We start from the raw sequence: 55602 nt of genomic DNA, 5'->3' as shown, positions 1-55602 counted from the left end.
AGCGACGGCACCAGCGGCGCGGACGTCATTGCCGGGCTGGTGAAGCGCCTGCCCAACAAGCCCGGCGTCTATCGCATGTTCAACGAAGCGGGCGACGTGCTCTATGTCGGCAAGGCGCACAGCCTGAAGAAGCGCGTTTCCAATTATGCACGCGGCCAGGGACACAATAACCGCATCGCCCGCATGATCCGCGAAACGGCGAAGATGGAATTCGTCGTGACCCGCACGGAGACCGAGGCGCTTCTGCTCGAGGCCAACCTTATCAAGCGCTTGCGGCCGCGTTTTAACGTGCTGATGCGCGACGACAAGTCCTTTCCCTATATATTGCTCACCGCGCCGAAACGGGGCGAGCGGCGGATCGTGCCGGGCATCTTCAAGCATCGCGGCGCGCGGTCGAGCAAGGGCGATTATTTCGGGCCCTTTGCCTCCGCCGGCGCGGTCGGGCGGACGATCAACGCGCTGCAGCGGGCGTTCCTGCTGCGCACCTGCACCGATTCATTCTACGAGAACCGCACCCGCCCCTGCCTGCTCTACCAGATCAAGCGTTGCTCCGGTCCCTGCACCGGCGAAATCAGCGATGCGGATTATGACGAGCTCGTCGACGAGACGAAGGCCTTCCTGTCCGGCAAGAGCCAGGCGGTGAAGACGCATATGGCCAATGCCATGCGCGAAGCCTCGGCCGATCTCGATTTCGAGCGCGCCGCCATCTATCGCGACCGGCTTTCGGCGCTGTCGCAGATCCAGACCCATTCGGGCATCAATCCGCAATCGGTGGAGGAAGCCGACGTTTTCGCCATTCACCAGGAAGGCGGCGTCACCTGCATCCAGGTCTTCTTCTTCCGCACCGGCCAGAACTGGGGCAACCGCGCCTATTACCCCAAGGCGGATTCCTCCCTGTCGCCGGCGGAAGTGCTCGGCGCCTTCCTGTCGCAGTTCTACGACGACAAGCCCTCGCCCAGCATGATCCTCCTGTCGGAAACGGTCGAGGACCAGGACCTGCTGGCGGCCGCCCTCACCGCGCGCTCCAGCCGCAAGGTCGTCGTGACGGTGCCGCAGCGGGGCGAGAAGAAGGAACTCGTCGAACATGCGCTGAGCAATGCGCGCGAGGCGCTGGGCCGCCAGCTGGCGGAAACGTCGTCGCAGGCGCGGCTGCTCAAGGGCATGGCGGAGACATTCGGGCTCGACCGCGTGCCGCGCCGCATCGAGGTCTATGACAATTCCCACATCATGGGCACGAATGCGATCGGCGCCATGATCGTCGCCGGACCGGAAGGCTTCGTCAAGAACCAGTACCGCAAGTTCAATATCCGCTCGACCGAGATCACGCCCGGCGACGATTTCGGCATGATGCGCGAGGTGATCGAGCGCCGCTTCAGCCGGCTGGTGCGCGAACAGGGCACGCCGGAGGACAAGGACGTTGCGAAAAAGGATGTTCCCGCCGACGATCTCGACATCGAGGACGACGACGATCCGGATGTGTTCCCGTCATGGCCCGATGTCATCCTGATCGATGGCGGCCAGGGCCAGATGAGCGCCGTGCGCGGCATCCTGAGCGAGATGGGCATCATCGACAAGGTGACCGCCATCGGCGTCGCCAAGGGTGTCGATCGCGATGCGGGCCGCGAAAGGTTCTTCATGGAGGGCAAGCCGGCCTTCACGCTGCCGCCGCGCGATCCGGTGCTGTATTTCCTGCAGCGCCTGCGCGACGAGGCGCACCGTTTCGCCATAGGCACGCACCGGGCAAGGCGCAAGAAGGAGATGGTGAAGAACCCGCTCGACGAAATCGCCGGCATAGGTCCCTCGCGCAAACGCGCATTGCTGCATCAATTCGGCACGGCCAAGGCGGTTTCGCGCGCCGCTGTCGAAGATTTGATGAAGGTCGACGGTATATCGGAAGCGATGGCCATTACAATCCGCGATCATTTCCGTACATAGGAGATGAATTTCGGCAAGCGGAACGATTCCCGATTGGAATCGGACCGCGGGATGTGATTCATCGACACATTTAAGCCGGAGTCGACGATGATGAACTTGACCTTTGGCAGGCTTGGCCGTTTCTTGAGGCCGCGAACTGATTGGTAGACACGAGATGCCCCGGAATAACAACGCCTACTCCCTGCCCAATATCCTGACCTATGCGCGCATAATCTGCGTGCCGCTCGTCGTGCTGTGCTTCTTCCTCGAAGGACGGCTGCAATCGAGCGATGCGGCGCGGTGGGGCGCACTGGCGATCTTCGTGGCCGCAAGCATCACCGATTTCTTCGACGGCTATCTCGCCCGCATCTGGAAACAGACCTCGACCATCGGCAGGATGCTCGATCCCATCGCCGACAAGCTGCTCGTCTCCGCCTGCCTGCTGCTTCTGGCCGCCGACGGCACGATCGCCGGCTGGTCGCTGTGGGCGGCGATCATCATCCTGTGCAGGGAGATCCTGGTTTCGGGCCTGCGCGAATATCTGGCGGAACTGAAAGTCAGCGTGCCGGTCAGCCGTCTCGCCAAGTGGAAGACGACGATCCAGATGGTCGCCGTCGCATTTCTGCTGATCGGCCCGGCGGGCGACAAGATCGTCCCGGTCGTCACCGTGCTCGGCATCGTGCTGCTATGGAGCGCGGCGCTGATAACACTCTATACCGGCTGGGATTATTTCCGGGCGGGACTGAAGCATGTCGTGGACTGACAGGGCGCGAAACCGCCGCTCCTGTCCGCAAGGGAAAGGCTCCAAGCCATGACCAGACTGATCTATTTCGCATGGGTTCGCGAGCGCATCGGCAAGGGCGAGGAGGAGATCGAGCTCGATCCCTCCATCGCTACCGTCGCCGATCTCCTGTCGCACCTGAAGTCGCGCGGCGACGGCTATGCGGCCGCGCTCGAATATCAGGACGTGATCCGGGTGGCGATAAACCAGGAACATGTCGATCACGACGCTCCGGTGCGGGATGCGCGCGAGATAGCGCTGTTTCCGCCGATGACGGGGGGATGAGATGTCCCGCCTTCGCATAGAGGTGCAGCGCGACGATTTCGACATCGGCGCCGAACTGGCGCTCATCGCCGCGCAGGACAGCAATATCGGCGCCATCGTCACCTTCAGCGGCCTGTGCCGCGACGAGGCCGGAACGCTCTCGGCGCTCGAGATCGAACATTATCCCGGCATGGCGGAAGCCGAGATCCGGCGCACCGCACTGGAAGCGATGGAGCGCTGGCCCCTGACCGGGCTGACCATCATCCACCGCTACGGGCTTGTCCGGCCCGGCGACAATATCGTGCTGATCCTCGCCGCCTCGACGCACCGCCATGCGGCATTCGACGCCGCATCGTTCCTGATGGACTATCTGAAGAACACGGCGCCGTTCTGGAAGAAGGAACATTTCATCGACGGCACCGATGGCGGCTGGGTCGAGGCCAAGTCCCGGGACGAGGATGCGTTCAAGCGGTGGCACAGCCTGTGAACCGGCTCGCCATAGCATCGCTGGCCGTGGGCTTTGCCGCCGTGCTGCTGTTCTTCCTGCTCGCCGCCCTGAACTAGCTCCCCCTGCTGAACTACCGGCAATAAAAAACCGGGCACGGGGCCCGGTCTTTTCAATTTCGACGATCGATTGCGATCAGCCGACGATCTCGGTTCCGGAGAACCAGTAGGCGATCTCCTCGGCAGCGGTTTCCGGCGCGTCGGAACCATGCACGGAGTTTTCGCCGATGGAGAGAGCGAAGGTCTTGCGGATCGTGCCCTCATCCGCATTTGCCGGATTGGTCGCGCCCATGACTTCGCGATTGCGGGCAATGGCGTTTTCGCCTTCGAGCACCTGGACGACCGTCGGGCCGGACGACATGAACTCGACGAGCTCGCCGAAGAAGGGACGATCCTTGTGCACGGCGTAGAAGCCTTCTGCCTCGCGGAGGCTCATCCACACGCGCTTGGACGCAACGACCCGCAGGCCGGCCTCTTCCAGCTTCTGCGTGATAGCGCCGGTGAGATTGCGGCGGGTAGCGTCAGGCTTGATCATCGAGAAAGTGCGTTCAATTGCCATGGAATGAGAACCTTGTCTTCTGGGGAACGGGAAGCGGCTCTATAGCGACAGGCGCTGCATTTGCCAAGAGCTTCGCGCTATTTGCCCAGAGCTCTGCCAAGAGCTTCGCGCCATTTGCAAAGAGCTGGCGGCGCCGGTCGGGGCGAAACCGCGACAATGCCCTTGCGAAAGCCGGTATTCCAGTGCAAAAGCGCCGGCATGCTTATTCTCGACGATATATCTGTCCGCATGGCGGGCCGGCTCCTGATCGACCATGCGAGCCTCAATCTTCCCTCCGGCACCAAGGCCGGCCTCGTGGGCCGCAATGGCGCGGGCAAATCGACGCTGTTCAAGGTGATCACCGGCGAAATGCACGCGGAAACCGGCGAAGTGCACCTGCCGCGCAACCTGAAGATCGGCCAGGTGGCCCAGGAAGCGCCGGGCACGGAGGATTCGCTGATCGAGATCGTGCTCGCGGCCGATACGGAACGCACCGCGCTTCTCGCCGAAGCGGAGACCGCGACGGACCCGCACCGCATCGCCGACATCCATATCCGCCTTGCCGATATCGATGCGCATTCCGCCGAAGCGCGCGCCGGCGCCATCCTGTCCGGCCTTGGCTTCGATGCCGAGGCGCAGAAGCGTCCCGCTTCGTCCTTTTCGGGCGGATGGCGGATGCGCGTCGCCCTCGCATCGGTGCTTTTCGCCGAGCCGGACCTGCTGCTGCTCGACGAGCCGACCAATTATCTCGATCTCGAAGGCACGCTCTGGCTCGAAGACTACGTGCGGCGCTATCCGCACACGGTCATCCTCATCAGCCATGACCGCGATCTTCTGAACTCGGCGGTGAATTCGATCGTCCATCTCGACCAGACCAAGCTGACGCTGTGGCAGGGCAATTACGACCAGTTCGAGCGGCTGCGCAGCGAGGCGCTGGAACTGCAGCAGAAGCAGCGCACGAAGCAGGAGGCCCATCGCAAGCACATGGAGGCCTTCGTCGAGCGCTTCCGCGCCAAGGCGTCCAAGGCGAAACAGGCGCAGTCGCGCCTGAAGGCGCTGCAGAAGCTGAAGCCGATCGCCGCCGTCATCGAGGATCATGTCCAGCCGTTCCATTTTCCCGAACCGGCAAAAATCGTCGCCTCGCCGATCATCGCCATCGAGAGCGGCAGCGTCGGCTATGAGCCGGGCAAGCCGATCCTCAGGCAGCTGAACCTGCGCATCGACGCCGACGACCGCATCGCCCTGCTCGGCTCGAACGGCAACGGCAAGTCGACCTTCGCCAAGCTGATCAGCGGCCGGCTTCCGCTGGATGGCGGCAAGATGACCGTCGCGCCGAACCTGAAAATATCGTTCTTCGCCCAGCACCAGCTCGACGACCTCATCCCCGAGGACAATGCGATAGAGCATGTGCGCAAGCTGATGCCCGATGCGCCGGAGGCCAAGGTGCGGGCGCGCGTCGCGCAGATGGGCCTTGCCACCGTCAAGATGAACACCGCCGCGAAGGACCTTTCCGGCGGCGAGAAGGCGCGGCTGCTGATGGGTCTTGCGACCTTTGACGGGCCGAACCTGCTCATCCTCGACGAGCCGACCAACCATCTCGACATCGACAGCCGCGAGGCGCTGATGCACGCGCTCAACGATTTCGACGGCGCTGTCGTCCTCATCGCCCATGACAGGCACCTGATCGAAGCGACGATGGACCGGCTGTGGCTGGTGCGCGACGGCGGTGTCGCGCCCTATGACGGCGATCTCGATGCCTATCGCGCGCTCGTGCTTGCCGATGCCAAGGCGGAGCGATCCGGAAACAGGATCAATGCCGAGGAAGGCCAGAAGCTGAGCAAGGCGGAGCAGCGCAAGCTCGCCGCCCAGAAGCGCGAGGCGCTGAAGCCGCTGCAGAAGAAGATCCAGGAAGCCGAGGCCAAGATGCAGCGCTTCCAGAAGAAGATCGACACGCTGCAGGAGCAATTGGCCGATCCGGTGATCTATACGCGCGAACCGGCAAGGGCCACGCAGATCGGCAAGGAGATCGGCTACGCCAAATCCTCCCTCGCCGTCGCCGAGGAGGAATGGCTGGCGCTTTCGAGCGAATTCGAGGCGGCAATGGCGGAACTCTGATCCGCCAGCGCCGCCCTCTTCTTCATCGGCAGCGCATAGCCGGCAATGAGCGCCCCTATCCCGATGATTGTCGAGACCATGAAGATCGCCATGGTGGCGCTGCGCAATGCTTCCGGACTGGCGGCCAGCGGATAGCCGACCGCATTGGCGGCGAGGCCGGCAATGGCCGCGCCGATGGCATAGCCCGCCGATTGCAGCGTCGGCAGCAGCGCCGAGGCCCGGTCACGCTCGCCGCTGCGCGCGGATTCCATCACCGCCTGGCTGAGGAAGCCCCAGCTGATGCCGAAGCCGGTGCCGATGCTGACCTGGCCGGCCATGACGACGGCAGGAACGTCGAGCGCGAAGCCGGCGACGATGATGGCGAGACCGGCGACGAGCAGCGTCGGTCCGAGCCGGATCAGCCAGGCGCGCTTGCGCTGGCTGTGGATATTGGCGACGAGGATGGCGCAGAGGCTCCAGGCAATGGCGAAGGTCGCATAGAACGTCCCGGCCATGGTCGGGCCGTAGCCCCACAATTTCTGCAGGGTCATGACGAGGTAGACGGCCGTGGCCGCCTGCGCGACGGGCATGAACAGCACGATCCACAGGCCGATGCCGACGGTCGTATTCAGCGCGAAGGCATCGGACGGGAACAGCGGCGTCCGGCTCCGGCGGTCGATGATGACGACGGCGGCGAGAACGAGCGCGGCGCCGGCGACCAGGCCGATCTCGAGCGCCAGCGTTCCCGCGATGCTGGCGAGCGCCACCTGCATGATGCCGCCGCCGATCGCCGCCAGCCGCAGGAACGGCACCGATAACGGGCCGGAAGCGCCGGAAAAGCGCGGCACGATGCGCAGCACCAGCGCAATGAAGATCAGCGACAGCGGCACATTGACGAGGAAGGCGGCGCGCCAGGAGAGATGCTCCGTCAGGAGGCCGGAGATCAGCGGCCCGCCGAAGGCCGCGATGGCCCAGACGACGGCTTCCGCGCCGAATACCTTGGCGACGAGGCGCGAGGGGAAGAGCTCGGGAATGAGCGCATAGCAAATGGCCGCGATCACGCCTTCGCCGAGGCCCTGCAGCGCCCGGCCGACCAGAACCTCGGTCATCGATGAGGCGAAGGCCGCGACCAGCGTGCCGGCGAGGAAGACGAGCGCCGAGGCGACCAGCGTCGATCGCGCCCCGAGCCGTGCCTTGAGCAAGGCGCCGGCGGAGCCGCCGACGATGGAAAGCACGAGGTAGAGCGTGAAGGCCCAGGAAATGAGCGCGAGCCCGCCGATCTCCCCCACCGCCGTCGGCAGCGAGGTGGAAACGAGGAACCCGTTGAAGGCAAACAGCGCGACACCGAGGCAAAGCGTGGCCGTTGCGGCGGAATAGCGCGCCGTCAAAAGCTCCGACCAGCTCGCATCGCCCGTCCCGTTCGACTCAACCATCACCGCCCCCTAATAAAACAAGTTTCGCCTATGCCATCAGGCCGCCTGATCTTGCCCGCGTTGCCTGATGCGACAGGCCGTCCCGATCATCGATCCGCGATGAAACTGTAGAGCATCGGGCTCATGAACCGGTCGCCGACGCGCCAGTAGTCGCGCAATGGCCCGCCCTCCAGTTCGAAGCCGAGCCGGGTGACAAGGCGGATGGAAGCCGCATTGTCCGGGTGGATGGTGGCGGCGATGCGGTGCATCTGCAGGCGGTCGATCGAATAGCGCATCAGCGCCCGCACGGCCTCGCTCATCAGCCCGCGGCCATGATGGTCCGGCCGCAGGATATAGCCGATCTCCAGCCGGCGATTGCCCGCCTCGCGATGGTGATAATTGACCATGCCGAGGCACTCGTCGCTGGCCTTGTCGGCCACCGCCCACGCCATGGATTCCGCCGGCGTGGCGGGCTTTGCCAGCTGGCGCACCCAGCCGCGCGTCTCCTGTATGTTGCGGCTCAAGGGGCAATCCCAATAGCGCAGCAGCCGCTCGTCGCCGAGGCAGGCATGCAGGCCCGCATCGTCGCCGAGGTCGAACTGGCGCAGCCGCAGACGCTCGGTGACGAGCGTCGGCACCCTCATGACCTGCCCCATCTCGGCGGCTCCGGCTGCCGCGCGGCGCGCCGGTTGCGGCTGCGCGACCAGAGCAGGCCTGCGATCGACAGGATGATGAGCGCTATGCCGGCCGGAAGGATGCGCTTGTCCACCGCCACCGCCCCCCTGCGCAGCACGAGATCGACGCGCGCCACCTGGAGCCCGTCATGATCGCCGGGCCCGATCGTGAACAGGTAATCGCCGCTCTCCACGGTTCCGATATCGCCCATCGTGTCGCGGTAGACCCGCGGCCCCTGCGGCGAGCCGCGATTGGTGACCTGCGCACCGGCATAATTCAGCGTCTCGACCAGCACGTCCCTGCCGGCCCGCGTCACGACGCCGGTCAGCGCCGTCCGTCCCGATGCGGGCACGAAATCGCGCACCGGCTGCATGTCGACGAAGACGCGCACCGGCGCATCGGCGGCATCGAGATGGACGCGCACCGGCCTGAAGCCGCTGGCGCGGTCAAAAGCCTGCCAGCTGCCGATTTCCTGGCCGGAGAAATGCGTCATGGCGAAGGGATAGCCGAGGCCGGCGACAATGCCGATGACGAGAAGCAGGAGAAACAGGACGCGCATGGTTCAGGTCTTCTTCTCCCAGCGTCCCTCGGCATTCTGCTGCCAGTAGGTCAGCGAATGGCCCTCCTCCTTCAGCCGCCGCCACTGCTCCCTCGCCTGTTCGAGCTGCGACTGGTCGTGGCCGTCGAACATCAGCACCAGCCGGTCATAGGCCCCGGCATTGGCGGGCACCGCGCCGTCGACCAGGAAACGCACCGTGGCTCCGTTCGGATTGCCCTCTCCCGTGGTCAATATCACCGGCTGCTCCTCCGGATTGGCTTCGAGATCGGTGGCATGGGCGAGAAACGACGCATCGGACCAGGTCCAGAGATGATTGTCGAGACTGTCGCGCCTTTCCTCGCTGCCGGTCTGCACGACCACCTTCCAGTTGCGCTCCAGCGAACGCTCAACCAGTCCCGGCAAGGCGTTTTCCAGCGTCGATTCGGTCAAATGGTAGAAAAGGATTTCGGTCATCGGGGCCAATTCGCTATCTGGTCGGTATCTGGTCAATATCTGGTGTGGCGGGATCTGGTCGCCGCCATGAAGCTGGCGGAGCGCAGGCCGTTCCACCATTCACGCAAGTGCGGCTGCTCGTCAATCAGCGATGCGCCGAGCGGCACGCTGTCGGCGGCGGCAAATGTGCTGGCGATGTAGAAGGTCGCCAGCGTCGGCTCGCGGAATGCCGCCCGTGGAGAGGCGCGCTCGAACCCGGCCAGCACCTGCAGCACGCGGCGGGCGCCCGCCACGTCCTCGCCCTGCGCCGCCGCACCCTCGCGCCAGTAACCGGGCACGTAAATGCCCCAGACAAGCGGGCGATAGCCGTAATTGTCGATGATGCGCATGAGCTGGCGCATATGGGCGCGGTCGAGCGGATCGGCCGGCGTGAGGGTGGGTCCGCCGCCGATATCGTCGAGATAGCTGACGATCGCATCGGTCTCGTAGAGATGCTGCCCGTCTATTTCCAGCGCCGGAATGCGCTTGAAGGGATGAAGCGCCCCATAGTCCGCCGGCAATTCGCCGCCCTCGAACGGGTCGGCATGTATTTCGGCGAAAGCCATGGCCTTGACCGTCAGGACGAGCCTGACGATCCGGGCATAGACGCTTTCGGGCAGCCCGTAGAGGCGGATATCGCTATCCTTCATAATGATCGCGCACCAGCCGTTCCAGCAGCCGCACGCCGAAACCCGAGGCCCAGGACTGGCTGAACTCGTTGCCGGGCGCGCCAATAGCCGTTCCGGCAATGTCGAGATGCGCCCAGGGCGTATCGCCGACGAAGCGCTTGAGGAACTGCGCGGCGATGATGGCGCCGCCGTGACGGCCGCCAATATTCTTCATGTCGGCGTTCTTCGTATCGATCAGCTTGTCATATTCGGGGCCGAGCGGCATGCGCCAGAGCTTTTCGCCCGTCACCTGGCCGGCATCGAAGAGTTGCACCGCCAGCTCGTCATCGTTGGAAAACAGCCCGGCATGATGGACCCCGAGCGCCACCATGATGGCTCCCGTCAGCGTCGCAAGGTTGACCATGAATTTCGGGTTGAACCTGTCATTGCAGTAATAGAGCGCGTCGGCGAGCACGAGGCGGCCTTCCGCATCCGTATTGAGCACTTCGATGGTCTGGCCCGACATGGAAGTGACGATATCGCCCGGCCGCTGCGCATCGCCGCTGATCATGTTCTCGACGAGGCCGACAATGCCGATGGCGTTCACCCTGGCCTTGCGCGCCGCCAGCGCATGTATCAGCCCGGTCACCGCCGCCGCGCCGCCCATGTCGCCCTTCATTTCATCCATGCCGGCGGCAGGCTTGATGGAAACGCCGCCCGAATCGAAGGTGACGCCCTTGCCGACAAAGGCGATGGGGCGATCCTTGCCCTTGCCGCCCTTCCATTCCATCACCGCCAGCCGCGCCGGCCGCGACGAGCCCTGCGCAACGCCGAGCAGCGAACCCATGCCGAGCTTCTTCATCTCCTTTTCGGTGAGGATCTCCACCTTGACGTCGAGCTTCTTCAATTCCTCGATGCGCTCGGCGAATTCCACCGGGCCGAGAATATTCGCCGGCTCGTTGACGAGATCGCGCGCCAGCGTCACGCCGGCGGCCACGGCCTCCGCCTCGGCGAACGCCTTCCTGGCGGCCTGCGGCTCGGCGACATGGATGGTGATGCGCGCCGGCGCCGGCTTTTCGCCATCTTCGCTGTCCTTCACGGTCTTGTACTTGTCGAAGCGATAGGAGCGCAGCAGGATGCCGAGGGCGAAATCCGCCGCCTCCTCCGCCGAGACCTCGCGATCCGGCAAGGCGAGCACCACGGAAGCGGCCGTTGCCTTGCCAAGCTTGGCGAAGGCTGCGCCGCCGATCTTCAGCCAGTCGTCGCCCTTGAGCTTGCCGGTATCGCCGACGCCCGCCAGCACCAGCCGGTCGAGCTGCGTCCCCGCCGGGGCGATGGAAGTTGCGACTGCGGCTATTTTTCCCTTGAAGTCCGACACATCGATGATACGCGACAGGACGGCCGCGGCAGCCACAGATTCGGCCTGCGCAGCGGCCTTGCCTCCGGCATTGACGAGCAGGACAGCGGTCGCGCTGTCAATGGCGCCATGCTTCGCGAAACTGATGGAAATGCGTTTGGACATGATATCTCCGATATGAACAAAACGTGATTTTCTTCTTCATCGAAGTTGATGAATGAAGGATGGGGGCGAGGACAAGCGCGGCAACACCTTGTTAACCAGTTTTCTTCGCCTATTTTTAGCCAAGCCTGACTAGATTGAAACCAAGTCGGGTATGTTGAACATTTAACGGGTTCTTCCCAGAATGCCACGGGCTGCGTGGCGATAATAATATGCCGGCTCCCGGACCGGTCAGTCTAACAAGGTGGCGGAACCCTAGCGAACCATGACATGCGCCTGATCGAGATATATATCTTACGACGCATCGTCGTCATGTTCCTGGCCGTCCTGCTGTCCGCAGTGGGCGTGACCTGGGTCGTGCAGGTGCTCGGCCGGATCAATTTCCTCACCACCAGCGGCCAGAGTTTCTTCTATATCGTCAAATTCAGCTCCAACCTGCTGCCGTCGGCCTTTCCGCTGGTCATGCCCTTCGCGCTCGTCATAGCGGTGACGCAGACGCTATCGACGATGAACCAGGATTCGGAGCTCGTCGTCATCAATGCCGCCGGCGCGCCCCGCTCGGCGGTCATCCGGCCGGTGTTGCTGTTTGCCGCCGTCGTTTCGGTGATATCGTTCCTGATCGCGAATTTCGTCGTGCCCTATTCGCAGCTGAGCATGCGCCAGATGATCGCCGACGCCAATGCGGATGTGATCAACCTCGTGGTGCAGCAGGGCGCCTTCCAGGAAGTTGCCGACAATCTCTATATCCAGATCGAGAATCGCGGCTCGAACGGTTCGATCAAGGGCATGTTCGTCTCCGATTCGCGCGATCCGACCACCGACCTCATCTATTATGCCAAGGAAGGCCTCGTGGTCGAAACCGGCACCCAGAGCCTCATCGTCATGAAGGATGGCGAGATCGAGCGGCGCGACGTGCAGACCGGCGATGTGTCGATCATCAAGTTCAACACCTATGCGCTCGACCTCGCGGCTTTCGTCGCCGCGGACGAAGACAACGAGCCGACGCTGTTCGCCAAGGACAGGACGCTGGGCGACCTGCTCAACCCCGATCCCAATGACAAGCAATATCAGCAGAATCCGCTGCGCTACACGTCGGAACTGTTCAAGCGCTTCACCGAATGGAGCTATTCCTTCGTCTTCGCGCTGATCGCACTGGCGGCGGCGGCGGATTCGCGCTCGCATCGCGAGGCGCGCATATCGGCGTCCTTCACCGCGATCACGCTGTGCCTCATCATGTTCTGGCTGGTCTATTCCGCCGGGCAGAATGCGCACAAGAACGCGCTGCTGCTGCCGACGCTGGTGATCATACCGCTGGTTTGCGCACTTGCCGCAACCTATGCACTCTATACGCATCGCCAGATCGGCATACCGGACAAATGGGCGGACTGGATGAAGAACAATTTCGCCGCGCGCCAGGCCGCCTTTGCCGGCGCCAGCTCCAGATTGCTCAACCGCAGGCGCCGGGGGTACAGGAAATGATCGGCTGGACGCTCGGGCGCTACTTCTTCCTCCGCTATGTGACGATCACCTGCTACTTCCTGCTCGGAAGCTTCGCGCTGGCGCTGATCCTCGATTATACCGAGCTTTCCGGAAAGCTTTCGTCGCTGCCGGACTATTCGCCGCTGGCGGCCTTCGGCATCTCGGCCATGCGCATTCCCTTCATCATGCAGCAGGTCTTTCCGTTCATCGCGCTGTTCTCGGCGATGGCGACGCTCATCTCGCTCAACCGCAAATATGAGCTCGTCGTGGCGCGGTCCGTCGGCGTCTCGGCCTGGCAGTTCCTGCTGCCGGCATGCACCGGCGCGCTGCTGTTCGGCCTCATCGCCATCCTGCTCGTCAATCCGCTCGCCGCCTATGGCTATGAGCGCAGCGAGCAGATCACCGCCGCCTGGCGCGCCGGCAAGGACAATAGCGTGGACACCGAGCGCGTGCCGTGGCTGCGGCAGCGCACCGAGGATGGCGAGACCATCATCGGCGCCAAGTCCATCGTCAACCGCGGATTGCGGCTGGTCGACGCCACATTCGTCCGGCTCGACCGGAATCAGGACATAACGGAGCGCCTCGACGCCCGGACGGCCGACCTGAAGGACGGCTACTGGCAGCTCGACGGCGTGACGAAATTCGTGCTCGGCGAGACCCCTGCCCCGATGGATTCGGTGCAGATCCCGACGCATCTACGTCCTGAATTCGTTGAGGAAAGTCTGGCGAAGCCCGAGACCATTCCTTTTTTCGAGCTGCGTAACAAAATTGCCGCAGCCCGCTCTTTCGGCTATTCGGCCAACGCATTCGACATGCATTTCCAGTCTTTGCTGGCTCTGCCGGTGCTTTTGATGGCGATGACTTTGATCGCCGCAACCGTTTCCCTCAAATTTGTTCGCTTCGGGCAATCGGGAACGATGATTCTGGGTGGCGTACTCGCAGGCTTCGTGCTTTATGTCGTCACAGTTGTAGTCAAGGCTTTCGGCAATGCGGGTTTCGTACCGCCTTTCGTAGCCGCATGGACGCCAGTGTTGATCGCAACATTCTTTGGGGTCTCCTTTTTGTTGCATAAGGAGGATGGTTAGAGTGGGATTGAATGTAACGCGCTCGGTATTGCCGACGTGGTTCGCACGTTTGTTGTGCGGCACGGCCGTGCTATGCCTTGCGGGCGGGATTTCGCTCCCAGCCTATTCCCAGACCAATGATGTGCTTGCGGGTTCCGTCGAGACCAATCCGAATGCCCAGCTGCTGCTGGAATCGGACGAGCTCGTCTATGACATCAACAACAAGACCATTTCGGCCGTGGGCGGTGTGCAGATCGATTATGACGGAAACCGTCTCGTTGCCCGCCAGGTGACCTATGACCAGAAGACCGGCCGCCTCAAGGCGATGGGCAAGGTCGAGATCGTCGAGAAGGACGGCAACAGGATCTATGCGGAAAATCTCGACATCACCGATGATTTCCGCGAAGGCTTCGTCAATGCGCTGAGGGTTGAATCGGCCGACAATACGCGTTTTGCCGCCGAGAGCGCCGAACGGGTCGCCGGCGAGATCACCCTGTTCAACAATGGCATCTACACCGCCTGCGAGCCGTGCCGCACCGATCCGGGCAAGGCGCCGCTGTGGCAGGTGCGGGCGCAGAAGATCGTCTGGAACGGCAAGAAGAAGACCATCCGCTTCGAGCGCGGCCGCTTCGAGATGTTCGGCATGCCGCTGGCATTCCTGCCGGCATTCGAGATCGCCGATCCATCCGTCAAGCGCAAGACCGGCTTCCTCATGCCGAGCTATCGCTATGAGGACGAGCTCGGCTATGGCGTGACCGTCCCCTATTTCTGGGCGCTGGCCCCGAATTACGACCTGACGCTGACCGGCACCTATTATACCAAGCAGGGTTTCCTCGGCGAGGCCGAATGGCGCCACCGCCTGGAGAATGGCGAATACACGCTGAAGATCGCCGGCATAAGCCAGCAGAATCCGCATGAGTTCCGCACGGACGAAGAGGCGGATTACGAGAATTCAGGCCGCGGCATGGTTGCGTCGAGGGGTGCGTTCACGATCAATCCGCGCTGGACCTTCGGCTGGAACGCCATGGCACAGACCGACAAGGCCTTTGCCTATCGCTATGGCATCGAGGATTATTCCGGCTACAACATCACCAACGAAGCCTACCTGACCGGGCTGCACGATCGCAATTATTTCGATCTGCGCTTCTATAGCTTCCTGGTCCAGGAATCGATCGACGACGACAATGACGCGTCCGCCGATGCCCGCCAGCCATGGGTGCTGCCGAGCATCGACTATGCCTATACGCCGACGCAATCGGTTGCCGGCGGCGAGTTGAATTTCGACGTCAACGTCGTTGCGCTTCATCGCGACAACACCGACGGCTCATTGGTCGAAGGCCTCACCCGCGAAGGCTATATTTCCGGCATGAAGGGCAATTATGGCCGCGTGACCGCCGAGGCGGAATGGAAGCGCTCGCTGGTAACGCCCGGCGGCCTGGTGCTGACGCCCCTTCTCGCGCTGCGCGGCGATGGCCTTTATGTCGATTCCGAAACACCGGAGATCGCCAGCGACGATGGTTTCCGCGGCATGGCGACAGCCGGGCTCGAGGCGCGCTATCCGATCCTGTTCACTGCCGGCAGCTCCAGCCACGTGCTGGAGCCGACCGCGCAGCTCTTCGTCCGCAACAATGAGCGCTATGCCGGCGATTTGCCGAACGAGGACGCGCAGAGCTTTGTGTTCGACGCATCGAGCCTGTTCGATCGCGACAAGTTCTCCGGCTATGACCGCATCGAAGGCGGCACCCGCGCCAATATCGGCATAAGATATTCCGGCACCTTCAATAATGGCCTGACGCTGAACGGCATATTCGGCCAGTCCTACCATCTCGGCGGCCTGAATTCCTTCGCGACCGAGGACTTCGTCAATGCCGGCGCGGAATCGGGCCTTGAAGACGATGTTTCGGATTATGTCGCCATGCTCGGCGCCAATTACGGTGCCTTCAACCTGACCACGGGCGGACGCTTCGACAAGGACACGTTCGAGGTGCGGCGCGCCGAATTGGCGACGATGACATCCGGCCGCTATGGCATGGTCTTCGCCAAATATGCCTTCATCGACGAGCAGCCGACCTATGGCTTCCTCCAGGATCGCCAGGAAGTGACCGTTGGCGGCTCGGCCAATATCGCGCCGAACTGGCGCGTGCTTGGGTCCGGCACCTATGACCTCGTCTCGGACACGCTGGTCAGGCGCACGGCAGCGCTCGCCTATGACGACGAATGCTTCACCTACATGATGTCCTACAGCCAGGAACAGCCGGTGACGTTCGATGGCGGCCAAGGCGAGAAGACCACCACTTTCGGCTTCAATATTTCGTTCCGGACGCTGGGCGAAATTGGCAAACGCGCCGATATCGGCGGGATTTGATCGTTTCCGCGACCGGCCGCACTTGCGGCCAGTCATGCTTTTGCCTTAGTAAACAACTAGTCAACGCACAAAGCGCCAAACAAGGCCTTGCCCCCTTGGGGCTGGCCCATTGATCGGATATAATGGGATATGATGGTGAGGAAACACATTCTTGCAGCAGTGATGGCGACAGCTCTCGGTACCGGCCTGGCAATGGCACCGGCAACCGTGCTTGCGAGCGAGGTGAAGGTCATCGTCAACGGCACGCCAATCACCGATTATGATATTTCCAAGCGCTCTGCCTTCCTCAAGCTCCAACGCAAGAAGGGCGGCCTTGCCAACATGGCCCGCGAGGAACTGGTCGACGAGGCGCTGAAGCGCCAGGAATTGCGGCGGCTCAACCTTCTCGTCGGCGATACCGAGGTCAACGAGGCGTTCGAGCGGTTTGCCAAGAGCAACAAGATGACGCTTACGCAGCTGACCGGCGTTCTCGACAAGGCCGGCGTTACGCCCGGCCACTTCAAGGAATATATCCGCATCCAGATGAGCTGGGGCCGCGCGCTTTCGGCGCGCAACCGCTCCCAGGGCGGCCTGAAGTTCACCGAGCAGGAAGCGGTTCAGCGCATGCTCAAGGACGGCGGCAAGAAGCCGGTTTCGACCGAATATCAGCTGCAGCAGGTGATTTTCGTCGTCCCCGCCAACAAGCGCGAGACGATTGCCCGCCGCCGCAGCGAGGCGAACGCCATGCGCGCCAAGTTCAGCGGCTGCGATCGTACGCGCGACATGGCCAAGGGCACGCTGGACGTGACCGTGCGCGACCTCGGCAAGTTCATCGAGCAGGAATTGCCGCCGGAATGGGCCGACAAGATCAAGGCCACCTCCGTCGGCCATGCGACCGCCATCCAGGACACCGACAAGGGCGTCGAGTTCCTCGGCATCTGCGCCACAAGGCAATTGTCCGACGACCGCGTTGCGCGCATGGTCTATGCGCAGGAACAGCAGGGGGAAGGCAAGAACGCCACGGCGGAAGCGATCGACAAGAAATACATGGAAGAGCTGCGCGCCAAGGCGAAGATCGTCAACGGATAATCACCCAGACAAGCGGATGAATGCCATCTGGCGCGCGCCGCGCCCATGGCGGTGAGCGGGAACTGTTCATGACACGTGCCATTGCCGTCAGTTGCGGCGATCCATCCGGGATCGGGCCGGAAATCGCCATCGCCGCCTGGAACCTGCGCACGAAGCTCGGCCTGCCACCCTTCTTCCTCATTGCCGATACGGCGCTCCTGACCGCGCGAAGCCAGCTGACAGGCCAATTCTGCCCGGTCGAAGCCTGCACACCGGAGGACGCCGCCGCGATATTCGAGCGGGCGCTGCCCGTTGTTCCGCTGAAGCATGCGTTCCGCGACGATCCGGGCGTTCCCCTTGCCGGCAATGCCGCCGGCATCATCGAATCCATCGAACGTGCGGTCGGCCTCACCCTGCAAGGCAAGGCACGGGCGGTCGTCACCTGCCCGATCTCGAAGAAGCCGCTCTACGAAGCCGGATTCGCCTTCCCCGGCCATACGGAATTCCTGGCGCACCTCGCGCAGGCCCATCTCGGCAGGCCGGTGACGCCGGTGATGATGCTGGCCGGTCCGCTGCTGCGCGCCGTGCCGGTGACCATCCACATTGCCCTGCGCGAGGTTCCTGCCGTGCTGACGAGCGCCATGATCGCCGAGACCGCGCGCATCACCGGCGCGGCGCTGCGCAACGAGTTCGCCATCGCCCGCCCGAGGCTCGCCATTGCCGGGCTCAACCCGCATGCGGGCGAAGGCGGCAGCATGGGCAGCGAGGACGAGAGCATCGTGCGCCCGGCGGTGGAGGCGCTGAGCGCCGAAGGCTGGTCGGTGCAGGGTCCGCTGCCTGCCGATACGATGTTCCATCCGGCGGCGCGGGAAACCTATGATGCGGCGATCTGCATGTATCACGACCAGGCGCTGATCCCGGCCAAGACGCTGGGCTTCGACGACAGCGTGAACGTGACGCTGGGGCTGCCCTTCGTGCGCACCTCGCCCGATCACGGCACCGCCTTCGGCATCGCCGGCAAGGGCATTGCCAAGGCGGACAGCTTCATCGCGGCGCTGCGGCTGGCCGACCAGCTGGCAGGCAACAGGGAGGCGGCGGCATGAGCATCGACAGCCTGCCGCCCTTGCGTGAGATCATCGAGCGCCATGGCCTGATGGCCAGGAAGTCGCTCGGCCAGAATTTCCTCTTCGATCTCAACCTGACCGCGAAGATCGCGCGGCAGGCGGGCGAATTGCAGGACCATACCGTGATCGAGGTCGGTCCGGGGCCCGGCGGCCTGACGCGGGCGCTGCTGGCGCAGGGCGCCAAGGTGATCGCGATCGAGCGCGACCCGCGCTGCCTCGCGGCGCTGGAGGAAATCGAGCAGCATTATCCCGGCAGGCTGCAGGTGATTTCCGGCGATGCGCTGGAAACCGACTTTGCCGGCCTTGCCGATGGCCCGGTCAAGATCGTCGCCAACCTGCCCTATAATGTCGGAACGCAATTGCTGATCGGCTGGCTGCTGGCCGAGCCGTGGCCGCCCTTCTACCAGTCGCTGACCCTGATGTTCCAGCGCGAGGTGGCGGAACGGATCGTCGCCCGCCCGGGTTCGGATGCCTATGGCCGGCTCGGCGTCCTTGCCGGCTGGCGGACCGAGGCGCGCATCACATTCGACGTGCCGCCGCAGGCGTTCACGCCGCCGCCGAAGGTCACCTCCTCCGTCGTGCACCTGACGCCGCGCCAGTCGCCGCTCCCCTGCGATGCCGCCGTGCTCGGCAAGGTGACGCAGGCCGCCTTCGGCCAGCGCCGCAAGATGCTGCGCCAGAGCCTCAAACCGCTTGGCGGCGAGGCTCTTCTCGCCCGCATCGGCATAGATCCGACGCGGCGCGCCGAGACATTGTCGATCGAGGAATTCGTTTCCATCGCCAATGCTTTATGATGATTGGGCTTTATGATGCCTGGGCTTTATGATGCCTGGCTGAAGCGGGACTTCAGTCCAGCTGTTCGTCCAGCAGCGTATTGACGAAATCGAACAGGCCGGGCGAGCGATCGCGGCGCAGGCGCTCGGCGGTGACGATCGACTGGACCTGGTGATAGGCGCGGTCGAGATCGTCATTGACGAGAACATAATCATAGGAGCGCCAGCGCTCGATCTCGTTGCGCGCATTGCGCAGCCGGGTCTCGATGACCTCTTCCGTATCCTCGGCGCGGCGATGCAGGCGCTGCTTCAGCGCGGCCATGGATGGCGGCAGGATGAAGATGCTCACCACGTCGCCCTTCATCTTCTCCTGCAATTGCAGCGCGCCCTGCCAGTCGATGTCGAACAGCATGTCCTGCCCGTCGGCCAGCGCATTCTCCGCCGCCTGGCGCGGCGTGCCGTAGAAATTGCCGTGGACTTCGGCCCATTCGATCAGTTCGTCGCTGTCGCGCAGCCGCTCGAACTCGCGGATGGTGATGAAATGATAATGCACGCCGTCGATCTCGCTGGGGCGGCGCGGGCGGGTGGTCACGCTGATCGACAGCGCCAGTTCGAGCTTTTCCTTGTCGTTCAGCAACAGCCGCGCAATGGTGGATTTCCCCGCGCCCGACGGCGACGACAGCACGAGCATCAAACCGCGCCTTTTGATCAGATTTGTTGCGTTGGGCATGATTACTCCAGATTCTGTACTTGCTCGCGCAGTTGATCGACGGCCGCCTTCAGGTCAAGTCCGATGGAGGTGATGGAAGCGGCATTCGCCTTCGAACACAGCGTATTGGCCTCGCGGTTGAATTCCTGCGTCAGGAAATCCAGCTTGCGGCCGACGCCATTGCCGTCGTCCAGCAGCGCGCGCGCCGCCGCCACGTGCATTTCCAGCCGGTCGAGCTCTTCCTGGATGTCGGCCTTGGTGGCGAGGAATGCCGCCTCCATGTGCAGGCGGTCGGCATCGAGAGCCGGCGCGGCGTCGAGCAGCAGCGTCACCTGCGCCGCGAGCCTTGCCTTTATCGCCTCGATGGAACGGCTCGGATCGAGCTTCGCCCGCGCCACCAGCGCTTCCACCGCATCGACCTGCGCACCGAGAATGGTACCGAGAGCCCGGCCCTCGGCGCGGCGCGTCTGCGCCAGCAGTTCCAGCGCCTCGCCGAGCACGACGAGCGCGGCGCTTTCGAGTTCGGCCTGTTCCTTGGGTTCCGGCACGTTCTGCGGCGCTTCGAGCACGCCGCGCAGCCCCATCAGCCCCTCCGGCGTCGGACGCGCGAGATTATGCTCCTCGCGCAGCCGCTCGGCGATGGCGGCGAGTTCGCGCAGCAGCGGCTCGTTGACGATGGGACGCCCGGCATCGCCGCGCCCCTCGATCGTCAGCCCCGCCTGGAAATTGCCGCGCTTGAAATGCTGGCCGAAAAGCGCCCGCGCCTTCTGCTCGATGCCCTCGAAACCGGGCGGCAGGCGAAAACGCACGTCCAGCCCCTTGCCGTTGACCGACTTGATCTCCCACGACATCTGCGCTCCGGCAACGGTCCGGAGGTGACGGGCAAAACCCGTCATGCTCTGCAATGACATCCATCCCCCTCAGAACTCGGCCCGCCGCAAACCGTCCGGCCGCAGATCCCCTCGAAAATCAGTTACCGACCGCCCCATCGACCGGCACGGCATTCTCGTCCCCGGTCGCCGCCTTCGCGGCCTCGTCCAGCCGGTTCTTCTCGACCTGGCGCCAGCGCCGCACATTCTCGTTATGGTCGTTGAGCGTCTCGGCAAAGACATGGCCGCCCGTGCCATCGGCGACGAAATAGAGTTCCTTCGTCTGCGACGGATGGGCCACCGCCTCGAGCGCATCGCGCCCCGGATTGGCGATCGGGCCCGGAGGCAGGCCGTTGATCGTATAGGTATTATAGGGCGTCGGCTTCTCCAGGTCGGATTTCAGGATCGGCCGGTCCGCCGGCCGGCCCTTGCCGCCGAACAGTCCATAGAGAATGGTCGGGTCCGACTGCAGCCGCATGCGCTTGTTCAGCCGGTTGATGAATACGGCGGCGACGCGCGGCCGCTCATCGGCCTTGCCGGTTTCCTTCTCGACGATGGAGGCCAGCGTGACGAATTCCTCGATGGTCTTGATCGGAAGGTCGCGGTCGCGCCGCTCCCATATGTCCTCGACCAGCTTCTTCTGGTCGGCCTGCATCTTCTTGACGATCTCCTCGCGGGTCGTGCCGCGCGAAAACCGCATCGTATTGGCGAACAGCGAACCCTCCGGCGGCATGATGGCCGGCAGGTCGCCGGTCAGCACGTCATCCTCGCGGATGCGCTGGAATATCTGCTCGACGGTGAGGCCTTCGGGGATGGTCAGCGAATGCAGCACCGAACGGCCGCTGCGCAACAGGTCCATGATGTCGCGCATCGAGGCATGCGGCTTGATCTCGTATTCGCCCGCCTTCAGATCGCCCTGGTGGCCGTAGCTCTGGACGCCGTAGCGGAACACGCGCGCATCGCTGATGATGCCGCGCCGCTCCAGCCCGTCGGCGATCTCCATGATGCCGGTGCCGCTGCGCACGACATAATTCGTCGCCACGTCGAGCGGGCCCGCCGCATTGAACGACACCTTGCCGAAATAGACGACGGCCGCAGCCGCGATGACGGCGAGCACGACCAGCGACAGCATGAAATTGGCGAAGACGACGATCTGGCTGCGCGCCCGGCGCGAACGGCGCTTCGGCGGCGGTGGCGTACCCGGCTCGGGCCGCAGCGCCTCGGATGCCGATTGCGGCACAATCAGCTTGCGTTCCGGCGTGCCGGCCGAACCGTTCATCTCTCCAGACTGCTGATCTGAACTCACGCAGGCACCTCGGATGTTAGAGCATGGGCGAACGATACTCCGATAGGGGAGAATCGCCCGCGATTATGGCAAAAACGCGTGTAAACGTCTCCGTCATACTCCCGTTACTGTGGATAACGCCTCATTACCAGCGAAGCGTTCGTGCCGCCAAATCCAAATGAATTCGACAGCGCGATATCGATCTTGCGCTCGCGCGGCTTGTGCGGCACGAGATCGATCTTCGTCTCCTTCGACGGCTTGTCGAGATTGAGCGTCGCCGGAGCGATATTGTCGCGGATGGCAAGCGCGCAGAAAATGGCCTCGGTCGATCCCGCCGCACCCAGAAGATGGCCGATCGACGATTTCGTCGAAGACATGGATATCTTCGAGGCGGCATCGCCGACGACGCGCTCGACAGCGGCAAGCTCGATCACGTCGGCCATGGTCGAGGTGCCGTGCGAATTGATGTAGTCGACATCTTCCGGCCGGATGCCGGCGCGCTTCAGCGCCATTTCCATGGAGCGCTGCGCGCCCTCGCCGCTCTCGGACGGCGCGGTGATGTGATAGGCATCGCCGGACAGGCCGTAGCCGATGATCTCGGCATAGATCTTCGCGCCGCGCGCCAGCGCGTGGTCGAGGTCTTCGAGGATGACGATGCCGGCGCCCTCGCCCATGACGAAGCCGTCGCGATCCTCGTCATAGGGACGCGAAGCGGCGGTCGGATCGTCATTGCGTTCGGTGGACAGCGCCTTGCAGGCGGCAAAGCCGGCCAGCGAAATGCGGCTGACGGGCGATTCCGTGCCGCCGGCCACCATGACGTCCGCATCGCCAAAGGCGATCAGGCGGGCCGCATCGCCAATGGCGTGCGCGCCGGTGGAGCAGGCGGTAACGACGGAATGGTTGGGGCCGCGCAGCTTGTGCTTGATGGAAACCTGGCCCGAGGCAAGGTTGATCAGGCGTCCCGGAATGAAGAATGGCGAAATGCGGCGCGGGCCCTTGTCGCGCAGGGTATAGCCCGCCTCGACAATGCCTTCGAGGCCGCCAATGCCCGAACCGATCAGCACGCCCGTGCGGATCTGGTCCTCGTCGCTCTCGGGCGCCCATTTCGCATCGGCCAGCGCCTGGTCGGCGGCAGCCATGGCATAGACAATGAAGGGATCGACCTTGCGCTGCTCCTTCGGCTCCATCCACTCGTCTGGATTGAACGTGCCGTCGGTGCCATCGCCCACCGGAATGCGGCAGGCGATCTTGCAGGGAAGATCCTCCACCTCGAATTCGGTGATCCGCCGCGCCCCGCTCTGTCCGGCCAGAAGCCGGGTCCAGGAAAGCTCGACACCCGATGCAAGAGGAGAAACCAGCCCAAGGCCGGTTATGACAACACGCCTCATGGCCGATCCTTAATTGTCATATGCAACATGATTGTATCCGGTCATGCACATGGAGGAGAAAGGCCTGTACCCGTTCTCCCTTCATGTCCTGCCAGGCGTCCAAGAGATCAGGCAGATGCCTTGTCGATGAACTTGACGGCATCGCCGACAGTCAAAATCGTCTCGGCAGCATCGTCCGGAATCTCAACGCCGAATTCTTCTTCAAATGCCATCACGAGCTCGACGGTATCCAGGCTGTCTGCGCCCAGATCGTCGATGAAGCTCGCACCATCGGTGACTTTCTCGGCATCAACGCCCAGATGCTCAATGACGATTTTCTTGACGCGTTCTGCAGTATCACTCATGTGGAAACCTCAACCTGTTTGTTTTTCCCTACGCCTTGGTTAGCGGCACGGATGACTCTAATCAAGCAATAAGATGGTAGTTCCGCGCTGTTTAACAGCTAAAACACCAACCCCTGCGGCTTATTCCTTGCGGAATTCGACGGGCTTTCAATCGTTTTGTATCGCCCGAACTGGTGCGCGACTTATCACGCTTTGTTCGCGGCCTCAATCGCATAAATAGCATTGCCTGCCGGAAGTCCGGCGGCGATGCCGCCGCCGGCTCATATCATCGGATCGCGGCGATCAGATCATGGCCATGCCGCCATTGACGTGGATGGTCTGGCCGGTGACGTATGAGGCCTCGTTGCTGGCAAGATAGGCGACGGAGGACGCGACCTCCTCGCCGGTGCCCATGCGGCGCATCGGAATGGCGCCCATGATCGTTTCCTTCTGCTTGTCGTTCAGCTTGTCGGTCATGGCTGATTCGATGAAGCCCGGAGCGACGCAGTTCACCGTCACGTTGCGGCTGGCGATTTCCTGCGCCAGCGACTTGGAGAAACCGATGAGGCCGGCCTTGGAGGCGACGTAGTTGGTCTGGCCCGGATTGCCGGTCACGCCCACCACCGAGGTGATGTTGACGATGCGGCCATAGCGGCGGCGCATCATCGGATGCGTCAGTTCGCGGGTCAGGCGGAACACGGCCGTGAGGTTGACCTCGAGCACATTGTCCCAATCATCGTCGCTCATGCGCACGAACAGCCCGTCCTTGGTGATGCCGGCATTGTTGACGAGGATATCGACGCCTTCGAGGTCGGCTTCCGCCTTCGCGCCCAGCGCCTTGACCTCGTCACGGTCGGAAAGATTGGCCGGGAAGAGCCTGACGCGGTCGCCGAGTTCAGCGGCAAGGGATTCCAGCTTCTCCACGCGGGTGCCGTGGAGGCCGACAATGGCGCCCTGCGCATGCAATGTGCGGGCGATGGCTTCGCCTATACCGCCGGTCGCGCCGGTAATAAGTGCCTTGCGGCCAGTCAGGTCAAACATGTCATTCCCCTATGGTTTCAAGCTGTCAAAGCGGCGATGGCCGCATCCAAATCTTCGGGCGAGCCGACGGCGATACCGGAAATCTCCTTGTCGATGCGCCGGGCGAGGCCGGTGAGCACCTTGCCGGCGCCGATCTCGTAGAGCGTGGTGACGCCGTTTGCGGCGAACCATTCCACGGTTTCGCGCCAGCGCACCTGGCCGGTGACCTGCTCGACCAGCAGGCCGGCGATCTCGGCGGCATCGGTGACCGGCGCCGCGCGCACATTGGCGATCAGCGGCACCACTGGGTCGTTCTTGGCAACGCCGGCCAGCGCCTCGCGCATGGCCTCGGCCGCCGGCTGCATCAGCGCCGAATGGAAGGGCGCCGAAACCGGCAGCATGATGGCGCGCTTGGCGCCCCTGGCCGATGCCAGCGCCGCCGCCGCCTCGACGGCAGCCCTGGCGCCCGAGATGACGAGCTGGCCGCCGCCATTGTCATTGGCGATCTGCACCTGGCCGGATGCCTCGTCGCAGGCCGCCTGCACATCGGCATGTTCGAGGCCGATGATGGCGGCCATGGCGCCCTCGCCCGCCGGCACCGCCTTCTGCATGGCATTGCCCCTTATGCGCAGGAGGCGCGCAGTATCGGCAAGCGAGAACGTGCCGGCGGCGCAAAGCGCGGAATATTCGCCGAGCGAATGGCCGGCGACATGGGAGACCTTGTCCTTCAGCGCGACGCCCTTCGCCTCGAGAACGCGGATGGCGGCGATGGATACGGCCATCAGCGCCGGCTGCGCATTGGCGGTCAGGGTCAGCGTTTCCTCCGGCCCGTCCCAGATGATGGCGGAGAGCTTCTCACCCAGCGCCTCGTCCACTTCCTCGAAGACGCGGCGCGCCTCGGGAAAATTGTCGGCCAGCGCCTTGCCCATGCCGACCGACTGGCTTCCCTGGCCCGGAAAGGTGAATGCAATGGACATGGTCGTCTCCATCCGAAATGAATTTCAATGTGCTGCGCGGTTTGCCTATGGGCAAGCATAGAGTCAAGCCTTGATACATCGGCACGACATGCGGTAAATTTGCGTCATTATAAGTAAAAGCCCCGGCGGGACACAAAAAACCGTTCGCGGCTTGCTTCTTTGGCCATTTGCCCGTATAGAGCGCCCGTTCATTGCTCGGCGTCAGCTGGGGGCTGAACGGAGGGCCGGACCAAAATCCGTCGAAGCGAAAAGCTTCAGCCTCCCGTGTCTCCGCTCTCGATCGTCTCCACAGCGTCCTTTCTTCGCCGCACCGCGGCTTGAGAGATTCGCAGAGGTTCACCGCTGGCCCGCGCAATATCAACGAAGAAAGGCAAAGACAAATGGCTCTTTATGAACATGTGTTCCTTGCCCGGCAGGACATTTCGCAGCAGCAGGTCGATGCGCTTGTAGAACAGTACAAGGGCATCATCGAGACCAATGGCGGCACAGTCGGGCGTATCGAAAGCTGGGGTCTGCGGGCCCTCACCTATCGTATCAACAAGAACCGCAAGGCGTATTACTCGCTGCTCAACATCACTGCTCCCGCAGCAGCGATTGCCGAGCTCGAGCGCCAGCAGCGCATCAATGAAGACGTTCTGCGCTTCATGACCGTGCGTGTCGACGAGCACGAGGAAGGCCAGTCGGCCATGCTCGCACGCCGCGACGACCGCCGCGATCGCGACGATACGAGGTTTGGTGGCCGCGAGGACGATCGTCCGCGCCGTCCGCGCCGCCCGCGTGAAAACGAAGCCGGTGAAGGAGCAGCAGCAGAATAATGGTTGACATCAATCAGATCCCGACCCGCCGTCCGTTCCATCGCCGCCGCAAGACGTGCCCGTTCTCGGGTGCCAATGCGCCGAAGATCGACTACAAGGACGTCAAGCTGCTTTCGCGCTACATTTCCGAGCGCGGCAAGATCGTTCCTTCGCGTATCACAGCGGTAAGCCAGAAGAAGCAGCGTGAACTTGCCCAGGCAATCAAGCGCGCCCGTTTCCTCGGCCTGCTGCCCTACGTCGTAAAGTAATCATCATGGCGGCGGAGCGATCCGCCGCCAGTTCCATCCGCGATGGGCGCGGGTCTGGACATTCAAACTGACTGAAAACCCAAGTTGAGGCATTGGCGCCTCTAACTGCCGGAATGGCAGGACAGCGAGTGAAAATGATCCCTGGTGCACGAGATATTGGCGTTGGAGTATTGGCGGGCCTCGCGGCCGCGCTGCTCACGATCGGCATCATCGCCCAGTCGCCGCTCGCGACTACCCTCATGCTGTTCTCGCCATTGCCGATCATGGTCGCCGCCCTCGGCTGGGGCACGTCCGTCGGCGTCGTCGCCGTCATCGCCATGGCCGCGATCATCTCGCTCGTCACCGCCCCCATCGTCGCGCTCGTGACGATCCTCGTGACCGCGCTTCCCGCCGCTGCCGCCGCCTATTTCACCGGCCTTGCGCGCCCCGCCCTCGAACTCGGCGGGCCGAAGGACAGCTATGTCTGGTATCCGCTGGCCGATACGCTGCTGCGCGTGGCGCTGATCCTTGCCGCCGGATTCATCATCATCGGCGCGCTTATCGGCTTCGGCGATGCGCTGGCACCGCGGCTGCTGCAGGAATTCACCTCTTTCGCCGCCTCGAGCGATCCCTCGGTCGCGCCCGATCCGGCGGCGATCGAACGGCTCGTCCGCTACATGATGCGGGTCGCCCCGGCGATCATCCCGGCCATGTGGGTGCTGTTCACCATCGCCAATCTCTATCTCGCCTTGCGCCTGACGGCCGCCTCCGGCCGGCTGCGGCGGCCGCGCGACGACTGGCCGAGGGCGCTGCGCATGCCGCGCGCCGGGCTCATCATCTTCGCCGTCGCCTGTGCCGGCGCATTCCTGCCCGGCGGCACCGGCCATGCGGCGATGGCGATCATCGGCGCTCTCGGCGCCGGTTTCACCATGGCCGGCTTCGCCATGCTCCACGCCAGGACCAGGGGGCAGCCATGGCGGCCCGTGGCGCTGTGGCTCGCCTATCTCGCGGCCTCGCTCTTCATCCTGGCGCTCATACCCTTCTTCGTCGCCGGATTGCTGGACACCTCGCGCAGCGCGCCGGTTTCCAGGGCCTCGAAAGACACCAGACCCAACAACGACAATTGAAATCAAGACCTGAAAGGAACTTACAATGGAAGTCATTCTCCTCGAACGCATCAGCCGCCTCGGCCAGATGGGCGACACGGTAAAGGTAAAGGACGGTTTCGCCCGTAACTTCCTTCTGCCGCAGGGCAAGGCGCTGCGCGCCAACGAAGCCAACAAGAAGAAGTTCGAAGGCCAGCGCGCCCAGCTCGAAGCCCGCAACCTCGAGCGCAAGACCGAAGCCCAGGCCGTTGCCGACAAGCTCGACGGCAAGTCGTTCATCGCCATCCGCTCGGCCGGCGAGACGGGCCAGCTCTACGGTTCGGTTTCCACCCGCGACATCGCCGAGCTGATCAGCGCCGACGGTTTCTCGCTCAACCGCAACCAGGTCGAGCTGAACAACCCGATCAAGACGATCGGCCTGCACAAGATCGTTCTTTCGCTGCATCCGGAAGTCGAGGCAACCGTGACGATCAATATCGCCCGCACCAGCGACGAGGCAGAGCGCCAGGTCAAGGGTGAGGACCTCACCTCCGCACAGGCCATCTACGGCATCGAAGAGACCCCGCTGTCGGACGAATATTTCGACGACGCCGAGGAAGGCGAAGAGAACGCATGATCTAGATTTCGGAGTTCAAGCACTCCGAGAGTTGTTTTTACCCAAACGGAAGTACCCGGCAGCAATGCCGGGTATTTTTTTGCTTTCCAGAATGAAAAAATGATCTAGATTTCTTTGAGGACAGACTCATTTCATCTGATGGAACTTAATCCCTTCGACCGGATTGGTGAGTCCTCCTGTCACCCATGCCCGACCAAGACTCCCTCATTTCGAGTCTCTTTATGGCCGAGCTCTATCGTCAATGATGGAGATTGTTCATGAATTCCATACTCCGAGCCGCGCTCCGGCGGATGATCCACACTGGCAACCTGACCGTTACCGATGCCTCCGGCAAGAAGAACCAGTTTGGCGACGGCAGTGGCCAGCTCGTTCATTTTCGCCTGAACAGCGCTGTCGCCGAACGCAAGATCGCCTTCGACCCTTCCCTGCAATTCGCGGAAGCCTACATGAATGGCGATCTCGACGTGCTTGAAGGCGATATTTACGACGTACTGAAGATCGTGTTCGAAAATACCGGCGCCACCGTGGCCCGCGAGCCATGGATGGTGGCGCTCGAAGGCATTCGCAGGGCAACGCGCCGCCTGCACCAGATGAACAACCTGACCCGTTCATCCAGCAATGTGCAGCGCCATTACGACCTGTCCGAAGAACTCTACCGCCTGTTCCTCGATACGGACATGCAATATTCCTGCGCCTATTTCGAGCGCCCGGATGCGACGCTGGAAGAGGCGCAGCTTGCCAAGAAGCGGCACATCGCCGCCAAGCTGCTGGTTCACAAGGACCACAAGACGCTCGACATCGGCTGCGGCTGGGGCGGGCTCGGGCTCTATCTCGCCCGGCATCTCGAGGCCAATGTGACGGGCGTGACGCTCTCGCAGGAACAGCACGCCATCGCCAACAAGCGCGCCTTCGAGGAAGGGCTATCGGCCAGTGCGCAGTTCCACCTGCGCGACTACCGCACCATCGAGGACAGTTTCGACCGGATCGTCTCCGTCGGCATGTTCGAACATGTCGGCGTCGGCCATTTCGCCGAATATTTCCAGCATACGGCGCGGCTGCTGAAGAAGGACGGCGTGTTCGTGCTGCATGCGATCGGCCGCTCCGACGGTCCGTCCTATACCAACGCCTTCATCCAGAAATACATCTTCCCGGGCGGCTATATTCCGGCGCTGTCGGAGGTCATCCCCCATATCGAGAAGGCCGGGCTCGTCGTTACCGATATCGAGATCCTGCGCCTGCATTACGCCGACACGCTGCGCATCTGGCGCGAGCGCTTCATGGCCAACCGCGACAAGGCCAAGGCCATCTATGACGAGCGCTTCTGCAGGATGTGGGAATTCTACCTCGCCGCCTCGGAATCGGCCTTCCGCTGGCAGAACCTGATGGTGTTCCAGATCCAGCTGGCGCACCGGCAGGAGGCCGTGCCCCTCACCCGAAATTATATCGAGCACGAGGAGAAACGGCTGAAGCGGCTCGAATGCGAGCGCAGTTCCGCCAACAGCCAGACCCGGCAGAAGGAATCCATCGCCGGCCGATGATGGCGATGACGGGAGTGGCGGTGACCGCTGCCACTCTCTCCGGGGATTGCAACACCTGTTGAATACGGAAAATCCTCACCACGCCCGCGAAATCGCGTCTGGTCATTGAAATGGGGGGAGACGGGCGGTCTTCAGCGCGTCAGTAGGTATCAGGGTCGAGGTCCGAAGACCGCCCGCGACGTCTTTGCCTGCCATTGTCACGTTTGTCAGACGCAACAACCCGGAAAACGAAGCGCCACCTCCGTTTCCTTCTGCAGTTTGCCGCCCAATCGGGGTTGTCACTTCCGATCTTTCGGCAACGCCACCCTTTCCCAGCAATCGAAACAGCTCCGGAAGCTGCTCCCCCACTGGAAAGGACCGAATCAAAATAACCCGGTTTCAAAGTGGTGGGATAAGTTTCCATTTATCCCACCAGAGGGGACGTGTGTTGCATTACTGTTGTGGGGTCATTCAACAAGCTCAGCATGAGGATGATTGATTTGATTGCAGAAAAGTCGGGAGCCATGATCTGAAACCTCGCAGAATTATCCCCCTGCCAAACGCCCAATTCCCTCATCCTGAGCCCCTCATGGTGAGTTTGTCGAACCACGAAGGGCGCAGCAACGTTTGTGCAGTCTCTTTTTTGGAACGCTGCATCGAATAATGCGCGCTCCGGCGTCTTTATCAAAATTGCAAGCCCGATTTTCGCCGCCTGTTGATAGCGAGAATCATGCTACGGTTTTGTTTTACACCTCCGCCATATCTGCATACTCCAGAAGCTGGACAGGATCGGGATTCGAAATGGCTGAAGCGACGATACGCAAGATCAATGAAGGGCGCGACACGCTGTACCGCGAGGCGCCGAACAATATCGAGGCCGAGCAGGCGCTGCTCGGGGCTATCCTCGTCAACAATGATGCGTTCTATCGCGTTTCGGACTTCCTGAAGCCCGCTCATTTCAACGAGCCGCTGCACCGCAAGATCTTCGAGGTCTCGTCGGACATGATCCGCATGGGCAAGATGGCCAATCCGGTCACGCTCAAGACCTTCCTGCCGGCGGACGCCAGGATCGGCGACATGACGGTGATGCAATATCTGGCGCGCCTGGCGGCAGAGGCGGTCACCATCATCAATGCCGAGGATTATGGCCGCGCCATCTATGATCTTGCGACGCGGCGCGCCCTCATCACCATCGGCGAGGACATGGTCAATGTCGCCTATGACGCGCCCGTCGACGTCGCGCCGCAGGGGCAGATCGAGGATGCGGAGCGGCGCCTGTTCGAGCTGGCCGAGACCGGGCGCTATGATGGCGGGTTCCAGACATTTACCGATGCGGTGAAGACCGCCGTCGACATGGCCAATGCGGCCTTCATGCGCGACGGGCACCTGTCGGGCATTTCCACCGGCATCCGCGCCCTCGATGCGCGCATGGGCGGCCTGCAGCCTTCCGATCTCATCGTGCTGGCGGGACGCCCCGGCATGGGCAAGACCTCGCTTGCCACCAACATCGCCTTCAACATCGCCGCCGCCTATGAGCCGGAGCAGCAGGCGGACGGCACGTTCAAGGCCAGGAATGGCGGCGTCGTCGGCTTCTTCTCGCTCGAAATGTCGTCGGAACAGCTCGCCACGCGTATCATTTCGGAACAGGCGGAAATCAGCTCCTCGAAGATCCGCCGCGGCGAGATCAGCGAGGCCGATTTCGAAAAGCTGGTGGCCTGTTCGCAGCACATGCAGAAAGTGCCGCTCTATATCGACGAGACCGGCGGCATATCCATCGCCCAGCTCGCCGCCCGCGCCCGCCGCCTCAAGCGCCAGCGCGGCCTCGACGTGCTGGTCATCGACTATATCCAGCTGATGCAGGGCTCGTCCAAGCGGGCCTCGGAAAACCGCGTCCAGGAAATCACCGAGATCACCACCGGCCTCAAGGCCCTCGGCAAGGAGCTGAACACGCCGATCATCGCGCTTTCCCAGCTGTCGCGACAGGTGGAAAACCGCGAGGACAAGCATCCGCAGCTGTCGGACCTGCGTGAATCGGGTTCGATCGAGCAGGATGCCGACGTGGTGCTCTTCGTCTATCGCGACGAGTACTACATCAAGAACAAGGAGCCGAAGGCCGGCACCGAGGAGCATTTCAAATGGCAGGCCGAGCTCAGCGACGCGGCGGGCAAGGCGGAAGTCATCATCGCCAAGCAGCGCCACGGCCCGACGGGAACGGTCAGGCTCGCCTTCCAGGCCGAGTTCACGCGCTTCACCGACCTTGCCGAGGACGCGCACCTGCCTGAACGGTTCGAGTGACCAATTGCCCCTTCATCAATCGCAGATAATGGACATCGGCGCCGATCCCCGGCTTGCAGGCGGACGGCTGACCATCGACCTCGGCGCTCTGGTCGCCAATTGGCGGCAGCTGGCCGAAAGGTCGAAGCCGGCCCTCGCCGCCGCCGTGGTCAAGGCCGATGCCTATGGGCTCGGCATCGTCCATGTGGTGCCGGCGCTCTGGCGGGCCGGATGCCGCAGCTTCTTCGTGGCGCTGGCCGAAGAGGGTCTTCGCGTCAAGGCGGTGGCGCCGGATGCGCGGGTCTTCGTTCTCAACGGCTTCTTCGCCGAGGCTTTCCCGGTCTATGAGCAATCCGACCTCATTCCGGTGATCGGCTCGCTGGAGGAACTCGCCGGCTGGCGCCGTGCCAATGCCGATCGCAGCGAAAAGCTGGCTTACGCCTTGCATGTGGATACGGGCATGAACCGGCTCGGCCTGACGGTCGAGGAGGCGGAAAGCATCGCCCGTGATGGCGGGCAGCAGCCAATCCTGCTTCTCAGCCATCTCGCGGCGGCGGACGAACAGGGCCATGGCCTCACCCGCCGGCAATTCGAATCATTTCAAAAGCTTCGCGGGCTTTTCGAAGGCATCGAATCAAGCATCGCCAATTCGCCCGGCATCTTCCATGCAGGCTCCCCGGCGCAGGAACTGACGCGGCCGGGCATCGCGCTTTATGGCGGCGAGGCGCTTTCCGGCACGGCCAATCCCATGCGCCCGGTGGTGACGCTGGAGGCGCGCATCGTCCAGGTCCGGTCGGCGCGCAAGGGCGAAACCGCCGGATATGGCGCGACGGCCCTGCTCGAACGCGACACGCGCATCGCCATCTGCTCGGTGGGCTATGCCGATGGCTATCTGCGCTCCGCTTCAGGCAGCGGCGTGCCCCTGCGCCAGGTCGTCGGTGGTGGCGCGCAGGGCCATATCGCCGGGCAGCGCGTGCCGGTGCTTGGCCGCGTGACCATGGACCTCACCTCCTTCGACGTCACGGACATTGCGCCGGAGCATGTCGCCGCCGGGGATTTCATCGAATTGTTCGGCCGGAACATTCCGCTGGACGAGGCGGCCAGGGCCGCCGGCACGATCGGCTATGAACTGCTGACGAGCCTCGGCAACCGCTACCACCGCCGCTATATCGGCGCGAAAGAGGCTTGATGGCGAAGACGCGAATCCAATTCATCTGCCAGAACTGCGGCGCGGTGCATGCGCGCTGGGCCGGCAAATGCGACGAATGCGGCGAGTGGAACACGCTTGTCGAGGAAGGCACGTCCGGCGGCATCGGCAGCGGGCCCGGCCGGGTCTCGGCGCGCAAGGGCCGCGCGGTGGCGCTGACGTCGCTCTCCGGCGAGATCGAGGATGCGCCGCGCATCCAGTCCGGCATCGGCGAACTCGACCGGGTGACCGGCGGCGGCTTCGTGCGCGGCTCGGCGCTGCTCGTCGGCGGCGATCCGGGCATCGGCAAATCCACCCTGCTGACCCAGGCAGCGGCCGCATTGGCCCGCAAGGGGCACCGGGTCGTCTATGTCTCCGGCGAAGAGGCGGTGGCGCAGATCCGCCTGCGGGCGCAGCGCCTGCATGCGGCCGACACGGATGTGCAGCTGGCGGCCGAAACCAATGTCGAGGACATATTGGCGACCATTGCCGACGCCAGGCGGCCCGACCTCATCATCATCGATTCCATCCAGACGCTGTGGACCGACGGGGCGGATTCCGCGCCGGGCACAGTGACGCAGGTGCGCGCCGGCGCCCAGGCGATGATCCGCTATGCCAAGCAGACCGGCGCGGCGGTGGTCCTCGTCGGCCACGTCACCAAGGAAGGCCAGATCGCCGGGCCGCGCGTCGTCGAGCACATGGTCGATGCGGTGCTCTATTTCGAGGGCGAAGGCGGCCATCATTACCGCATCCTGCGCACGGTGAAGAACAGGTTCGGGCCGACGGACGAAATCGGCGTCTTCGAAATGTCGGACAAGGGCCTGCGCGAAGTCGCCAATCCATCGGAGCTTTTCCTCGGCGAGCGCAACGACAAATCGCCGGGCGCCGCCGTTTTCGCCGGCATGGAGGGAACGCGGCCCATCCTCGTCGAGATCCAGGCGCTGGTCGCTCCCTCGACGCTCGGCACGCCGCGCCGCGCCGTCGTCGGCTGGGACGGCAACCGGCTTTCGATGATCCTGGCGGTGCTCGAAGCCCATTGCGGCGTGCGCTTCGGCCAGCACGACGTCTACCTGAACGTGGCCGGCGGCTACCGCATCAGCGAGCCCGCGGCCGATCTTGCCGTTGCATCGGCGCTTGTTTCGTCGATTGCCGGTATTGCCCTTCCCGCCGATTGCGTCTATTTCGGCGAAGTGAGTCTGTCCGGTGCGGTTCGCCCCGTTGCGCATGCTGTCCAGCGACTCAAGGAGGCGGAAAAGCTCGGCTTCAAGCAGGCGGTTCTGCCCAAGGGAAGCAATGATGTTGCGAAGAACGGCAATGCGCAGCTGACCGAGACCGCTTCTCTTCCGGACCTTGTCGCGCGGATCGCCGCCTCGGGACCGGGAAAAAGACAACGCGACGACTGACTGGCCCCGGTGCCGGTCCGATTTGAACTTTGGGGGATTGAAACAAATGCCGATAACGTTGCTGGACGGAATTCTGCTGGGCATCACCCTCGTTTCCGCGGTGCTCGCAATGGTGCGGGGCTTCTCGCGCGAGGTCCTGTCGGTGGTCTCGTGGGCCGCCGCGGCCATCGCCGCCTATGTGTTCTTCAGGCCGGTAGTGCCGTTCCTGACGCCCTATATCAGCAATGAGACCATCGCCCAGATCGCGGCGGCGGCGCTCGTCTTCATCGTGACGCTCATCATCGTTTCCATCATCACCATGAAGATCGCCGATTTCATCATCGACAGCCGCATCGGCGCGCTGGACCGCACGCTCGGCTTTCTCTTCGGGGCGGCGCGCGGCATCCTGCTCGTCGTCGTGGCCATGCTGTTCTTCAACTGGCTGGTCACGGACAACCAGCCGGCATGGGTGGCGGAGGCAAAATCCAAGCCGATGATCGATTCGCTCGGCGCCAAGCTGGTGGCGCTGCTGCCGGAGGATCCGGAAGCGACGATCCAGCGGCTGAAGCCCGGCGCGGCGACGGATGCGGCGCCCGATAGCACCACCGAGCCGGAGCCGAAGGAAGACATTCCGCCGGAAGGTGCGACAAACCAGTAACTTGGTCTTTTCGTGGAAAGACCCCATATAGTGTGGCATAATAGCAAACAGACACAATTGACTCTGCGGCGAAAGGCTGGCGGCGATGACCGACATTTCACGTGACGACAATCAATTGATGTCCCTGGATGACGACACACTGCACGAAGAGTGCGGTGTGTTTGGCATTTTGGGGCATCCCGATGCGGCAACGCTGACGGCCCTCGGCCTTCACGCGCTGCAGCATCGCGGACAGGAGGCGGCCGGCATCGTCTCCTATGATGGCCGTCAGTTCTGCTCGGAACGCCGCATGGGCCTCGTCGGCGACCATTACACCAATCCGGCGACGCTGGCGCAGCTGCCGGGCAACATGGCGATCGGCCATGTGCGCTATTCGACCACCGGCGACACGGTGCTGCGCAATGTGCAGCCGCTGCTGGCGGAGCTCGAAGTCGGCGGCATCGCCATCGCCCATAACGGCAATTTCACCAATGGATTGACGCTGCGCCGGCAATTGATCGCCGATGGCGCCATCTGCCAGTCCAATTCCGATACGGAAGTGGTGCTGCATCTCATCGCCCGCTCGCGCCAGGCCTCGTCCAGCGATCGTTTCATCGATGCGATCCGGCAGATGGAGGGCGGCTATGCCATGCTCGCCCTCACCCGCACCAAGCTGATCGCCGCGCGCGATCCGATCGGCATTCGTCCGCTGGTCATGGGCGATCTCGACGGCAAGCCGATCTTCGCCTCCGAGACCTGCGCGCTGGATATAATCGGCGCCAAGTTCGTTCGCGACATCGAGAATGGCGAAGTCGTCGTCTGCGAAATCCAGCCGGATGGCTCGATCAGCATCGACACCTACAAGCCGCAAAATCCGCGGCGCGAGCGGCTGTGCCTGTTCGAATATGTCTATTTCGCCCGTCCCGACTCCGTCGTCGGCGGCCGCAACGTCTATGCGGCGCGCAAGAACATGGGCAAGATCCTCGCCAACGAGGCGCCGCTGGAAGCGGATGTGGTCGTGCCTGTTCCCGATGGCGGAACGCCGGCGGCCATCGGCTTTGCCCAGGCGAGCGGCATTCCCTTCGAGCTCGGCATCATCCGCAACCATTATGTCGGGCGCACCTTCATCGAGCCGACGCAATCGATCCGCGCCTTCGGCGTCAAGCTGAAACATTCGGCCAATCGTGCGGTGATCGAGGGCAAGCGCGTGGTGCTGGTCGACGATTCCATCGTGCGCGGCACGACTTCGGTCAAGATCGTGCAGATGATCCGCGATGCGGGCGCGCGCGAAGTGCATATCCGCGTCGCAAGCCCGATGATCTACCATCCGGATTTCTACGGCATCGATACGCCGGACGCCGACAAGCTGCTGGCCAATCAATATGCCGACCTCCAGTCGATGTGCGACTATATCGGCGCCGATTCCCTCGCCTTCCTTTCGATCGACGGTCTCTACAGGGCGGTCAGCGGCGAGCCGCGCGATGCGGCAAACCCGCTCTTCACCGACCATTATTTCACCGGCGATTACCCCACCCGCCTCCTGGACAAGGACGGCGCCAGCAATGTGCGCCAGTTCTCGCTTCTCGCAAACAAGGGTTGAGTACGGCATAATGATCTCTGACGGCAGTTTCCGCCTGGATGGCAAGCTTGCGCTTGTCACCGGGGCATCCCGTGGCATCGGCTATTTCCTGGCGAAGGACCTTGCGGCGCGCGGCGCCCACGTCATCGCCGTCGCCCGCACGGTCGGCGGCCTCGAAGAGCTCGACGACGAGATCCAGTCCGCCGGCGGTTCGGCGACGCTGGTGCCGCTCGACGTCACCGACCTGCCCGCCATCGACAGGCTGGGCGGCTCGATCCATGAGCGCTGGGGCAAGCTCGACATCATGATCGCCAATGCCGGCGTCCTCGGCACCATCTCGCCGATCGGCCATATCGAGGCGAAAGTCTTCGAGAAGGTCATGTCGGTCAATGTGAACAGCGTCTGGCGCCTCATCCGCACCACCGATCCCCTGCTCCGCCAGTCGGAAGCCGGCCGCGCCATGGTGCTGTCGTCGAGCGTCGCCCATTCGGCGCGCGCCTTCTGGGCCGCCTACGCCGCCTCCAAGGCCGCCATCGAGGTTCTGGCGCGCAGCTGGGCCGAAGAGAGCAAACAGACGCGCCTGCGGGTGAACTCCGTCGATCCCGGCGGCACGCGCACCGCCATGCGCGCCCAGGCGTTTCCGGGCGAAGACCCCGACACGCTGCCGACCGCAGCCGAGGTGGCGGCGAAGATCGCCCTGCTTTGCGACCCGCGCATCGACGATGCGGGCAAGCTCTACAATGTGCGCCAGGGCAAGCTGCTGGACTATAACGAGCCGGGCTGAGTTCGCCTTCCTCATGGTGGGTTTGTCTCTCAAGCTGAGCCTACACCCCTCATGCTGCCTCCTCATGCAGAGCTCCACCACCCTCATGCCGAGCCTGTCGAAGCACGCACTGTATTGATGCAGCTCCCTAAAAAGGGATTGCACGAACGTTGCTGCGTCCTTCGACAAGCTCAGGATGAGGGAAATTGGATTGATTGCAGGAAGGTTGGGAGCTGAAGTTTGAAACCTCTCCGAACTACCGCCCTGCCACCTCGCTCATGCTGAGCTCCGTCTCTCTCATGCAGAGCTCCATCACCCTCATGCTGAGCCTGTCGAAGCACGCACTATCTTGATGCGATCAAAAAAAGGCTTGCACGAACGTTGCTGGGCCCTTCGACAAGCTCAGGATGAGGGAAATTGGATTGATTGCAGGAAGGTTGGGAGCTGAACGCCGTCGTCAGGAAACCGTGTCGGTGCCGGGGGCGTCCTTTGCCGCGAGCGCGGCGGCGTCCGCCGCCTCGTAGCGCCGCCAGGCCCTGTAGCTCAGCGGCAGCAGCAGGAAGAAGGCGATCGTCGTCAGGGTCAGCGTTTCCCAGGTATAGCTCATCAGGAAGGCGACATAGCCGACGATGAAGAGGAATGTCGGCATCACCCATTCCGAGCGCAGCCGCAGGCTGGCGGACTTGCCGCTATAGACCGGCAGGCGGCTGATCATCAGCACGGCCACCAGCACCGTATAGGCGGCGGCGGCAAAGGCGATGCTGCGCGTCGGCGCCATGCCGAGAAAGCCGAGATAGACCGGCAGCATCACCAGCAGCGCGCCGGCAGGCGCCGGAACGCCGGTGAAGAAATTGCCCTGCCAGACGGGCTTGTCGGTGACGTCGAGCATGACGTTGAACCTTGCCAGGCGCAGGCAGCAGGCGATGCAGTAGAGCAGCGCCGCGATCCAGCCGAAGGACCGCGCCTGGTCGAGCATATAGGCGTAGAGGACCAGCGCGGGAGCGACGCCGAAATTGACGATGTCGGCGAGCGAATCCATCTGCGCGCCGAATTTCGACGAGCCCTTCATCATTCTGGCGATGCGCCCGTCGACGCCGTCGAGAAATGCCGCAAGCAGCACCATGGAGACGGCGAGCTCGAAACGGTTCTCGAAGGCCAGCCTGATGCCCGTCAGCCCGGCGCAGATCGCCAATACGGTGATGACGTTCGGCAGCAGGTAGCGCATGGGGATGCGCGTGCGGGCCCTTCGCCGCTTTTCGCCGAAGAGCGGATCGCTTTCCGTGTCGTTGCCGGGCTTTGCCATAACCACCGCCTCAGCTTACCCGCACGAGCGGCGCATTCGGCGTGCCGCCGAATTCGGCGATCACGGATTCGCCGCCGACGGCCGTCTGGCCAACGGCAACGCGCGGCGAAAAGCCTTCCGGCAGGTAGACGTCGAGGCGCGAGCCGAACCGGATGAGGCCGAAGCGCTCGCCGACCGACAGCGCGATATCCTCATCGACCCAGCAGACGATGCGCCGTGCGACGAGCCCGGCGATCTGCACCACGGCGATGGTGCCATGGGGACTGTCGATGACGAGGCCGTTGCGCTCGTTCTCGGAGCTTGCCTTGTCGAGATCGGCATTGAGGAACTTGCCCGGCCTGTGGACGATGGTCGTCACGCGCCCGCGCACCGGGGCGCGGTTGATATGGCAGGAAAACACGTTCATGAACACGGAAATACGCGTCATCTCGCCCTCGCCGAGCCCAAGCTCGCGCGGCGGGATGGCCGGACCGACAGCGGAGACGACGCCATCGGCCGGGCTGATGACGAATTTGTCGTCGGTCGGCGTGACGCGCTGCGGATCGCGGTAGAAATAGGTGCACCAGGCGGTGAGGATCAGCCCGATCCAGAACAGCGGCCCCCAGAAATAACCGAGGACCAGCGTCGCGGCGGCAAAGCCGGCAATGAACGGATAGCCTTCGCGGTGGATCGGCACAAAAGTGTTACGGATGGTGTCGATTAGGGTCATGCAGTTCTTCCCGGTTGCGAAGCATCCATGTCGTGGAACGGCCAGCGTTTTTCAACAGGTCGCGCGTTCTTATCGGAGAATGCCGCCTCTAGCAAACCATTCACGCCGGCATTGCCGGCTTTCCACGGACAACGACACCGAGATCGTCTTGTTCCTGCACGCGGCGCAGACGCTCCTCCGCCTCCGTCGCCTCGCGCTGGCGGTTCCACATGGAAGCATAGAGCCCCTTGCTCCTCAGGAGCTTCGCATGGGTGCCGCGCTCGGCGATCACGCCGTCCTTGAGGACGATGATCTCGTCGGCGCCGATGATGGTCGACAGCCGGTGCGCGATGACGAGCGTGGTGCGGTCGCGGCTGACGAGATCGAGAGCCGCCTGGATCTCGTGCTCGGTGGCGCTGTCCAGCGCCGACGTCGCCTCGTCGAGGATGAGGATGGGCGGCGCCTTGAGGATGGTCCGCGCGATGGCGACGCGCTGCTTCTCGCCGCCTGAAAGCTTCAGGCCGCGTTCGCCGACCATGGACTGATAGCCCTCCGGCAGCGTCTCGATGAAACCCGATATCTGCGCGAGTTCGGCGGCATTGCGGATTTCGTCCTCGGTGGCGCTGACGCGGCCATAGCGGATGTTGTAGGCGATGCTGTCGTTGAACAGCACCGTATCCTGCGGCACCATGCCGATGGCGGCGCGCAGGCTCTCCTGCGTGACGTCGCGAATGTCCTGGCCGTCGACGCTGATCGACCCGCCCTGGATGTCGTAGAAGCGGAACAGCAGGCGCGACAGCGTCGATTTGCCGGCGCCGGACGGGCCGACGATGGCGACGGTCTTGCCGGCGGGCACGTCGAAGGTCACGCCCTTGAGGATCGGGCGCTTCTCGTCATAGGCGAAGCGCACATCGTCGAAGCGCACGGCGCCGCGGGCGATCGCCAGCGGTTTCGCATCCGGCTTGTCCTCGACCTCCTGCCTCACATCGAGCAGGTCGAACATCTGTTCGATGTCGGTCAGCCCCTGGCGCACCTCGCGATAGATGAAGCCGATGAAATTGAGCGGAATGGAAAGCTGCATCAACATGGCGTTGATGAAGACGAAATCGCCGATCGTCTGCGTTCCGGCGAGGACCTCCCTGCCCGACATGATCATCATGACCGCCATGCCCGCGCCGAAGATCACCGCCTGGCCGAAGTTCAGCCAGCCGAGCGATGTCCATATGCGCGTCGCGGAAATCTCGTAGCGCGCCATGGCGCTGTCGAAGCGCCTGGCTTCCATCGCCTCATTGCCGAAATATTTCACCGTCTCGAAGTTCAGCAGCGAGTCGATTGCCTTGGAATTGGCGTCGGTATCGGATTCGTTCATGTCGCGGCGGATGCCGATGCGCCAGTCGCTGGCGCGGACGGTGAACCATGTATAGAGCCAGACCGTCACGACCACGACCGCCACATAGGTCCAGCCATAGGTGACGGCGAAGATGATGGCGGTGAGGAGGAATTCGATCACCGTCGGCGCCGTGTTGAGGATCGTAAAGCGCACGATCGTCTCGATGCCCTTGGTGCCGCGCTCGATGATGCGCGACAGGCCGCCGGTGCGCCGCTCCACATGGAAGCGCAGCGACAGCTGGTGCATGTGGACGAAGGTCCTGTAGGCGAGCTTGCGCACCGCATATTGCCCGACGCGGGCAAACAGCGCATCGCGCAGCTGGTTCAGGCCCGCCTGGACGATACGCGCGACATTGTAGGCGGCGATCAGCATGAGCGGGCCGACGAACAATACCGGCACCATCTCGGAAGCCTCGAACTTGCCGTTCAGCGCGTCGGTGGCCCATTTGAAGAAATAGGGAACGAGGATCAGGACAATCTTGGAGACGACGAGATAGACCGAGGCCCAGACCACCCGCATCTGCAGGTCGGGACGCTCCTGCGGCCACATATAGGGCCATAGGTTGCGGATCGTCTGGAGTGTCTTTCCAGACTCGGCGGATACGGTTTTCTCAGGCACTATCGATCCTCAAGGACTTGTATGCGTTCGATGGCGGGCCGCGCCGCATGGGCTACTGGCGACGATGAACGGCTGCAGCAGAGTTCGGCCATGCCGGCCACGGCGGCTGCCGCATCGGCAAAGGTTTCCGGGCGCAGGCTGTACCAGGAACATTGGCCGGACTGCTGGAGCTGGACCAGCCCGGCCTCCATCAGCACCTTCAGATGCTGCGATACGGTGGATTGCGCCAGGTCGAGCCCGGCAACGATATCCTTGCAGCAGGAGGAATCCTGGCAGGAAAGCTGGCGGATGATGTTGAGGCGGGCAGGATGCGCCAGCGCAGCCAGGAGCCGCGCCATATTGCGATCCGCTTCATGTTGGTCGTGCCGGGGACATTGCATCGTCCATCGGCGATAAACGATTAATCCGCCGAACACAAGCTGGACGGGAAAAATATGCTGCCCGCGACCGCGATTGCGACCGATCGTTCCGCTTTTCCCTGCCCCAGCGCCAATTATTGCGTCTGCGTGGCCTTTTCCGGCAGGTTGAACACCTGCCCGGGATAGATCATGTCCGGATTGCGGATCTGTTCCTTGTTGGCAAGGTAGATCGTCGTATAGCGCATGCCCTCGCCATAGGTGCGGCGCGAGATCCGCCAGAGATTGTCGCCGCGGCGGATGATGACCGAGCCATCGACAGGGCGTAGCGGCGCGCCGGCATCGGCGGCGGCCTGAGCATCGCCCGCGGCGGCTGCCGGTTGTTCGCCGGTGGCCGGCGTCGGCGCAACGGCCGATACCCGGTCGCCCGCATCGCGGCGGAAGGGCACGGCGGCCCGCGCGACGACGGTGACGCCATCCTTGGCCAGCATGTCGGCGCGAATGATGTAATCGCCGACCTCCAGCTCCCGTACCGTCTGCACCAGGAAGCGGCCTTCCTGGGTTGCGGCGGTGGAGCCGAGCACATCGCTATTGGCATAGACCTTGACGGTCGCGCCCGGCTCGGCATTGCCGGCGACGAAGATCTTGTTGCCCTCGATCTCGACGGCTTCGACCGATATGCGCGCCTTGACCGCTGCCGGCGGCGCGGGCTGCTCGCCCTTGGCGGTGCTTGCCACCACGGTTTCGGCGGCGGGCTTCTCCTTTGCCTGCGGCTTGGTGATCATGCGGCTCGGCTGGCCCGACTGCTCGACGAGCGCCAGCACCTGGCCGGATTCACTTTCCGGAACGGAGACGATGGCGGTTTCCACCGAGGTCATGGCCGTGCCGTCGGCACCGGTCGAACGCAGCACGAGCTGGTAGTCGCCCGGCTCCAGCGGCTCGTCCAGCGCGATGACGAAATCGCCATTGGCGGAGGATTTTGTGGTGCCGATGACTTCGCCCTTCAGCAGGAGATCGACGGTCGCATCTTTGCCCGCCCTGCCGGCGATGACGATGGAGCCATTGGGTTCGACGCGCAATATGTCGAAGGTCGGCGCCCCCGGCGTTGCCGCCTGATTGGTTGCGGCTGGCTCGCCGGATGCCGGAGCCTGGGCCGGCGTCTGGGTCGATGTCTGGGCGCCCTCTGCTGCCGGTGCGGCAGGCGGCGTCTTCGCAACTGCCGCCGCGGAGGGCTTCTCCGGCGCCGGCTGCGATGCGACCGAGGCCGGCTGCGGCTGCGTGTTCGTTCCGGGCAGGTAGCCCGAATAGACGGCGACGAGACCCGCAGCAACAACTGCGCCAAATCCCCACAACAAATATCGACTGCTGGCCATGTTATTTCCGTTCATTGTTGTTCTTGCTCTTGAGCGGTTGTCCCCATCCGGTCGCGGGGGTCCGCCAAATCCCCATTTCGCGACTATGCCGCCTAAGCAGCAATTCCCCACTTCCTTATGAATTGCTCTAGCGCCTTTTGCGCCGAGCTACAAGAAAACGGTTCAAAATTGCCTCGAATTCGAGGCATTTGCGGCCAATAAATTCGATTTAATCACTGTTTAGTCACTGGCCCGTCATCGACAGAGAAGCTCTCTCCACGCTTGCCCCTTATCGCTCTTGACCTTTGGCCGCGCAGGAGGCACGAGTGAGCCATGAGCAAGATTCGATCCATTTGCGTATATTGCGGCTCTTCCCCGGGCCGCGATCCGATCTATAAACTCGCGGGCCGGACGCTCGGCAAATCGATTGCCGATCATGGGCTGGAACTCGTCTATGGCGGCGGCACCAAAGGCATCATGGGCGCGGTCGCCGAGGGCGTCATGTCGGCCGGCGGCAAGGTCACCGGCATCATCCCGGAATTCCTGATGAACAAGGAAGCGACCGAGCAGGCGCTGGGGCAGCTTTCGGAACTCATCGTCACCGAGGACATGCACCAGCGCAAGCACAAGATGTTCGAGCGGTCGGACGCCTTCGTCACCCTGCCGGGCGGCATCGGCACCGTCGAGGAAATCGTCGAGATCATGACCTGGGCGCAGCTCGGGCGGCACCGCAAGCCGATGGTCTTCGCCAATATCAACGGCTTCTGGAATCCCATGCTGGCGCTGATCGACCACATGAAGTCGGAAGGCTTCGTGCATACGTCACATTTGGTCAATCCGCTCGTGGTAGACGAGGCGGAAAATATCGTCCCTGCCATTCTCAAGGCTGCCAAGGGTGGCGACCGCGAGGGCAAGGAAGAGATTATCGAACGCATGTAAACCCGAAGGGATCAGGATGATGATGCCGCTCGATCCTGACCCCGCCTCGCCTCTCGGTGATTTCGCCGTCGTGCATGATTTCGATGCGCAGGGGCAACTGGCCGGCAAGAGCGGCGATGCCGTGCTCTGGTCCTGGCGCAATTATACGCTCGTCGATGCGCGCGCCCGCCGCAACCTCCAGTCGGATGAGAGCCTGCCTGCAACCATCAGGGACGCGCTGCTCTCGCCCGGCGACCAATTTCAGATCAGCTATGATGAAGGCTGGATGTTCGGCGAATTGCCCGATCTCCAGCACGAGCATTATGGCGATCCGCGCGAACTCGGCTATTTCCGCTTCGCCTTCAACGGCACGCAGTTCCTCAGCGGCAGGAAACATCCGCTCCAGGCCGTCGACGACACCAAGCGCGCGATCCAGACCGGCAAGCTGAAACCGGCGCGCCCGCTGGAACTCTTCAATGCCATATTCCGCCGCTTTCTCGACCTGCTCAGGATCGAGATCACCAGCCTGTCGGCAACGCTCGATTCCATCGAGGATCGCATCGTCGGCGAGAACTGGCAGGGCGAGCGCGAACGGCTGGTGCCGGTGCGGCGCCAGATCGTGGTGTTCCACCGCTATCTGTCCGCGGCGACCGCGCTTTTCCGCGATATCGACCATGCGGACCGGCGCTCGTTTCCCGAGGATATCGACGATCTGATCGAGGACCTGTCACGCCGGGCGGTGACGCTGCATGGCGAGGGCGAACAATTGCAGCGGCGGGCACGCCTGCTGCAGGACGAGCTTCTGGCCAAGATGACGGACCGGTCGAACAGGCTGCTCTATATCCTGTCGGTGATGACGGCGGTCCTGTTGCCGACCACCGTCATCAGCGGCCTGTTCGGCATGAATACCGGCGGCCTGCCCTTCGCGGAAAGCAGCCGGGGCTTTGCCATCGTCTCCTTCGTGGCGCTGGCGGTCTCGCTCTTCGTGTTTCTCGCGGTTCGCAAGATCGGCGGGTCGGGCCGCTAGGCGACGCTGCGGGCGCGGCGCGATTCCCGCAGCATCGACCAGGTATAGATCGCAAGCGCCGTCCAGATGAGCGCGAAGGCGATGAACTGCATCTGCGAGAACGGCTCGCCGAAGATGAAGATCGCCGTGAGGAAGACGATCGTCGGCGCGATATACTGCATCAGCCCGATCGTCGTATAGCGCAGCAGCTTGGCGCCGAAGGCATAGAGGATCAGCGGCACGGCCGTCGCCGGCCCGGCAAAGAGCAGCAGCCCGATATCATCGGCGCCGCCATTGACGAAATGGCTGCTGCCCTCGGAGATGGTCCAGGCGACATAGGCCAGCGAGGGAATCGACAGGATGAGCACTTCGAGCATGAAGCCCTGCGCCGGCCCGATCGGCAGCGTCTTGCGGAAGAAGCCGTAGAAGCCGAAGCTGAACGCCAGCACCAGCGATATCCATGGCAGGCCGCCCGACGAAACCGTCAGCAGCAGCACGGCGCATGCGGCGAGCGCAACGGCCACCATCTGCGGGCGCGACAGCTTTTCCGACAGGAACACCGCGCCCAGCACGACATTGACCAGCGGGTTGATGTAATAGCCGAGCGCCGTGTCGATGGCATGGCCGCTGGCGATGGCCCAGACATAGGTGCCCCAGTTCAGGGTGATCAGCATCGCCGTCAGGGTCGCCATCAGCAGCATGCGCGGCGTCGTCAGGGCGACCTTCAGATCGCCGAACAGGCCGAGGCACCAGAGCAGGATCGCGGCGATCGGCACCGACCAGATGATGCGATGCGCCACCACTTCGAGCGCCGGCATATAGGCGACGAGCTTGAGATAAAGCGGCAATATCCCCCACAGGAGATAGGCCGAAAGGGCAAAGAAGAAGCCTTTCCTGGCGTCGGACATGCCTAGCGGCACAGCGGGCGGCACGGCAGGCGGCACAGCAGGCGGCATGGTGGGATTCATATTGGCTTGCTCAGTCATGGCGCATTCCTGAAACTCATGTCCCTCCGACGAAGCCGCCAGCGTTCGGTGTGGCGCGCCAATACTGAAAGCATGGCCCGGGACATCCTCTCCGGCTGGTCCTGACCTAGACCCGCGCCCGTGCAACGTCCATTGAATTCGCCTGATTCATCCATCAAGCGCTTTGATGTTTAGGAATAAAGGCGAAAACTGCTCATTCTGCGGCGATCTTGCCGGCAAGTTCGCGGTTTTTCATCAATTTGTAGACGATGGAGTCCATCAGCGCCTGGAATGACGCATCGATGATATTGTCGGAAACGCCCACCGTCCACCAGCGTATGCCGGTGGAATCCGTCGACTCGATGAGCACGCGCGTGATGGCTTCCGTGCCGCCATTGAGGATGCGGACCTTGAAATCGGCCAGCACGAGATCCTGTATCTCGCTCTGGTAGCGGCCCATATCCTTGCGCAGGGCGAGATCGAGCGCGTTGACCGGGCCATGGCCCTCGGCGACCGACATGCGCATCTCGCCATCGACTTCCATGCGCACCACCGCTTCGGAAACCGTCTTGATATTGCCATTGGCATCGAAGCGGCGCTCGACCATGCAGCGGAACGAATCGACCTTGAAGAATTCCGGCACGCTGCCGAGCGTGCGCCGCGCAAGGAGCTCGAAACTCGCATCGGCGCCCTCATAGGCATAGCCTTCCGCCTCGTGCTCCTTGACGAGGGCGATCAGCGTATCGAGCCGCGGATCGGCCTTGGAAACGGCAATGCCGCGACGCTCCAGCTCGTTGATGAAATTCGACTTGCCGCCCTGGTCGGAGACCATGACCTTGCGCCGGTTCCCGACAGTTTCCGGCGGAACATGCTCATAGGTCGCCGGCTCCTTGATCAGCGCCGAGGCGTGGATTCCCGCCTTGGTGGCGAAGGCCGAGCTGCCGACATAGGCGCCCTGCATGTCGGGCGCGCGGTTGAGCAGCTCGTCGAAACTGCGCGACAGGCGCGACAGGCCCTGCAGCTTATCCCGGCTGATGCCGAGTTCGAAACGGTCCGACCATAGCGGCTTCAGCATGAGGGTCGGTATCAGCGTGATGAGATTGGCATTGCCGCAGCGCTCGCCGATGCCGTTCAGCGTCCCCTGGATATGGCGCACGCCCGCTTCCACCGCGGCCAGTGAATTGGCGACCGCCTGTTCCGTATCATTATGGGCATGGATGCCGAGATGATCGCCGGGGATGACGGCCGTCACCGCGCGGACGATGGCGCCGATCTCCGTCGGCTGGGTGCCGCCATTGGTGTCGCAGAGCACCACCCAGCGCGCCCCGGCATCGTGGGCCGCCCTGGCGCAGGCCAGCGCATAATTCGGATTGGCCTTGTAGCCATCGAAGAAATGCTCGCAATCGACGATCGCTTCCTTGCCGGCCTCGACGGCCGCGCGCACCGATGCGGCGATGGATTCGAGATTCTCCTCATTGGTGCAGCCGAGCGCGACACGCACGTGATAATCCCAGCTCTTGCCGACGAAGCAGACCGTATCGGCGGACGAGGCCAGCAGCGCCGCCAGACCCGGATCGTTGGAGGCCGAGATGCCGGCGCGCTTGGTCATGCCGAATGCGGCGAATTTCGCCCGCTGCGTCCGCTTCTCCGCGAAAAACGCCGTATCGGTCGGATTGGCGCCGGGATAGCCGCCCTCGACATAGTCCAGGCCGAATTCGTCCAGCATGGCGGCGATGACCTTCTTGTCCTCGACCGAGAAGTCGATGCCCGGCGTCTGCTGGCCGTCACGCAAGGTCGTGTCGAAAAGATAGATGCGTTCCCTTGTCACTTCGTCGCTCCGCCGATTGGCCATTGGTCGGTATCATGGTCCGGGTGCTGGTAGGAGATCATCGTCTTTACAAAAGCCTCCGCTGCCGGATCGCCCTCCGTCGAGAATGCCGGCAAGCCGGCGAGATCGTCCATATAGGGCAGTTTGCCTTCGATGCCCCATTGCACCGTGGGCGCGAGTTCTTCCGGATGGTCGAAGGCGCCGATCGTGATCGCCAGGCCGTCGGGCGCCTCATAGGTCAGGGGCGTGCCGCAATCGGCGCAGAAGCCGCGTTGCACGTGATTGGACGAGCGAAAACGCTTCGGCTCGCCGCGCGTCCAGCGGAAATCGGCGCCGCGCACCGAGGCGTAGGGCGCGATGAAATTGCCGAGCGCCTTCTGGCACATGCGGCAATGGCAGATCGACGCGTCGGCGAGGCGGCCCTCGACGCGAAACCTGATGGCGCCGCATTGGCATCCGCCCGTATAGATGGGCTTGTTGTCGAGGCTCATGGCAGCCACCCTCCCGGTTTCCTGTCCTGCTCCCCTCCGATGTTACAGCAGTTGGAGCCGTTCGGCACGCTTTGCGACCCGGTCACCGCTTCACCTCCCAGCTGGTGACGCGCGCGCCCGTCGCCGGGTCCTTGCCGTCCTTCAGCTGAATCCCCTTCGCCGCCAGCTCGTCGCGCAACGCGTCGGCAGCGGCAAAGTCCCTGGCGCCGAGCAATTGCAGACGCTGCTGCACCTTTGCCTCGACCTCCGCATGCAGATCGTCGGAAATCGCGGCGGTTTCGCCAAGATCGACGCCGATCAGCGCGAAAGCGGCCCGGTAGGCGCCCGGATCGAGCTCGCGCGACTTCCGCGCCACGGCAAGCCAGTTGATCAGCCCCGGCGTCGCCAGATCGTCCCTGAGATAGTCGATCGCCGCTTCCGGCACCGCTCCCGGCGTCGCCGACCCGGCATATTCGCGCGCCTTGGCCAGGATGTTCTCGGCTTCCTCAAGCCGCTTGAGGCTGAAATCGATGGGCTCGCGATAATTCGTCATCAGCATGGCGAGGCGCAGCACCTCGCCCGGCCAGCGCCGGCCGCCAAAGGTCTCGGTCGCAAGGAGCTCATGGATGGTGACGAAATTGCCGAGGCTCTTCGACATCTTCTGGCCCTCGACCTGAAGAAACCCATTGTGCATCCACACATTCGCCATGCGCTGCGTGCCGAGGGCGCAGCATGTCTGCGCAATCTCGTTCTCGTGGTGCGGAAAGACCAGATCGATGCCGCCGCCATGGATGTCGAAAACATTCTTCTGCGGATCGTCGCATTGCAGCCCGCCGCCGAAGGGCACGAGCAGCTTTGCCAGCGCCATGGCGGAGCATTCTATATGCCAGCCCGGACGCCCGCGCCCTTCGATGCCGGCCGGCGACGGCCAGCCCGGTTCCTCGTCGCTGGACGGCTTCCACAGGACGAAATCCATCTCGTCGCGCTTGTAGGAGGCCACATCGACGCGGGCCCCGGCGAGAAGGTCCTCCGAGGACCGGCGCGAAAGCAGGCCGTAGCGCGGGCCCCTCGCCGCATTCATGGCGGAGGGCGAGAACAGGACGTGCCCATCCGCCACATAGGCAATGCCGCGCTCGACCAGCCTGTCGATGAGCGCCGTCATCTCGGCGATGTGCTCGGTCGCCCGCGGCTGCTGCGTCGGCGGCAGATTGCCCAGCGCCGCGACATCCGCCTGGAACTGCGCGTCGGTGATCTCCGTCACGCGGCGGATCGCCTCGTTCAGCGGCAGGTCGGGATATTCGCTCGCCGCCCGCGCATTGATCTTGTCGTCGACGTCGGTGATGTTGCGCACATAGGTGACATTGCTTTCGCCATAGAGGTGGCACAGCAGCCGGAACAGCACGTCGAACACGATGACGGGCCGCGCATTGCCGATATGCGCATAGTCATAGACCGTCGGGCCGCAGACATACATGCGCACATTCCTCGCATCGACGGGTTCGAAAACCTCCGTCGAACGGGTCAACGTATTGTAGAGGCTGAGAGGTTGGGACATGGCGCGTTCAAATTCCGTGAGTGACGAAAGGATTGCAGGTCTCTGACCGGCTTATTCGCATCTGGGCTGAAATTTGAGATGAAAACGGCCGGGCCAGCGAAAGCTAGCGAATAATGGTCCGACAGGTAATAATCGTGACAGGCGACGTTTTCATGCGAACCTTATGAAGGAGGCGATGATCGGCGTCAAGTGGAGCGAAACCCGCAAGTGTTGCATTTTTGCCAGGGGTCGCATGGTTAATCCAAATTAACCGGAAAGCCCAAAATCCTCCAGGAAAGTGCCTTGTTTCCGGCCAAATTGAACGGGAATCTTCCAGCCGTGACGAAAAGGGGGAATAGGCCCCGGTTTAGAAGGACCAGACCCATGAAACCTGTACTGCAAAGCACGACGGCGCGGGAAACGGCGCGAGCCGATTATCTCGCCTCTCATTACGGAGCCATCGGACCGGCAGCGGTCCGCGCCGCCATAGCCGCGATGGTCCGCAAGCGCCCGACCCTGAAGCTGGCGTCAATTGTTCAGGAAACGGACTAGCAGGCTCAAGGCGATGCCGGCCATGACGAGGCCGATCAGCACATCAAGGACGCGCCAGGCCGATGGCTTGGCGAAGACGGGCTGCAGCAGGCGGGCGCCGTAGCCGAGCCCGAAGAACCATACGAATGACGACACTGCCGCGCCAAGGCCATAGGCCGCGCGGTTGGCGCCTTCGAAGCGCGCGGACAATCCGCCCAGAAGCACCACCGTATCCAGATAGACATGCGGATTGAGGAAGGTCAGCGCCAGGACGGTGGCGACTGCCGCCTTCAGCGTGCCGCCGCCATTCCTGGCCGCCTGCATGGCTTCCGGGTGCAAGGCGCGGCGGAAGGCGACTGATGCGTACCAGAACAGGAAGATGGCGCCGCCGAGCGTCACCACCGAGATGAGCGTCGGCGATTGCGCGATCAGCGTGCCGAGACCGGCAACGCCGGCGGCGATGAGCACGGCATCGGACAGGGCGCAGATGAGGCAGAGCACGAAGACGTGCTCGCGCAGCAGGCCCTGCCTGAGAATGAAGGCATTCTGCGCGCCAATGGCGATGATCAGCGAAGCGCCGAGCAGAAATCCGGAAAGTGCGGCTGAAAACATTCTATGGATTGTCCTGGTTCGTGGCCGGGCGGCCAGTCAGAAGAGCTTCAATTGATCGTCGTTGGCAGGCGCCTCGCCGCGCGCTGGCTTGCGCGGCTCAGGCAGTATCGCTTCGGCCCGCTCCTGTATGTCGGGGCCGGTATTGGCGACCTTGTTCACCTTGTCCGAAACCGGGATGGCTTCGAAGAAATCCGCCTGTGCCGGCTTCAGAAGGTCGGCGACATGGCGGGGCTCCTGCGTCTTGCAGTCGAGCCAGCGGGCAAAATCCTTCTGTTCGATCACCACGGGCATGCGATTGTGGATCGGCGCCAGCGTCTCGTTGGCGACCGTGGTCAGGATCGCCGCCGTATCCATCTCCGACCCTTCGGCATTGGCCCAGGGCTCGTAAAGCCCGGCAAAGGCGATCATGCCGCCATGCTTCGGCCGGATCCAGTACGCCTGCGACTTGCGCTCGCCGACGCGGCGCCATTCATAGAAGCCGGAAGCGGGGATGAGCGCGCGCCGATGCCGCATCGCCGTCTTGAACGAGGCCTTCTCGATGGCGCCTTCCGACCTTGCATTGATCATCAGTGGATAGTCGGCGGTGTTCTTCACCCAGCCCGGAATGAGACCCCAGCGCACCAGCAGCGCCTTGCGGTCCGGCCTGTTGCTGCCCGGCGGCGGCGTTTCGCCCGAGACCACCAGCAATATCGGCTGCGTCGGCGCGATATTGTAGCGCGGCGGGAAATCCTCGAGGTCCATCAGACCGAGAAAGGCGGCGAGTTCTTCCGGTGCCGCGAGGAGAGCAAAACGTCCGCACATGAATATTGGGCCTTTGGTTGGAATGCGCGATCTTCCGCATTTGCCGCCAATGGTCAAGTGATACAAGCTTGCAAATGGCATGACCAGCCGTTACGCCTTTCGCATGGCCCAAATTCCTCTTTCCGCCACCGTGGACGGCGTTTCCGTGGTCTGCATCCGCGGCAAGGCCTTTCTTCTGGTGGAGCGCAGCCGCGAGCCGTCTAAGGGCTGGCTGGCCTTCCCCGGCGGCAGCCGCGAAGACGGGGAGACGCCGCAGGAGGCGGCGCTGCGCGAATTGCAGGAGGAAACCGGTCTCGTCGCCACCGCCGTGACCTATCTCGACACGGTGACATTCGACCTGTCCACGCCCGAATATCCCGCGCCCCGGCCCTACCGGCTCGCCGTGTTCCGCGCCCATGACCCGATCGGCGAAGCCATTGCCGCCGACGATGCCGCCGCCATCCACTGGCTGACCTTCGAGGAAATGGCCGAGCACCGGGTGACCGAAAGCGTGCTCGACTTCGCCCGCCATCTGGCGGCATCGTTCAAAATTTGAAGTTATTTCGCGGGCTTTGCCTTGAACGTGCCTTGCTTTCGAGCAACATCATGGCTGTGATCGAATACAGGGCCCTTTTGTGCGGAAACAAGCTTCAATTCTACTGTGCCTCGCCCTTGTCGCGGCGGCCAGCCCTTCATCGGCAGTGGAGCCGCTTTACGAAGCGAAGCTTTTGAGGCTGGCGGAAGTATTGGGATCGATCCATTCGCTGCGCAATCTGTGCGGCGAAAGAAGCAGCGAGTGGCGCGACCGGATGGATTCGATCCTCACCGCGGAAAATCCCGATCCCGCCCGCAAGGCCCGGCTGATCGCCAGTTTCAACCGGGGTTATCGCACCTTCAGCGAGAGCTATACGAGCTGCACGAGCCAGGCCATTGCGGCGATTGACCGCTACGAGAGCGAGGGAAGCAGGCTTTCCTCCGAGATCGTATCGAGCTATGGAAATTAACCGGGCTTTAACTGTTGAAGCCGATGGGCCGCATTTTAGTCACAACCTATGATAAAGTTGGTGGGCATTTACATTGGCTTCGGCCAAGGATGGATATTATGAGCATGACCTCGACGGATCTCGACAGGCTGGTAGCCGAAGAGAAGAAACTCGCCGCGATCGAATATCAGAATGAGGTCTGGGCCGACGGGACGCTTGAAGGCATCGAGACCGAGATCATGGCGGAAGCGGCTTTCGTGACCGCGCTTTCCGAACTCATTCGCGATAACGGGGAAGTGTCTGCGCTGACCTTGCTTGATGCGTTGCGCGACCGTATTGCTGCAGGTGAATTTTCGTCGAATCGCATCCTGCAATAGGCTGGTGGTAATCTCTCATGCTTGAAAAGCGCTCTTCCGCCCACACATTCGCCAAGGCGGCACTTCTGGCGATGGGCGTATGCGCCTTCAGCAGTCCGGGCCTGGCAGCGGCGCTCGATCGGCCCGTTCAGCTTGCCCTCAGCGAATTGAAACAGGAAGAACTGCCGGCAAAGCCGGAGAACGGGCAGACCACGCCTGCCCAGCAGGATGGCGCGCCCGCAGAGGCTCCGCAACAGCCGGAAGCACAGCCGACCGAGCCGCAAAAGCCGGCGGAGCCCGCTCCTTCCGAAGCTCCGGCCGAAGCTCCCACAGAAACTCCAGCCCAGGCTCCGGCTCAGGAAACGGCTCCCGCCGCCGAACCGGATGCCGCCGGCAAGCCGACCAATCCGGCCATGCCGAACGCGGCCGAGGGCGCGGAAGTGCCCAAGGTCGAATATGATCTGGGCAAGCTGCCCTTCCCCGTGCGCAAGATGCACGAACTCATTCTCACCGCCGCCAAATCGGGTTCGATCGAAGCCTTGCGGCCGCTGATCGGCTCGGGCGACGACGTGACCATGCTGTCGCTGGCCGACATAGAAGGCGATCCCCTCGCCTACCTGAAGAGCCAGGCCGGCGATCCCGACGGCCAGGAGATACTGGCGATCCTCGTCGACGTGCTGGAGTCTGGCTATGTGCATATCGATGCCGGCACGGCGGACGAGCTCTATGTCTGGCCCTATTTCTTCGCCTATCCGCTGGACAAGCTGGATGCGAAGCAGAAAGTCGAACTTTTCCAGATCGTTACCGCCGGCGATTATGACGAGATGAAGCAGTTCGGCACCTATGTCTTCTACAGGCTCGGCATCACGCCCAAGGGGCGCTGGCGTTTCTTCGTTACCGGCGACTGAGGATTTTTCCGCCTTCGGTGTCACATTCGCATGATCTGCCTCGTCTTGTTCGCGTAACCGAACGAATGGAGGCAGAAATGAAGCCGAGACTGGTTCCCTACAAGTATCACGCAATAGAGCCCATGCTCAGGCTCGAGGAGAGCGTTGCCGCCAATGGCATCGAGACGAGGCTCGCCGAGCTTGTGAAAATCCGTGCCTCGCAGATAAATAGCTGCGCCTATTGCCTCGACATGCACAATCGCGAGGCGCGGGAGAAGGGCGAAAGCGAGCAGCGGCTCTATCTCCTCGCCGGCTGGCGGGAATCGCCGCTCTATACGGATCGCGAGCGCGCGGCGCTGGCCTGGGCGGAGACGCTGACGCTCGTGGCGCAGACCCATGCTCCGGACGAGGAATATGAGGTATTGAAGAGGCATTTCAGCGAGGAGGAGATCGTCAAGCTGACCATGCTCATCGTGACCATCAATGGCTGGAACCGCATCTGCGTCGGCTTCCGCGCCATCCATGCCGTGGAAGGCGACCGTGCCGCAGCCTGACGGCAGTGCGAACTCCTTTGCGCGTCTGCGGCCGCGGCTGACCCGCATTGCCTACCGCATGACCGGGTCGGTCGCGGAGGCCGAGGATATCGTGCAGGAAGGTTTCATTCGCTGGTACCAGGCCGACCGGTCGAAGGTGCGCAACGAAGAGGCCTTCCTCGTGCGCATCATCACCCGGCTCAGCCTCGACCACCTGAAATCGGCGCGGGCAAGGCGCGAATCCTATGTCGGCAACTGGCTGCCGGAGCCGATCATCGCGCCCGAGGCGGAAAGCGCCGAGATGGACGACGACATCACCCTGACGCTGATGCTGGCGCTGGAACGGCTCTCGCCGCTCGAGCGGGCGGCCTTTCTCCTGCACGACGTCTTCGGCCAGGATTTCGGCCAGGTCGCCGAGGCGATCGACCGCGACCCGGCCGCGTGCCGCCAGCTTGCCAGCCGCGCCCGCCAGCATGTGCAGAAGGCAAAACCGCGCTTTCCGGTATCGAGCGAACAAGGCGCCAACATAGCCAGGGCCTTCTTCGCGGCGTCGCGCACCGGCGATACCGCCGGCCTTCGGTCCCTGCTGGCGGACGATGTCGTGCTCTATTCGGATGGCGGCGGCAAC

At 63.1% G+C, this 55602-nt stretch carries 55 protein-coding genes and 1 pseudogene (2 of these 56 only partly in view); 31 read left to right on the top strand and 25 right to left on the bottom strand.

Features of this window, described 5'->3' with window-relative positions; translation table 11 throughout:
- The 4 genes and pseudogenes from uvrC to OSJ75_RS15760 form a co-directional block, all read left to right on the top strand.
- Positions 1 to 1935 carry the 3' portion of an excinuclease ABC subunit UvrC gene (gene uvrC / locus OSJ75_RS15775; RefSeq protein ID WP_416362576.1) on the top strand. The gene continues 150 nt to the left of window position 1, outside the view, so only the last 1935 of its 2085 coding nucleotides appear in the window; its start codon lies beyond the left edge, outside the window; its stop codon occupies positions 1933 to 1935.
- A 154-nt stretch (positions 1936 to 2089) separates the two neighbouring features.
- Complete coding sequence (gene pgsA / locus OSJ75_RS15770; RefSeq protein ID WP_250018281.1) at positions 2090 to 2677, top strand: CDP-diacylglycerol--glycerol-3-phosphate 3-phosphatidyltransferase; 588 nt, start codon at positions 2090 to 2092, stop codon at positions 2675 to 2677.
- Positions 2678 to 2725: 48 nt separating this feature from the next.
- On the top strand, positions 2726 to 2980 hold the full coding sequence (gene moaD, locus OSJ75_RS15765) for a molybdopterin converting factor subunit 1 (protein WP_250018282.1): 255 nt from the start codon (positions 2726 to 2728) through the stop codon (positions 2978 to 2980).
- Positions 2977 to 3446 (top strand): annotated as a pseudogene (locus tag OSJ75_RS15760) (molybdenum cofactor biosynthesis protein MoaE). The gene moaD and the pseudogene OSJ75_RS15760 overlap by 4 nt, the downstream one beginning before the upstream one ends.
- A gap of 153 nt (positions 3447 to 3599) precedes the next feature.
- Here the strand turns inward: OSJ75_RS15760 and ndk are convergent.
- A complete protein-coding gene (gene ndk / locus OSJ75_RS15755; RefSeq protein WP_250018284.1) occupies positions 3600 to 4022 on the bottom strand; it encodes a nucleoside-diphosphate kinase in 423 nt (140 codons plus the stop codon).
- A 198-nt stretch (positions 4023 to 4220) separates the two neighbouring features.
- Here ndk and OSJ75_RS15750 point away from each other — a divergent pair, with 198 nt between their 5' ends.
- Positions 4221 to 6116 carry an ABC-F family ATP-binding cassette domain-containing protein gene (locus tag OSJ75_RS15750; RefSeq protein WP_267228789.1) on the top strand — a complete coding sequence of 632 codons (1896 nt, stop codon included), beginning with the start codon at positions 4221 to 4223 and terminating at the stop codon, positions 6114 to 6116.
- Here the strand turns inward: OSJ75_RS15750 and OSJ75_RS15745 are convergent.
- The 6 genes from OSJ75_RS15745 to OSJ75_RS15720 all read right to left on the bottom strand — a co-directional run bounded on the left by OSJ75_RS15745 (position 6032) and on the right by OSJ75_RS15720 (position 11342).
- Positions 6032 to 7528: an MFS transporter gene (locus OSJ75_RS15745; protein WP_267228690.1), complete on the bottom strand. Its 1497-nt coding sequence runs from the start codon at positions 7526 to 7528 to the stop codon at positions 6032 to 6034. The genes OSJ75_RS15750 and OSJ75_RS15745 overlap by 85 nt on opposite strands.
- Positions 7529 to 7614: 86 nt before the next feature.
- Positions 7615 to 8163: a GNAT family N-acetyltransferase gene (locus OSJ75_RS15740; RefSeq protein ID WP_250018288.1), complete on the bottom strand. Its 549-nt coding sequence runs from the start codon at positions 8161 to 8163 to the stop codon at positions 7615 to 7617.
- Entirely contained in the window at positions 8148 to 8741 is a 594-nt protein-coding gene (locus OSJ75_RS15735; protein ID WP_267228689.1) for a hypothetical protein, read from the bottom strand. The genes OSJ75_RS15740 and OSJ75_RS15735 overlap by 16 nt, the downstream gene beginning before the upstream one ends.
- 3 nt (positions 8742 to 8744) lie before the next feature.
- Positions 8745 to 9194, bottom strand: a complete 450-nt coding sequence (locus tag OSJ75_RS15730) for a DNA polymerase III subunit chi (RefSeq protein WP_267228688.1) — start codon at positions 9192 to 9194, stop codon at positions 8745 to 8747.
- A gap of 32 nt (positions 9195 to 9226) precedes the next feature.
- On the bottom strand, positions 9227 to 9862 hold the full coding sequence (locus tag OSJ75_RS15725; protein WP_267228687.1) for a glutathione S-transferase family protein: 636 nt from the start codon (positions 9860 to 9862) through the stop codon (positions 9227 to 9229).
- A complete protein-coding gene (locus tag OSJ75_RS15720; RefSeq protein ID WP_267228686.1) occupies positions 9852 to 11342 on the bottom strand; it encodes a leucyl aminopeptidase in 1491 nt (496 codons plus the stop codon). Before OSJ75_RS15720 ends, OSJ75_RS15725 begins: the two co-directional genes overlap by 11 nt.
- Positions 11343 to 11609: 267 nt before the next feature.
- Between OSJ75_RS15720 and lptF the strand changes: the two genes are divergently transcribed.
- The 6 genes from lptF (at position 11610) to rsmA (ending at position 19212) form a co-directional block, all read left to right on the top strand.
- Positions 11610 to 12818, top strand: coding sequence for an LPS export ABC transporter permease LptF (lptF, locus tag OSJ75_RS15715; RefSeq protein ID WP_250018293.1), 1209 nt, complete (start codon positions 11610 to 11612; stop codon positions 12816 to 12818).
- On the top strand, positions 12815 to 13903 hold the full coding sequence (lptG, locus tag OSJ75_RS15710) for an LPS export ABC transporter permease LptG (protein ID WP_267228685.1): 1089 nt from the start codon (positions 12815 to 12817) through the stop codon (positions 13901 to 13903). The genes lptF and lptG overlap by 4 nt, the downstream gene beginning before the upstream one ends.
- 1 nt (position 13904) lies before the next feature.
- Positions 13905 to 16247, top strand: a complete 2343-nt coding sequence (locus tag OSJ75_RS15705; protein ID WP_267228684.1) for an LPS-assembly protein LptD — start codon at positions 13905 to 13907, stop codon at positions 16245 to 16247.
- Between the two features lie 129 nt (positions 16248 to 16376).
- The gene (locus tag OSJ75_RS15700; RefSeq protein WP_323748389.1) at positions 16377 to 17315 is read left to right on the top strand and encodes a peptidylprolyl isomerase; all 939 of its coding nucleotides are present in this window, start codon (positions 16377 to 16379) and stop codon (positions 17313 to 17315) included.
- A gap of 68 nt (positions 17316 to 17383) precedes the next feature.
- Positions 17384 to 18397 carry a 4-hydroxythreonine-4-phosphate dehydrogenase PdxA gene (pdxA, locus tag OSJ75_RS15695; protein ID WP_267228682.1) on the top strand — a complete coding sequence of 338 codons (1014 nt, stop codon included), beginning with the start codon at positions 17384 to 17386 and terminating at the stop codon, positions 18395 to 18397.
- A complete protein-coding gene (rsmA, locus tag OSJ75_RS15690) occupies positions 18394 to 19212 on the top strand; it encodes a 16S rRNA (adenine(1518)-N(6)/adenine(1519)-N(6))-dimethyltransferase RsmA (protein WP_267228681.1) in 819 nt (272 codons plus the stop codon). The genes pdxA and rsmA overlap by 4 nt, the downstream gene beginning before the upstream one ends.
- Before the next feature lie 52 nt (positions 19213 to 19264).
- Here rsmA and gmk read toward each other — a convergent pair whose 3' ends face one another.
- The 7 genes from gmk to fabD all read right to left on the bottom strand — a co-directional run bounded on the left by gmk (position 19265) and on the right by fabD (position 25762).
- Positions 19265 to 19921, bottom strand: coding sequence for a guanylate kinase (gene gmk, locus OSJ75_RS15685; protein ID WP_371929626.1), 657 nt, complete (start codon positions 19919 to 19921; stop codon positions 19265 to 19267).
- A 2-nt stretch (positions 19922 to 19923) separates the two neighbouring features.
- A complete protein-coding gene (locus OSJ75_RS15680) occupies positions 19924 to 20811 on the bottom strand; it encodes a YicC/YloC family endoribonuclease (protein WP_267228680.1) in 888 nt (295 codons plus the stop codon).
- Between the two features lie 58 nt (positions 20812 to 20869).
- Positions 20870 to 22048, bottom strand: coding sequence for an endolytic transglycosylase MltG (gene mltG, locus OSJ75_RS15675; protein ID WP_267228788.1), 1179 nt, complete (start codon positions 22046 to 22048; stop codon positions 20870 to 20872).
- A gap of 131 nt (positions 22049 to 22179) precedes the next feature.
- On the bottom strand, positions 22180 to 23442 hold the full coding sequence (gene fabF / locus OSJ75_RS15670) for a beta-ketoacyl-ACP synthase II (RefSeq protein ID WP_250018300.1): 1263 nt from the start codon (positions 23440 to 23442) through the stop codon (positions 22180 to 22182).
- 107 nt (positions 23443 to 23549) lie between these two features.
- Complete coding sequence (locus OSJ75_RS15665) at positions 23550 to 23786, bottom strand: acyl carrier protein (RefSeq protein WP_091880344.1); 237 nt, start codon at positions 23784 to 23786, stop codon at positions 23550 to 23552.
- Between the two features lie 282 nt (positions 23787 to 24068).
- A complete protein-coding gene (fabG, locus tag OSJ75_RS15660; protein ID WP_267228679.1) occupies positions 24069 to 24806 on the bottom strand; it encodes a 3-oxoacyl-[acyl-carrier-protein] reductase in 738 nt (245 codons plus the stop codon).
- Positions 24807 to 24823: 17 nt separating this feature from the next.
- On the bottom strand, positions 24824 to 25762 hold the full coding sequence (gene fabD, locus OSJ75_RS15655) for an ACP S-malonyltransferase (RefSeq protein ID WP_267228678.1): 939 nt from the start codon (positions 25760 to 25762) through the stop codon (positions 24824 to 24826).
- Between the two features lie 380 nt (positions 25763 to 26142).
- Here fabD and rpsF point away from each other — a divergent pair, with 380 nt between their 5' ends.
- The 11 genes from rpsF (at position 26143) to OSJ75_RS15600 (ending at position 37885) form a co-directional block, all read left to right on the top strand.
- Positions 26143 to 26577: a 30S ribosomal protein S6 gene (rpsF, locus tag OSJ75_RS15650; RefSeq protein WP_250018303.1), complete on the top strand. Its 435-nt coding sequence runs from the start codon at positions 26143 to 26145 to the stop codon at positions 26575 to 26577.
- Positions 26577 to 26825 carry a 30S ribosomal protein S18 gene (gene rpsR, locus OSJ75_RS15645; protein ID WP_008128538.1) on the top strand — a complete coding sequence of 83 codons (249 nt, stop codon included), beginning with the start codon at positions 26577 to 26579 and terminating at the stop codon, positions 26823 to 26825. The genes rpsF and rpsR overlap by 1 nt, the downstream gene beginning before the upstream one ends.
- 134 nt (positions 26826 to 26959) lie before the next feature.
- Positions 26960 to 27931 carry a DUF2232 domain-containing protein gene (locus OSJ75_RS15640; protein WP_267228787.1) on the top strand — a complete coding sequence of 324 codons (972 nt, stop codon included), beginning with the start codon at positions 26960 to 26962 and terminating at the stop codon, positions 27929 to 27931.
- Between the two features lie 25 nt (positions 27932 to 27956).
- Positions 27957 to 28526, top strand: coding sequence for a 50S ribosomal protein L9 (gene rplI, locus OSJ75_RS15635; protein ID WP_267228677.1), 570 nt, complete (start codon positions 27957 to 27959; stop codon positions 28524 to 28526).
- 257 nt (positions 28527 to 28783) lie between these two features.
- A complete protein-coding gene (locus OSJ75_RS15630; protein WP_250018305.1) occupies positions 28784 to 30064 on the top strand; it encodes an SAM-dependent methyltransferase in 1281 nt (426 codons plus the stop codon).
- 780 nt (positions 30065 to 30844) lie between these two features.
- The gene (locus OSJ75_RS15625; RefSeq protein WP_250014434.1) at positions 30845 to 32338 is read left to right on the top strand and encodes a replicative DNA helicase; all 1494 of its coding nucleotides are present in this window, start codon (positions 30845 to 30847) and stop codon (positions 32336 to 32338) included.
- Between the two features lie 28 nt (positions 32339 to 32366).
- The gene (alr, locus tag OSJ75_RS15620) at positions 32367 to 33506 is read left to right on the top strand and encodes an alanine racemase (protein ID WP_267228786.1); all 1140 of its coding nucleotides are present in this window, start codon (positions 32367 to 32369) and stop codon (positions 33504 to 33506) included.
- Positions 33506 to 34906 (top strand): DNA repair protein RadA, encoded by a 1401-nt coding sequence (gene radA / locus OSJ75_RS15615; RefSeq protein WP_250014436.1) that lies wholly within the window; start codon positions 33506 to 33508, stop codon positions 34904 to 34906. The genes alr and radA overlap by 1 nt, the downstream gene beginning before the upstream one ends.
- Positions 34907 to 34952: 46 nt before the next feature.
- Positions 34953 to 35543, top strand: coding sequence for a CvpA family protein (locus OSJ75_RS15610; protein ID WP_267228676.1), 591 nt, complete (start codon positions 34953 to 34955; stop codon positions 35541 to 35543).
- Between the two features lie 118 nt (positions 35544 to 35661).
- Positions 35662 to 37122: an amidophosphoribosyltransferase gene (purF, locus tag OSJ75_RS15605; RefSeq protein ID WP_250015401.1), complete on the top strand. Its 1461-nt coding sequence runs from the start codon at positions 35662 to 35664 to the stop codon at positions 37120 to 37122.
- 10 nt (positions 37123 to 37132) lie between these two features.
- A complete protein-coding gene (locus OSJ75_RS15600) occupies positions 37133 to 37885 on the top strand; it encodes an SDR family NAD(P)-dependent oxidoreductase (protein WP_267228675.1) in 753 nt (250 codons plus the stop codon).
- 436 nt (positions 37886 to 38321) lie between these two features.
- Here the strand turns inward: OSJ75_RS15600 and pssA are convergent, their stop codons facing one another.
- The 5 genes from pssA to OSJ75_RS15575 form a co-directional block, all read right to left on the bottom strand.
- A complete protein-coding gene (gene pssA / locus OSJ75_RS15595; protein ID WP_267228674.1) occupies positions 38322 to 39167 on the bottom strand; it encodes a CDP-diacylglycerol--serine O-phosphatidyltransferase in 846 nt (281 codons plus the stop codon).
- 10 nt (positions 39168 to 39177) lie between these two features.
- Positions 39178 to 39876 (bottom strand): phosphatidylserine decarboxylase, encoded by a 699-nt coding sequence (locus tag OSJ75_RS15590; RefSeq protein ID WP_250014444.1) that lies wholly within the window; start codon positions 39874 to 39876, stop codon positions 39178 to 39180.
- A gap of 100 nt (positions 39877 to 39976) precedes the next feature.
- Positions 39977 to 41863 carry an ABCB family ABC transporter ATP-binding protein/permease gene (locus OSJ75_RS15585; protein ID WP_416362575.1) on the bottom strand — a complete coding sequence of 629 codons (1887 nt, stop codon included), beginning with the start codon at positions 41861 to 41863 and terminating at the stop codon, positions 39977 to 39979.
- Positions 41863 to 42201: an ArsR/SmtB family transcription factor gene (locus tag OSJ75_RS15580; RefSeq protein ID WP_250014446.1), complete on the bottom strand. Its 339-nt coding sequence runs from the start codon at positions 42199 to 42201 to the stop codon at positions 41863 to 41865. Before OSJ75_RS15580 ends, OSJ75_RS15585 begins: the two co-directional genes overlap by 1 nt.
- Before the next feature lie 155 nt (positions 42202 to 42356).
- Positions 42357 to 43592: a LysM peptidoglycan-binding domain-containing protein gene (locus tag OSJ75_RS15575; protein ID WP_267228673.1), complete on the bottom strand. Its 1236-nt coding sequence runs from the start codon at positions 43590 to 43592 to the stop codon at positions 42357 to 42359.
- A gap of 312 nt (positions 43593 to 43904) precedes the next feature.
- On the opposite strand from OSJ75_RS15575, the gene OSJ75_RS15570 reads away from it, so the two are divergent.
- Together OSJ75_RS15570 and OSJ75_RS15565 are read left to right on the top strand one after the other, a co-directional pair.
- The gene (locus OSJ75_RS15570; RefSeq protein WP_250014451.1) at positions 43905 to 44510 is read left to right on the top strand and encodes a TIGR00730 family Rossman fold protein; all 606 of its coding nucleotides are present in this window, start codon (positions 43905 to 43907) and stop codon (positions 44508 to 44510) included.
- A 19-nt stretch (positions 44511 to 44529) separates the two neighbouring features.
- Positions 44530 to 45516 carry a CorA family divalent cation transporter gene (locus OSJ75_RS15565; RefSeq protein WP_267228672.1) on the top strand — a complete coding sequence of 329 codons (987 nt, stop codon included), beginning with the start codon at positions 44530 to 44532 and terminating at the stop codon, positions 45514 to 45516.
- On the opposite strand, the gene rarD is transcribed toward OSJ75_RS15565, so the two are convergent.
- From rarD to cysS, 4 genes are all read right to left on the bottom strand, one after another.
- Complete coding sequence (gene rarD / locus OSJ75_RS15560; RefSeq protein WP_416362574.1) at positions 45513 to 46481, bottom strand: EamA family transporter RarD; 969 nt, start codon at positions 46479 to 46481, stop codon at positions 45513 to 45515. The two genes, OSJ75_RS15565 and rarD, sit on opposite strands and share 4 nt — an antisense overlap.
- A 193-nt stretch (positions 46482 to 46674) precedes the next feature.
- On the bottom strand, positions 46675 to 48312 hold the full coding sequence (gene cimA, locus OSJ75_RS15555) for a citramalate synthase (protein WP_267228671.1): 1638 nt from the start codon (positions 48310 to 48312) through the stop codon (positions 46675 to 46677).
- On the bottom strand, positions 48285 to 48779 hold the full coding sequence (locus tag OSJ75_RS15550; RefSeq protein ID WP_267228670.1) for a GFA family protein: 495 nt from the start codon (positions 48777 to 48779) through the stop codon (positions 48285 to 48287). The genes cimA and OSJ75_RS15550 overlap by 28 nt, the downstream gene beginning before the upstream one ends.
- Before the next feature lie 82 nt (positions 48780 to 48861).
- On the bottom strand, positions 48862 to 50313 hold the full coding sequence (gene cysS / locus OSJ75_RS15545; protein ID WP_267228669.1) for a cysteine--tRNA ligase: 1452 nt from the start codon (positions 50311 to 50313) through the stop codon (positions 48862 to 48864).
- 363 nt (positions 50314 to 50676) lie between these two features.
- Here cysS and OSJ75_RS15540 point away from each other — a divergent pair, with 363 nt between their 5' ends.
- Positions 50677 to 50844, top strand: a complete 168-nt coding sequence (locus OSJ75_RS15540) for a hypothetical protein (protein ID WP_250014465.1) — start codon at positions 50677 to 50679, stop codon at positions 50842 to 50844.
- Here OSJ75_RS15540 and OSJ75_RS15535 read toward each other — a convergent pair.
- Together OSJ75_RS15535 and OSJ75_RS15530 are read right to left on the bottom strand one after the other, a co-directional pair.
- On the bottom strand, positions 50821 to 51435 hold the full coding sequence (locus tag OSJ75_RS15535) for a LysE/ArgO family amino acid transporter (RefSeq protein WP_267228668.1): 615 nt from the start codon (positions 51433 to 51435) through the stop codon (positions 50821 to 50823). The genes OSJ75_RS15540 and OSJ75_RS15535 overlap by 24 nt on opposite strands.
- 36 nt (positions 51436 to 51471) lie before the next feature.
- Positions 51472 to 52236, bottom strand: coding sequence for an SOS response-associated peptidase (locus tag OSJ75_RS15530; protein ID WP_267228667.1), 765 nt, complete (start codon positions 52234 to 52236; stop codon positions 51472 to 51474).
- A gap of 79 nt (positions 52237 to 52315) precedes the next feature.
- Here OSJ75_RS15530 and OSJ75_RS15525 point away from each other — a divergent pair, with 79 nt between their 5' ends.
- The 6 genes from OSJ75_RS15525 to OSJ75_RS15500 all read left to right on the top strand — a co-directional run.
- A complete protein-coding gene (locus tag OSJ75_RS15525; protein WP_267228666.1) occupies positions 52316 to 52771 on the top strand; it encodes an NUDIX hydrolase in 456 nt (151 codons plus the stop codon).
- Positions 52772 to 52850: 79 nt separating this feature from the next.
- Positions 52851 to 53219: a TIGR02301 family protein gene (locus OSJ75_RS15520; protein ID WP_416362573.1), complete on the top strand. Its 369-nt coding sequence runs from the start codon at positions 52851 to 52853 to the stop codon at positions 53217 to 53219.
- A 98-nt stretch (positions 53220 to 53317) separates the two neighbouring features.
- Positions 53318 to 53575, top strand: coding sequence for a hypothetical protein (locus tag OSJ75_RS15515; RefSeq protein ID WP_250014474.1), 258 nt, complete (start codon positions 53318 to 53320; stop codon positions 53573 to 53575).
- 17 nt (positions 53576 to 53592) lie between these two features.
- On the top strand, positions 53593 to 54462 hold the full coding sequence (locus OSJ75_RS15510) for a hypothetical protein (protein WP_267228665.1): 870 nt from the start codon (positions 53593 to 53595) through the stop codon (positions 54460 to 54462).
- Between the two features lie 77 nt (positions 54463 to 54539).
- The gene (locus tag OSJ75_RS15505; protein ID WP_267228664.1) at positions 54540 to 54995 is read left to right on the top strand and encodes a carboxymuconolactone decarboxylase family protein; all 456 of its coding nucleotides are present in this window, start codon (positions 54540 to 54542) and stop codon (positions 54993 to 54995) included.
- Positions 54964 to 55602: the 5' portion of a sigma-70 family RNA polymerase sigma factor gene (locus OSJ75_RS15500; RefSeq protein WP_416362577.1), read on the top strand. It continues 276 nt past the right edge of the window; only the first 639 of its 915 coding nucleotides appear in the window; the start codon lies at positions 54964 to 54966; its stop codon lies beyond the right edge, outside the window. The genes OSJ75_RS15505 and OSJ75_RS15500 overlap by 32 nt, the downstream gene beginning before the upstream one ends.

It is taken from the genome of Phyllobacterium sp. 0TCS1.6A, assembly GCF_026420825.1.
Lineage (GTDB): Bacteria > Pseudomonadota > Alphaproteobacteria > Rhizobiales > Rhizobiaceae > Phyllobacterium.
This window is presented reverse-complemented; position numbering and strand designations above follow the sequence as displayed.

What these genes read in the sequence shown, in the direction of transcription:
- pgsA (WP_250018281.1), top strand. Translation starts at nt 2,090, where the DNA reads ATGCCCCGGAATAACAACGCCTACTCCCTGCCCAATATCCTGACCTAT.
- moaD (WP_250018282.1), top strand. Translation starts at nt 2,726, where the DNA reads ATGACCAGACTGATCTATTTCGCATGGGTTCGCGAGCGCATCGGCAAG.
- ndk (WP_250018284.1), bottom strand. Translation starts at nt 4,022, where the DNA reads ATGGCAATTGAACGCACTTTCTCGATGATCAAGCCTGACGCTACCCGC.
- OSJ75_RS15750 (WP_267228789.1), top strand. Translation starts at nt 4,221, where the DNA reads ATGCTTATTCTCGACGATATATCTGTCCGCATGGCGGGCCGGCTCCTG.
- OSJ75_RS15745 (WP_267228690.1), bottom strand. Translation starts at nt 7,528, where the DNA reads ATGGTTGAGTCGAACGGGACGGGCGATGCGAGCTGGTCGGAGCTTTTG.
- OSJ75_RS15740 (WP_250018288.1), bottom strand. Translation starts at nt 8,163, where the DNA reads ATGGGGCAGGTCATGAGGGTGCCGACGCTCGTCACCGAGCGTCTGCGG.
- OSJ75_RS15735 (WP_267228689.1), bottom strand. Translation starts at nt 8,741, where the DNA reads ATGCGCGTCCTGTTTCTCCTGCTTCTCGTCATCGGCATTGTCGCCGGC.
- OSJ75_RS15730 (WP_267228688.1), bottom strand. Translation starts at nt 9,194, where the DNA reads ATGACCGAAATCCTTTTCTACCATTTGACCGAATCGACGCTGGAAAAC.
- OSJ75_RS15725 (WP_267228687.1), bottom strand. Translation starts at nt 9,862, where the DNA reads ATGAAGGATAGCGATATCCGCCTCTACGGGCTGCCCGAAAGCGTCTAT.
- OSJ75_RS15720 (WP_267228686.1), bottom strand. Translation starts at nt 11,342, where the DNA reads ATGTCCAAACGCATTTCCATCAGTTTCGCGAAGCATGGCGCCATTGAC.
- lptF (WP_250018293.1), top strand. Translation starts at nt 11,610, where the DNA reads ATGCGCCTGATCGAGATATATATCTTACGACGCATCGTCGTCATGTTC.
- lptG (WP_267228685.1), top strand. Translation starts at nt 12,815, where the DNA reads ATGATCGGCTGGACGCTCGGGCGCTACTTCTTCCTCCGCTATGTGACG.
- OSJ75_RS15700 (WP_323748389.1), top strand. Translation starts at nt 16,377, where the DNA reads ATGATGGTGAGGAAACACATTCTTGCAGCAGTGATGGCGACAGCTCTC.
- pdxA (WP_267228682.1), top strand. Translation starts at nt 17,384, where the DNA reads ATGACACGTGCCATTGCCGTCAGTTGCGGCGATCCATCCGGGATCGGG.
- rsmA (WP_267228681.1), top strand. Translation starts at nt 18,394, where the DNA reads ATGAGCATCGACAGCCTGCCGCCCTTGCGTGAGATCATCGAGCGCCAT.
- gmk (WP_371929626.1), bottom strand. Translation starts at nt 19,921, where the DNA reads ATGCCCAACGCAACAAATCTGATCAAAAGGCGCGGTTTGATGCTCGTG.
- OSJ75_RS15680 (WP_267228680.1), bottom strand. Translation starts at nt 20,811, where the DNA reads ATGTCATTGCAGAGCATGACGGGTTTTGCCCGTCACCTCCGGACCGTT.
- mltG (WP_267228788.1), bottom strand. Translation starts at nt 22,048, where the DNA reads ATGAACGGTTCGGCCGGCACGCCGGAACGCAAGCTGATTGTGCCGCAA.
- fabF (WP_250018300.1), bottom strand. Translation starts at nt 23,442, where the DNA reads ATGAGGCGTGTTGTCATAACCGGCCTTGGGCTGGTTTCTCCTCTTGCA.
- OSJ75_RS15665 (WP_091880344.1), bottom strand. Translation starts at nt 23,786, where the DNA reads ATGAGTGATACTGCAGAACGCGTCAAGAAAATCGTCATTGAGCATCTG.
- fabG (WP_267228679.1), bottom strand. Translation starts at nt 24,806, where the DNA reads ATGTTTGACCTGACTGGCCGCAAGGCACTTATTACCGGCGCGACCGGC.
- fabD (WP_267228678.1), bottom strand. Translation starts at nt 25,762, where the DNA reads ATGTCCATTGCATTCACCTTTCCGGGCCAGGGAAGCCAGTCGGTCGGC.
- rpsF (WP_250018303.1), top strand. Translation starts at nt 26,143, where the DNA reads ATGGCTCTTTATGAACATGTGTTCCTTGCCCGGCAGGACATTTCGCAG.
- rpsR (WP_008128538.1), top strand. Translation starts at nt 26,577, where the DNA reads ATGGTTGACATCAATCAGATCCCGACCCGCCGTCCGTTCCATCGCCGC.
- OSJ75_RS15640 (WP_267228787.1), top strand. Translation starts at nt 26,960, where the DNA reads ATGATCCCTGGTGCACGAGATATTGGCGTTGGAGTATTGGCGGGCCTC.
- rplI (WP_267228677.1), top strand. Translation starts at nt 27,957, where the DNA reads ATGGAAGTCATTCTCCTCGAACGCATCAGCCGCCTCGGCCAGATGGGC.
- OSJ75_RS15630 (WP_250018305.1), top strand. Translation starts at nt 28,784, where the DNA reads ATGAATTCCATACTCCGAGCCGCGCTCCGGCGGATGATCCACACTGGC.
- OSJ75_RS15625 (WP_250014434.1), top strand. Translation starts at nt 30,845, where the DNA reads ATGGCTGAAGCGACGATACGCAAGATCAATGAAGGGCGCGACACGCTG.
- alr (WP_267228786.1), top strand. Translation starts at nt 32,367, where the DNA reads ATGGACATCGGCGCCGATCCCCGGCTTGCAGGCGGACGGCTGACCATC.
- radA (WP_250014436.1), top strand. Translation starts at nt 33,506, where the DNA reads ATGGCGAAGACGCGAATCCAATTCATCTGCCAGAACTGCGGCGCGGTG.
- OSJ75_RS15610 (WP_267228676.1), top strand. Translation starts at nt 34,953, where the DNA reads ATGCCGATAACGTTGCTGGACGGAATTCTGCTGGGCATCACCCTCGTT.
- purF (WP_250015401.1), top strand. Translation starts at nt 35,662, where the DNA reads ATGTCCCTGGATGACGACACACTGCACGAAGAGTGCGGTGTGTTTGGC.
- OSJ75_RS15600 (WP_267228675.1), top strand. Translation starts at nt 37,133, where the DNA reads ATGATCTCTGACGGCAGTTTCCGCCTGGATGGCAAGCTTGCGCTTGTC.
- pssA (WP_267228674.1), bottom strand. Translation starts at nt 39,167, where the DNA reads ATGGCAAAGCCCGGCAACGACACGGAAAGCGATCCGCTCTTCGGCGAA.
- OSJ75_RS15590 (WP_250014444.1), bottom strand. Translation starts at nt 39,876, where the DNA reads ATGACCCTAATCGACACCATCCGTAACACTTTTGTGCCGATCCACCGC.
- OSJ75_RS15580 (WP_250014446.1), bottom strand. Translation starts at nt 42,201, where the DNA reads ATGGCGCGGCTCCTGGCTGCGCTGGCGCATCCTGCCCGCCTCAACATC.
- OSJ75_RS15575 (WP_267228673.1), bottom strand. Translation starts at nt 43,592, where the DNA reads ATGGCCAGCAGTCGATATTTGTTGTGGGGATTTGGCGCAGTTGTTGCT.
- OSJ75_RS15570 (WP_250014451.1), top strand. Translation starts at nt 43,905, where the DNA reads ATGAGCAAGATTCGATCCATTTGCGTATATTGCGGCTCTTCCCCGGGC.
- OSJ75_RS15565 (WP_267228672.1), top strand. Translation starts at nt 44,530, where the DNA reads ATGATGCCGCTCGATCCTGACCCCGCCTCGCCTCTCGGTGATTTCGCC.
- rarD (WP_416362574.1), bottom strand. Translation starts at nt 46,481, where the DNA reads ATGACTGAGCAAGCCAATATGAATCCCACCATGCCGCCTGCTGTGCCG.
- cimA (WP_267228671.1), bottom strand. Translation starts at nt 48,312, where the DNA reads ATGGCCAATCGGCGGAGCGACGAAGTGACAAGGGAACGCATCTATCTT.
- OSJ75_RS15550 (WP_267228670.1), bottom strand. Translation starts at nt 48,779, where the DNA reads ATGAGCCTCGACAACAAGCCCATCTATACGGGCGGATGCCAATGCGGC.
- cysS (WP_267228669.1), bottom strand. Translation starts at nt 50,313, where the DNA reads ATGTCCCAACCTCTCAGCCTCTACAATACGTTGACCCGTTCGACGGAG.
- OSJ75_RS15540 (WP_250014465.1), top strand. Translation starts at nt 50,677, where the DNA reads ATGAAACCTGTACTGCAAAGCACGACGGCGCGGGAAACGGCGCGAGCC.
- OSJ75_RS15535 (WP_267228668.1), bottom strand. Translation starts at nt 51,435, where the DNA reads ATGTTTTCAGCCGCACTTTCCGGATTTCTGCTCGGCGCTTCGCTGATC.
- OSJ75_RS15530 (WP_267228667.1), bottom strand. Translation starts at nt 52,236, where the DNA reads ATGTGCGGACGTTTTGCTCTCCTCGCGGCACCGGAAGAACTCGCCGCC.
- OSJ75_RS15525 (WP_267228666.1), top strand. Translation starts at nt 52,316, where the DNA reads ATGACCAGCCGTTACGCCTTTCGCATGGCCCAAATTCCTCTTTCCGCC.
- OSJ75_RS15515 (WP_250014474.1), top strand. Translation starts at nt 53,318, where the DNA reads ATGAGCATGACCTCGACGGATCTCGACAGGCTGGTAGCCGAAGAGAAG.
- OSJ75_RS15510 (WP_267228665.1), top strand. Translation starts at nt 53,593, where the DNA reads ATGCTTGAAAAGCGCTCTTCCGCCCACACATTCGCCAAGGCGGCACTT.
- OSJ75_RS15505 (WP_267228664.1), top strand. Translation starts at nt 54,540, where the DNA reads ATGAAGCCGAGACTGGTTCCCTACAAGTATCACGCAATAGAGCCCATG.